Below are 57,671 nucleotides of genomic sequence, written 5' to 3' on the forward strand. Positions count from 1 at the left end.
CAGCCGCTACCCGAACTGATCAAGACGCTCGAAGCGCGTCATGGCGGCCCGCAGGGCGGCCAGAGCGAAAAGATCCACGCTCCCGGTAGTCGCTCCGAGACCGAATCCGCACACAAGCTCGGGCAGCCGATCATCGCCTTCGACAGCGCCGCGAGCCTCATCGCGACCACGCCAGCCAGCCTCACCTGGATGAGCGGCGAGAGCGCCAGTCTCACTGCCCACGGCGACAGCCACCTCGCCGCAGGCCATAGTGCAAGCCTCACCGCCGCGCGCGAAGTCAGCCTCTTCACCGCCACAGAGGACCTGGCCGCCGTCGCCGCAGCCGGCCCCCTATCGCTGCGTGCCCACACCGACACCCTCGAACTCGCCGCCGACAAATCCGTAAGCGTCACCAGCAGCGGCGAAGGCATAGCCATCCTCGCCAAAGACAAGATCGTGCTCGGTGCCGGCCAAAGCCAGATCGAACTCAACGGCGCCAACATCACCTTCAAATGCCCCGGAAAGTTCGAGGTGAAGGGCGCGAGTCATGCGTTTGAGGGGGGCGGGAGTGCGGCGGCGGTCGTGCCGAATCTGCCAAGCGGAAAGCTCAAGCTCACGCCCGAAGATGCAGAGTTCCGCGCGGTCTACCACGACGGCGAGCCCGTGCACGGTGCCGAGTACGAAGCCGTATTCGACGACGGCAGTGTACGCCGGGGGCGCCTCGATGCCGCGGGGCATGTCAGCTTTGAAGGCGTCAAGCCCGGGGGTTTCACGATTACGGTCGGGCCGGATGCTCGGAGCTACCAGCAATTCAAGATGCCACTCAAGCCGGACGACGACTTGACTGAATGGATGAAAGGATGCGCGTGATGAGCGACAGCTACGTCGATCGCGTCTATGACGGTGCGACTGAATCGCTGCAATGGCTGCGCGGCGTCATCTTCGGTGAATGGGAAGACAATCGCAGTCTTAGTCAGATCGTAACCGACGCCCTTGCGGGCTTTGTGCCGGGCCTCGGCTCCATCATCACGCTGCGCGATCTGCTCGCTGTGATTTTCCGGCTCGCCAAGTATCCAGAGAAACGTGAGCATGTTGAAGAGTGGATTTTGCTCATTGCGATGCTGCTGCCCTTGGTGGTGACAGTGTTGGGGGCGGTTGTGGCCGGCGTTGGTGCCTTGGTTGGCGCCGAGGTTGGTGGCTTCCTGCGGGCGCTGACGCTGTTCCTGGTCAAGAAGGGCGGCGTCGCGTTCAAGGCCATGATCGAGTTCTTCCAGGCGCACGGTTACGGAAACGTGATCGCCGCGCTCAAGCAGGTCAAGTTCGCGCGGTACCGTGAAGCCCTTGCAAAGGAATTTGATCGCCAGATCGACAAGCTGGTCGATTTGCTGAAGAAACTGGAGAAGAAGCTCGAACAGGTTCATGCCGACCATCTGCCCTCATGGATGCCCGGCGTGCATACCTTGCGGGCAGCGCCGGGCAGGATCAGGGGCTGGATTCATGCGCTGACCGAACTCAAGGACAAAGCAGTGTCGATGATCCCCAAAGCGCTCATCGAACTGGACAACCGCCTTGCCGCGCTGCTCGCCGGTAACCTCAAGGCGGCAACCCAGGTCACGCATGCGGTCGCCACAGGCCAGGCCGCGCCGGAAGTCGCGCGACTGGAGAAGGCCGCCAAAGAAGGCGAACTCGCCCGCAACGCCCACCCGCCGGAGCCCGGCAACACGCGGCGGATTGCCGAGCGGCGCAGTATCGCGCTCGCAGGCAAGCGCGAATACGAAATGGTGGGAAAGGATGCCCGCCCTGTCGGCGCCAAACCCTATGAGCACGGCGTGACGAAGATGGAGAATCCGGCGGTGGCGGAGCGCCAGTGGGGGCGCCTCAAGAATAAAGTCAAAGAGGGATATCCCGATCTCAACTTCGAGTACGCGCCGACACAGTTCTCAAAGGACTACGCCAACTTCTCGCGCAGCCTGCGCACTATTGACGTGCCCGCCGGCAGCAAGATCAAGTTCAAGCGGGTGGTGTCGCATGACAAACCCAGCATGGATACCGGCCCCTACTACAACCGCGAGTTGCCGGTCGACGGTGAGGATCTCCGCGCGGGTTCCGCGGTGAAGGAGGGTTGGAACAAGAATGGCGAATACATTGAACTGAGCACTCCCCCCAAGGGCGACCCGGTGTGGAAAGAACTCCATGCGCTGCGCGAGCAGGCGGCCGGTGGCCCGGTACCCTATAGCGAATCGCTCAAAGGGTGGGAAGGGCCGGCCGCATCGCAGCGTTATGTGGTCGACGAGGGGTTGCCGACGCAGCATTACGACTCAAGCTATTTGGTTGGCGGCAAAGAACAGCAGTTTTTCGATCGTAAGGAAATCGCTTTGCTCAAGGAACGCGGATTCGTAAGCGAGCGTAAGCCGACCAACTTTCCCGACTTCGACAAGGAGTTGGGCAATATCGTGCCGAAGGATGGCCCTGCATTGCATGTCATCCCGACTCACGAAGCCGTGCCCAAACCGCATTGAGGAACGCTATGCTTGATTCTGACGGGTTTGAACTTCTGCCCCTTCCCGCCCACGTGCAGACTATGTCGCGCGAGGAGCGCGATCGGCGTAAAACTTGGCTCAAGCAGCACTTCGCGTCGTTCGAGTATCACGAGCACTTGCTTGAACTGCACGACGCATGGCTAACGCTAATCAAACGTGAATACGCTCGGGTCACCGCGGATCCGTCTCTTCCGCAACCGCAGCGGTGGTTTGGCGACAGCGCAATTCCGAATTTCGAGAAGCTTGCCAAGCCAGGAACGATAGCGCGGGATCAGTTCCGGCCCGGTTACACGTTTGGTGCTGCGATCTACATTCTCGACTACAGCCGTGACACCGGTCTGGATGTTGAACAGACTTGGGAGTGGATGCCTGAGCCCGCCCTCACGCAGATGCACATGCTGTGGGGGCGGATGAACCGAATTGCGCAGAACATCCAGTACACCGTTGATGAGACGTGGGACAGCGATCCCAATGATTGCGACTGGATTCTCGACGAGCAATACACCGGTCCGATCTTCTGGCCATCCGAGTTCGACCCAGTCCCTGCTGCCAATCCGGTGCTGCGCTGCCCCGGCGGCGAACCCTGCCCGCAAGCGGGGTGGTGGAGCACCCCTGCCAAAGCAGACTCGCGCCGACACTTTGTGCTGGGCGAGGTGATGCCCAGTTTAAAGAGCGACTACGGCTACACCATCTGGCAGTTCGAGGGTGCCTGAACGTGAGTGCCACCCATGCCCTGGCGAGCCGCCGAGCATCGTTGCTGTACTTTTGCCTGCATGCGCCAGAAGTTACTGAAATGAAGAAACTTCTCATGTTGCTTGTTGGTTTTCCGTGGGCCGTGGGTGCCACGACTGCGTCGGATAACTACATCTTTAACGCGTCTCAGCCGTTGGTGATCGTCACGCAGAAGGGCGAATTTGCGCCGTTCGGTGGATCGGAGCTTGGCAATGTCGGGGACCAGACCGGGCGCGAGATCATCGACAAACGCATGGCGAAGCGGGTGCGGCAGCTTTGGCGCTACTCCGAGTCAGGATCGCCCGAGCGGGTGTCGGCCATCATCAAGGCCGACTATGTCGGTTGCGATCGAAGTCTGGTCGTTCAGACAGAGGGCGGGGACTCGGGAGTTCTCTATTCCACGAGGCCGATTCGTTCCATTCCGTTTAGCCTTGCGGACGCAGACCTCAAGCGGGCGCGGGATGAGGGGAGGCGGCTACTGTCCGATGCACTGCGGCACCGTAAGGTCACCTCCGACTGGATTGCCGAGTTGCTTGAGGGCGCCACGGTAACACCCGTTCGCGTGCGGGCCTGGCGAAGCCCAATGCTGGTTGTGACGACCAACGGGGAGCGTAAAGAACGCACGTTGTCAGCTTTCCTGATTGCTTCCCTTGCGAAGAATGGGCGCTACGCCTTACTGGAAAAGACAGTTGAAATCGGAAGTGCGTCTGATTCAGAAGGGTACGCGGGCACTTGGGATCTTGGCCTGCACGTCGACTTGAACGGTGATGGCGACGAGGAACTGCTGATGTTTCACGGCGCCTATGAGTCGTTTTCAGCGGTGCTTATGCAATGGGATGGCAAGAAATGGCGTGAAGTGGCGAGCAATGGTGGAGGGTGCTAACCGATAGCGTGTAGCGTGCGAACAACTCGGCGACGTTTGGCTTCCGCGCAATCACCACATCAAGATTCTGTTTCCCTGGCGGCGCAGTGCTGCGCCGACGCCAAGTGGCCTCACGCACGACACCGAACGCGCCACCGGTAACGAATCCGCGGGTATTTGGGTGCAAATTATCGAATGGGCTGCCGACCCCAACTGGGGCAGTCAATTCACCCCGCCGATCGGCAGCGAACTACTGGTTGGCTTCATCGACGAAGATCCGGATTGCCCGCAGGTCATCGGTAGCACCTTCAACGGCAGCCATACCCCGCCATTCGACGGCGGTGTCGAGATTGGCAGGATTACGGCCGCGCCGGTATCGCCGCCACCACCGCCGTCAGCAGCTTCCAGCACTTCGCCACCGACTCGATGTTGACCCGTTCGCCCGGTGCGTGGGCGCCGCGGATATCGGGGCCGAAGGAGATGATGTCGAGGTCGGGGTATTTGGACTTGAGGATGCCGCACTCCAGACCGGCGTGAATCACTTTGACGGCCGCGGGGCCGGTGGTGAATTCGTGCTGGTAGACCTTCTGGAATAGTTTGAGCAGGTCGGAATCGGGGTTGGGTGCCCAGCCCGGATAGCCGCCTTCGGTCTGCACCGCGGCGCCGGCGAGTACGAAGAGGCTCTCGATTTCGGCGGCGAGGGCCTGCACGCCGGAATCCAGCAGCGAACGCACCATCAGGTTTGCAAAGCCCCGGCCGTCCGCGATCTTCACGACACCGAGATTGTTCGAGGTTTCGACGACGCCGGCGACGTGCTGGCTCATGCGGCGTACGCCATGCGGCGCGGCGTGCAGTGCGGCGAGGATGCGTTGCTGGTCGGTGGCGTCGATGGCTTGTTGGGCGAGGCCGTTTTCGGGGCCGAAGCGGACACTGACGCCGTCATCGACGCCGGCGAGTTCGCCGCGTACCAGCAGATCGAAGTCTTCCACGCGGCTGGCAACGCGCTCGGCCTGGGCGATCGGCAAGGCGATCCGCGCACGGGCCTCGCGCGCGAGGGCATTGCGGGCGCTGCCGCCGTCGAGTTCGACCAGCCGGACGTCCTTGCCGAAGCGGCCTTCCAGCCCGCGCAGCAAGCGCACCAACAACTTGATCGCGTTGCCGCGCTCGAGATGGATATCGACGCCGGAATGCCCGCCACGCAGGCCGCCGACTTCGATTTCATAGCAGGCGAAGCCTTCGGGTAGCGCTTCGAAGGCGTAGGTGAAGCTCACGTTGACGTCGATGCCGCCGGCACAGCCGAGGTAGAACTCGCCCCATTCCTCGGTGTCAATGTTGATCATCAGACTGCCTTGCAGCAGACCGGGCTCCAGGCCCAGTGCACCGCCCATGCCGGCCTCTTCGTCCACGGTGAGCAGGACTTCGAGCGGCGGGTGAGGCACGTCGCTGGATTCGAGCAGGGCAAGTGCGAGCGCTACGCCGATGCCGTTGTCGGCGCCCAGCGTGGTGTTCGGCGCGACCAGCCAGCCGTCCTGCAGTTCGGCGCGGATCGGGTCGCGGTGGAAGTCGTGTTCGGTGGCGTGGTTCTTCTGGCACACCATGTCGAGGTGCCCTTGCAGCACGACACCGGGCCGGTCTTCCATGCCGTGTGTTGCCGGCTTGCGGATGATCAGGTTGCCGGCAGCGTCCACGTGTGTCGCCAACGCGCGTGTCTCCGCCCAGCTGCGGATCGCATCGCGCAAGGGCCCTTCGTGTTTGGAGGGGCGCGGCGTGTTGAGCAGGGTCGAGAAGTGGCGCCAGACGGCGGCGGGTTCGAGTTGGTCGAGTGCGGGCATCGCGGGTCCTGGATTCGGTCTGTGTGCCAGCGCGAACCACTCGGCGGGTAGCCGGGGAACGCGCAGCGGTGGTGCCGGCGCGCGCTGTGCGCGGCGCTTCGGCGGCCGGCCCGGTCGGGCAGGCGCTGCATGGTAGCCCGGCGGCGCACGGTCGGCGACAGTCGGTGCGACGGCTGACCGGTAGAATTGCGACATTCGGCTTTGGCGAGGGAGTAGGGGATGTCTTTCGTGACTGCGCAGGGGCAGGGGGTGTTCGCGATCGATTCGGGCTATGTGCGGCCGATGCTCGATGCGATTCACCTGGTCGTGTCCGATGACGGGCGTGCCGCGCTCGTCGACACCGGCACCGTCCATGCCGTGCCGCGCGTGCTCGATGCGCTGGCGGTGCAAGGCCTGGCGCCGGAGTCGGTCGACTGGATCTGCCTCACGCATGTGCATCTGGACCATGCGGGCGGCGCTGGTGCGCTGGCGCGTGTGCTGCCCAAGGCCAAGGTGGCGGTGCATGCGCGCGGCTCGCGCCACATGGCGGATCCGTCCAAGCTCTGGGCAGGTACCGTTGCGGTCTATGGCCAGGCCAACGCCGAGGCCTTGTATGGCGAACTGGTCGCGGTGCCCGAGGCGCGCATCGTCGAGGTGGGCGAGGGCGACTCGGTGCGTTTCGGTTCGCGGGTGTTCGATGTGCTCGACACGCCGGGCCATGCGAAACACCACGTCTGCTACCACGACCCGGCGAGCAACGGCATCTTCACCGGTGACACCTTCGGCCTGACCTATCGCGAGATGGATGGTGCCGACGGTCGCGCCAATATCTTCGCCACCACCACGCCTGTGCATTTCGACCCGGCCGCGCTGCACGACTCGATCGATCGCCTGCTCGCCTTGCAGCCCGCCTGCATCTACCCCACGCATTACAGCCGCAGCGCCGATGTGCCGCGGCTCGGTGCGACGCTGCACCGGTTGATTGATGCCCATGTACAGGCCTGCGACGGCATCGACCCAACCGCTGCCGATGCCCATGCAGTGCTGGTGAAGCGGCTTGAAGCGATCGCGCTGGCCGAGGCTGCCTCGGCCGCATGGGGCGTGCAGGGTGAAGCGGCGCTGCAGTTGCTCGAAGGCGATCTCGATCTCAACGCGCAGGGGCTGCTGGTATGGCTGCAGACGCGAGCGCAATGAAGACCGACGCCCCGTTGCCGCAGACCGAAGCGCCGGATCTGGATCGCCGCTTCGGCGGTGTTGCGCGTTTGTACGGCGACGAGGGGCGTGCGCGCCTCGCCGCGGCCCATGTGTGCGTGATCGGCGTTGGCGGTGTGGGCACCTGGGCGGTGGAAGCGCTGGCGCGCAGCGCGGTCGGCGCGATCACGCTGATCGACCTGGATGTGATTGCCGAATCCAACACCAACCGCCAACTGCACGCGCTCGATCCGGACTGGGGCATGGCCAAGGTCGAGGCGATGGCGCGGCGTATCCGTGCGATCAACCCGCAATGCCGGGTAACGCCGATCGACGACTTCGTAACCGCAAACAACCTGCCGGCACTGATCCATGGTTTTGACGCCGTGCTGGACGCGATCGACAGCGTGCGGGTGAAGACCGCGCTGGCCGCCCATTGCGTGGCGCAGCGGCTACCGCTGGTGATCTGCGGCGCCGCCGGCGGCCAGATCGATCCGACCCGCGTGGCGGTGGAAGACCTTTCCCGCACCGTGCAGGACCCGTTGCTCGCCAAGGTGCGCGGCAACCTGCGCAAGCAGTACGGTTTTACGCGCGACCCGAAGAAGAAGTTCGGCATCCGCGCGGTGTATTCGACCGAGCCCTTGCGTTACCCCGACACCGCCTGCGCGCCCGACGCCGGCGCGTCGCAGGGCCTCAACTGTGCCGGTTTCGGCTCAAGCGTCTGCGTGACCGCCAGTTTCGGTTTCTTCGCGGCAGCAGAAGTCATCAACGCCATTGCCTTGCCGCGGACCTGAATCCGCCGCACCGGAGACCCACATGAATACCGCGATCCTGCTGTTTGCCCACGGCGCCCGCGATCCGGACTGGGCGCGTCCGCTCGAAAAGCTTGCCGCCGCCGTGCGTGCCCTGCGCCCTGGGGTGGCGGTGCATCCCTGCTTTCTTGAATTCATGAACCCGGATCTGCCTGGCGCCATCGCCGCGGCGGTGGCCGAAGGCGCGCACCGTATCGAGGTGGTGCCGGTCTTCCTCGCCGCCGGCGGCCATGTGAAGCGGGACTTGCCCGCCATGCTCGACGCCGCGCGGATCGCGCATCCGGGTGTCACGATCGTGCTTGCCAGCGTGCTGGGCGAGGCGGAATCGGTGATTGCTGCAATGGCAGCGCACGTCGTCGGCCTCGCCGGCTGACACTGTTCGACCGCTGCCGCCCTCAAGAGCGGCGGCGGGGTGCCGTTGACCCCTTCGGACAGGTGGCGAGGCCTCGTGCGGCCCGCCTTTTGACGAGGCGGGCGCGGGTGACCGATCGCATGCAGAAAAACGGGGGACTGATTCCGAGCGCGGCGACGCGGCGCTCGCTGATGCCCGCTTTCCTGCTCGCCCTCGTCGCCGCATCGCTCGGCATCGCCCTCAGCGTGTGGATCTGGCGCGCCAGCGTCGAGAGCGAACGCACGGCGTTCGAGCAGGCCTTTCATGCCACCGCACAGGAAGTGATCACGCGCATGGATACCGACGTCCAGGGCGCGATCGGGCTCGGGCGTGCCATGGCGGCCGCGATACGGCTGCATCCGGAGCTCTCGCAAGAGAACTGGAACACACTCCTGCAGGACGTGCGGGTGGCGCGTTTCGAGCCGCCGCTCGCGGCGCTCATGCTGGTCGAACTGGCGACCCCCGAAGCGCCGGACATGCAGGTGCGGGTCAGCACGCTGGTGGCGCCGGACGCCGCGCGAATGACGCTGGGCGACCCGTGGGTGCTGCGCCTGGCGCAAGAGGGGGCGGCGCGTGCGCTGCGGGCCGACGACGTCGCGGTGGGCAGTGGTGGCGATGGTCGCCCTGACGGTGCCTCCTTGCTGGTACTGGCGGTGCCGGTTTCGCGCACGGCGGTGCTGTTGTTGTTCGTTGACGCGCGCCAATGGTTGATTTCGCGCGCGGCGCTGTTGTCCGAAGATGCCGCGGTGCGCGCGGTGGAACTCTCCGACGCCGGGGCGGGCCGCACCATCGCGAGCTCGGCGGGCTACCCTGCCGACGCAGAGGTGACCGAGGTCGGCGTGTTCACGCAGGGTACCCAGCGCTGGGCCTTCGAGGTGGCGTCGCTGAGCGCGCCGCCCACTTACCTTGCACGCGTCAACCTGCTTTTCCCGGGGGTCGTCGTCAGCCTCCTGCTCGCAGCAGTGCTGTTCACGCTGCTGGCGCGCAAACGCCTGGCCGACCGCGTGGTGGCGCGGGTGCGGCGCGACCTGGCCGACAGCCTGCGGCGTTTCGAGCTCGCGATTGCCGCCAGTCAGGACGGCATCTGGGAATACCTGCCGGATCGACGCGCCTGCCGCCTGTCGCCGCAGGCTGCACAGTTTCTCGGCCTTGCCGATGGTGCCGAGTTCATTCCGCCCTCGGCCCTGTTGCGCCGCGTCGCACGGGAAGATCGCCATGCCCTGTTGTCGGCGTTGCGACGCAGCATCGTCAAGGGAGATGCGCTGGATCTGGAATGCCGCATCCGCAACGGCGCGGAGCCTCGCTGGTTGCGCGTCCGCGCCAATCCCGCCGCGGGCGGCGCCGGTGCAACGGTGATCGGGGCCCTGTCCGACATCAGCCTGCACAAGCGCATGGCCGAGCGGCTCAAACGTCAGCAGGACTTCCTCGCGCAGGTCCTCGATGTGCTGCCGGTGCCAATCATCGTGAAGGATCGCGGCGGTGCGATCCATTTCGTGAACGCGGCCTTCGAACGCACCCTCCAGGTAACGCGCAGCGCGATCATCGGCCGGCTCACGGGCGACATCGCCAGCAGCGTGCTCGCGGCGCGCCTTGGCGAACTCGAGTCCAGCCTGCAAGGCCTGGGCGACACCCGCGAGACACGCTTGTGGATCGACCTGCCCGGTGCGCGGCGCCACATGCGTGTATCGCGCAGCCTGTTCGCCGGCCCCGAGGGGGGCGAGATGCTGGTCGGCAGCTACATCGACATCACCGACGAAGCCGAAGCGACAAGACGCCAGGTCGCGTTCCGCGACTACCTGCAGCGGCTCATCGACACGATGCCGCACGCCTTCTTCGTCAAGGACGCCCACTCGCGCTTCGTGATGGTCAACCCGGCGTTCTGCGAGCTCTACGAGCTACCTGCCACCGCAGTCCTAGGCAAGTCGCCGCGCGAGATCTATGACGATGCCGCGGTGGCCGACGCGCAACTCGCCGGCGATCGGCTCGTCTTGCAGGGCGGGGCCATCCGCGACGAGGAACTGCGTTTTCGCACGCGTGGCGGTACCCAGCGCGTGACGCGGGTGCACAAGGTGAGTTGCGTCGACCCGGACGGCCACGCACTGATCACCGGTGTCGTCACCGATGTGAGCGATCTGGTGGCCGCGCAGGAAGGTCAGCGTGAGGTGATCGAGCGGCTCGATTCGCTGTATCGCAACGCGCCCTTCGGCCTTGCCCTGGTCGACGAGGTGGGGCGGGTGCTGCAGGCCAACCCGACCTTCTGCAAGTTGTTCGGATTCGACGAGGCGCAGCTGAAGTTTCGCAACGTCGACACCCTCAGCCCGCCCGACCTGCGACGCGACCACCGCGGGCGCTTTGCGGCCCTGCTCGCAACCGGGCGACTCGCGCCCTTCGAGACGCGCTACCTCGACTCGGGGGGGAGGGAGATCGATGTGCGCGTTGCCGGTGCGGCGGTCGCTGGCAACAGCGCGGGCTATCGCTTCGCCTGGGGCATCGTCGAGGATATCAGCGCACGCGTTGCGACCGAGCGGGCACTCGCAGCCTCCGAGCACCGCTGGCAATTCGCACTGGACGGAGCGGGCGACGGCGTGTGGGATTGGGATGTCGCGGGCGGACGTATCTTCTTCTCCACGCGCTGGAAGGCGATGCTCGGCTACGCCGAAGAGGAAATCGGCGACACCTTGGACGAGTTCACTCGCCGCCTTCATCCGGACGACCTGCACGCCACGATGGAAGAGGCGCAGGCGCACATCGAAGGGCGCACGCCGATGTTCTCGCGTGAAGTGCGGATGCGCTGCAAGGACGGTCGCTGGAAGTGGATTCTTGACCGCGGCAAGGTGGTCGAACGCGACGAACACGGTACTGCCTTGCGTCTGATCGGCACCCACAGCGATATCTCGCGCAGCAAGGAAGCCGAGGCGGCCCTGCAGCGCAGCGCCGCCCTGCTGGCGGCAATCAGCAACCTGCAGGAAGCCTATATCCGCGCACCGGAGAGCTGCGATGCGTTTGCCGGGTTGTTGCGCGATGTACTGGCGATCACGGCAAGCGATTCCGGCTTCATCGGCGAGGTGCAGGCCAGCGCCGAGGGCCCGATGCTGCATGCGCTCGCCGTTGCGCAACGCGGGGCAGACGCCGCTCTGGGCGACCCCGCGCAAGATGCGACGCTGGGCGAGCTTGGCAGCATCGTGGGTGAGGCCCTGCGTACAGGCGAGCTTGTCATCGAGAACGATCCGGCGCGCGCGGCCGCGCATGCGGGGTGGCCCGCCGGGTTGCCGCGTCCGCAGCATGTACTGTGTCTGCCGGTACGGTATGGCGGCCAGTTGCTGGGCATGATCGGTGTCGCCGATCGCGAGGCGGGCTACGACCACGCCATGTGCAGCGAGTTCGATCCGCTCTTGCGCACCTTCGGCGAGATCATCAGCGCGCGCCGCAGCGAGCTCGCGCGGCGCAGCGCCGAGACCGAGCTGGCCCAGCACCGCGACCGCCTTGCCGAACTGGTGCGCGACCAGACCGCCGACCTCATCGCCGCCAAGGAAGTCGCCGAGGCCGCCAGCGAAGCCAAGGGCATGTTCCTCGCCAACATGAGTCATGAGTTGCGGACGCCGCTGCATGCGGTGATCTCGTTCGCCCGCCTGGGCGAGACCAAGGTCGGGCGCGCGGCGGAGGACCGGCTGCGCGAGTACTTCCAGCGGATTTCGTCGAGCGGCGAGCGCCTGCTGGCCCTGCTCAATGACCTGCTCGATCTGGCCAAGCTCGAAGCGGGGCGCATGCAGATCGACACCCGCGCGTGCGACCTGGCGGAACTGGTCGGCGATGCCCTGCAGGAATTCGAAGCCTGGTTTGCCGCCAAGCGTCTGCAGGTCGGGCTGGACGTCGAAGTGCGACCTGCCCGCGCGTGGGCCGACCCGGTGCGGTTCGGCCAGGTGCTGCGCAACCTGCTGTCCAACGCCACGAAATTCACCGCGGAAGGGCACGCGATCACGCTCACCGTTGCCGCCGCGCATCTGCATGGCAGCGGCGGCGCCGAGGTCGCGGCGATCGAGGTGCGCGTCAGCGACCAGGGGGTCGGCATTCCGGAAGACGAACTCGAGACGGTGTTCGACAAGTTCGTCCAGAGCAGCAAGACACACACCGGCGCGGGCGGAACGGGGCTCGGGCTGGCGATCTGCCGCGAGATCATCGCCGCCCACGGCGGTGTGATCTTCGCGCGCAACAACCCGGCGGGCGGCGCATGTTTCGTCGTGCGACTGCCAGCCGTCGAAGAACTGGAACAGGAGTAGTCATGGCACGGGCCCGAATACTGGTCGTCGACGATGAACCCTTCAATCTCGAGATCATCTGCGACTATCTCGAAGACTGCGACTACGAAATCGAAACCACCCAGAGCGGGGTCGAGGCGCTCGCGCGGCTCGAAGACGCGGCTCGGCATTACGACGTGCTGGTGCTGGACCGGATGATGCCGGTCATCAGCGGCATGGAGGTGCTGCAACGGGTCAAGCAGCACGAACGCCTCAAGGCGATCCCGGTGATCATGCAGACGGCGGCGGCCACGCCTGATCAGGTGCGCGAGGGGCTGGCGGCCGGCGCCCATTACTACCTGACCAAACCTTTCGAGTGCGATTCCTTGCGTGCGGTGATCCGCACCGCGCTGGATGACCAGCGCCGTCGTGCCGAACTGGCCGACCGCATTCACGAGCATCGGGTGGCGATGCAGATGGTGGAGCGCGCCGAGTTCTCGGTCCGCACACTGGAGGAGGCGGCGGCGGTGGCGACTACCGCGGCGCTGGTGTGCGGGCGGGCCGAGGCGGTGGCGATGGGCCTCGCGGAACTGCTGGTCAATGGTGTGGAGCACGGCAACCTGGGGATCGACTTCAGCGCCAAGGGCGCCCTGAAAGAGTCCGGCACCTGGGCGGAAGAAGTGCAGCGCCGGCTCGAACTCGATGAGAACCGCGACAAGCGGGTTCGCTTGGTGGTGGTGCGCGAGGGCGAACGCTGGCACTTCCATGTGCGTGACGACGGCCCCGGCTTCGATTGGCAGCGCTTCATCGAACTCGACCCTTCCCGCGCCTTTGCGCCGAACGGGCGCGGCATCGTGCTGGCCAAGCAGATCGCCTTCGAGGAGGTGCGCTACGCCGGTAGCGGCAACGAAGTCCATGCCTGGACCCGTGACGAGGAAGGGGGGCGCGCATGAGCGAAACAACGTCCGGCGCGGATCGCGCCTATCGCGTCATGGTCGCCGACGACACCGCGGCCAATCGCACGCTGGTGCGTGCCTACCTCAGCCGCCTCGGCTTCGAGGTGCTGGTGGCTGAGAATGGCGAACAGGCGGTCGAGATCTTCGAACGCGAGTTGCCGGACATCGTGCTGATGGACGTGATGATGCCGGTGATGGATGGCCTTGAGGCAACGCGGCGGCTGCGTGCCGGCAGCGGGCGCGCGGTGCCGATCGTGATGCTGTCGGCACTGGGTTCGGAAGGCGATGTCGTTGGCGGGCTCGACGCGGGGGCGGATGACTACCTGGTCAAACCACTCTCGTACCAGATCTTCGCCGCCAAGATGCGCACCGTCGCCCGAACGCTGAGCCTGCAGCGGCAGACCGAGGCAGCCAACGCCGAGGTGCGCGCCATTTCGCAAGCCATGAGCGACGGGCTCGTTGTTTTCGACACGGAAGGTCGGGTGTCGACGGTCAACCCGGCGCTGTGCGACATGCTCGGGCGCCGGGAAGCGGAGTTGATCGGCACACCGGTTTTCGACCTCTTCCTGCCGCCTGGCGATCGTCTGCTGCGCACGGCTGTCACTGCGAGCGAAAGCGGCTTCGAGCAGCGGCGCCCGCGCGAGGTGGCCGCGCGAGGCGCCGACGGCAACGCAATACCGCTTGAGTTCGTGATGTCGACGATGAGCTCGACCAACGGCGTGACCTACCTCGCGGTGCTTCGAAACATCGCGGAGCGCAAACAGGCAGAACGGGAACTGGCGGCCTATACGCTGGAGCTCAAGCACTACCACGACGAAGCCGAGCGCGAGAACGAGCTCGCACTCGAAATTCTGGAACGCCAGATCCGTCGCGGGGGCCTCGACGCCACGCAGGTTGCGCACCGCGTGGTGCCGGCGCAGCGGTTTTCCGGCGATATCGTGATTGCACAGCGCGCGCCGGACGGTCGCATCTTCGCCCTGCTGGCTGACGCCACCGGCCACGGGCTGGGCGCAGCAGTCAGTGTGCTGCCCGCGGTGTCCGAGTTCTACCGCGTGGTGGCGAGTTCGCCGACACCGGGCGAACTCGTGGTGCAACTCAACAGCGTGCTGCAGGAATCCCTGCCGATCGGCCGATTCGTGGCGGCATCGCTGGTCTGCATCGACACCATCCAGCGGCTCGCGCATGTGTGGGTGGGCGGCACGCCGGATGTGCTCAAGGTCGGCGCAGACGGGCGCGTCGTGGAGCGCTTTTCATCGACGGCCTTGCCGCTTGGAATCGACACGCTGTCGCCCGAGGATGCGCAGTGCGCGGTGTGCACGATGGAGCCCGGCTCGCAGATGCTGATCTTTTCCGACGGGCTGCTCGAGGCGGTTGGCGAGTCCGGCGCGCATTTCGGCTATGAAGGCATCGAGGCTGCACTGCGCGAATCGGCGCCGGATGCGCGCCTGGCGGCGCTTGAGCGCGACATCGCACGCCACTGTGGCGGGCAATCGCCGCACGACGATGTGTCGATGATGCTGATCGGCGTGGAGGATTGACGCGTCCCGCCCGGTTGACGTTTGGCCGGGCTATCAGAGGATGCCGGTGTGCGACATCGTGCTGCATGGTGTCGCACGCTTTGCCTGATCAAGCGGTCTGGAATTGAATATCATCGACGCATGAAGCCCGCATCCCCCCTATGGCTGGCCTGATCGAACGCCTTTCGCGGCGGCTCGACCCATGGGCGTCGACGCGTGTCGAGGTGCTGGTGGGGCTCGGCGGCCTCGCGGTGGTGACGCTGGCCCTGCTGGCCGCGATGGTGCCGTTCCGCGAAGCCCATGACGCGCGTGAGCGCGATGCGCTGGCGCTGGTCGGGCGCGCGGCCTTGCTCACCCAGCGTGATCTGCTGCGCGTACTCGACGTGACCGACTTCGTGCTGGACCGCGCCGCGCGCCGGGTGGCCTCGGGCGTGCGGGGGGCCACGTCGGTTGGCGACGATCTGACCAGCGACCTGAAGGATCTGATCGGCGGCGTGGTGGTGTTCGATCAGCGCTTCCGTGTCATGGACGGCACCCGCGGTGGTCCGCGCGAACCGGCGGCTCTGGCCGAGATTGCGCGAATGGCGGCACCGGACGTGCTCGACCTGCATGTGGGCACGGCGGACCGGTTGCACGCGGTGCACCTGTTCGGCGGGACTGCGGTGGTTGGTGAATTCAGCCCGGCCGGCATCGTCGCGGAAGTCTCGGCGCGGACGCTGCGCGAGATGTTGCGTGCGCAGATGCTGAGCCACGGCGGCGATGCCATGCTGGTGCGACGCGACGGCGCCGTGCTGGTTGAGGGGGGGGCGCGAGGGCCCGAGCGGCAGTCAGTGTTGCCTGAGGCGGTGCTGCGAGCGATTGCGGCCGGGCGCGACGGCGAGTTCGATGTGCCGGGCGAGCGGCGCCTGTACGCGGTGCGCCGACTGGCGGAGTACCCGTTGGCCGTGGTCGTGGCGCTTGATGCCACCGGGGCTCGCGAGGCGGTCGCCAGCGGAAGCGTGTTGCCCGCCTGGGGCTTCATCCTGCTGGCCGCCTTTGCGCTCGGCACGACCTTGATGCTGATGGGGGCAACCCGTTCGATGCGGCGGGCCCGGCTGCGTGGCGCGCAGGAGGCCGCGCTCTTCGAGGCAACGCCTGATCCGCTGCTGCTGATGCGGCAGACTGCGGATGGCGATTTCGTCTGCGAGCACCGCAACCCGGCGGCGCGGCGCATCTTCCGCTCGAACGACCTGCTCGGGGCGGTGCCGATCGGCCAACTGGCTGCCGGCGAGACGCTGCGGCGCGCGCTCGAACAGGTTGCCGGCCAGACACGGCACAGCATCCGTGCCTTCGACCTCAGTGTGCCGTTGGGCAGCGAGAGCGCGCAGGTCGAGATCCATGTGATCGCGCTGCCGGCGTCGGACGAGGGGATGCTGCGCTTTGCCGTGATCGGCCGCGAGCTGACCGGCCAGCGCCAGGCCGAACGTGCATTGCGGGAACGCTCGCTGCAGCTCGAAGCGATCATCGAGTCGGCGATGGACGCGGTGCTGATCACCGATGACCAGCGCCGCATCGTCATGTACAACAAGGCCGCCGAGCACATGTTCGGCTATTCGGCGCAGGAAACCATCGGACAGGACGTATTGATGCTCCTGCCGGAGCGCTATCGCGCGGTGCCGGCCGAGAAGATCCTGCTGCAGGCGCGTCGGCGCGCGAGCTGGCGCCTGCGCGGCGGCACACGCCCCTTGCTCGGATGCCGCCGCAATGGTGATGAGTTTCCGGTCGAACTCGCGCTGTCGCGGGTGGAACTGGGCGACGCGACACTGTTCACGCTGATCCTGCGCGACATCACCGAGCAGGTCGGCGCCGAACTGGAAATCAGCGTGCTCAACGATTCGCTCGAACAGCGCGTTGCCGAGCGAACCGCCGAACTGCAGCGCGCCTACCGCGAGATGGAGGCCTTCTCTTACTCGGTGTCGCACGACTTGCGTGCGCCGCTGCGGGCCATTCACGGCTACACCTTCCTGCTCTCGGATGGCGAAGGCGAGCGACTCAGCGCCGAGGGGCGCGACCTGCTCGAAAGGGTGATGAAAGCCTCGGTCCGGATGGGCGAGCTGATCGACGACTTCCTTGATTTCTCCCGCGTCGGTCGTGCCGAGCTGACGCGGCAGAAGGTCGACATGGGGCGCCTTGTCAGCGAGGTGGTGGCCGAGCTGCGTGGGCCGTATCTCCATACCCGGGTTTCGGTCGGCCTGTTGCCACCGGCGTACGGCGACCCCCGCCTGTTGCGCCAGGTCTGGGTGAACCTGATTGGCAACGCGCTCAAGTTCTCGTCACGCGGCGCCGAGCCGCGGGTGGACATTGGCGTCTCGCACACCCGAGGGCGAACCTGGTACTACGTCTCCGACAACGGTATCGGCTTCGACATGACCTACGCCGACAAGCTCTTTGGTGTCTTCCAGCGCTTGCAGACCCTGCGCGAATTCGAAGGCACCGGCATCGGGCTGGCGATCGTCAAGCGTGTCGTGGAGCGCCACCATGGCGGTGTGGCGGCGGAAGGGGCGCCGGGCGAGGGCGCAACCATCTCGTTCTGGCTGCCCTGAGGGCGCCTGCTGTCACCGCGGCCCTTGCGGATCTCTGGCATGGCGATTGCGTGTTGCCGAACCAGGAATATTCCGCTGATGGCCCCCACATGCTTAGAGTGCTGATCGTCGACGAGTCCCAGGAGCGCGCGCTGGATCTTTGCCAGGGCGTGGCTGCGGCCGGACACCTGGTCGCCGCAGTGCTGCCGGATGCTGCAGAACTCGCCAAGCGGGTGCAGGAGATCCAGCCCGATGCAGTGCTGATCAACACCGATTCGCCCAGCCGCGACACGCTGGAGCACCTGGCCACGCTCGATCGCGACTATCCGCGACCGGTGATCGTGTTTTCGGGCGATGACGACGAGTCCATCATCCGCCGCGCCATGCGCGCCGGCGTGGCCGCGTACGTTGTCGACGGGCTGGTGCCGGAGCGGGTCGAGTCGCTGATGAAGGTCGCAGTGGCGCGCTTCGAGGAGTTCCAGAGCCTGCGCAAGGAGCGCGACGACGCCGAGCGCAAGCTCTCGGACCGTATCGCGGTGGATCGTGCCAAAGGCATCCTGATGAAAGCGCGCGGCCTCACCGAAGACGAGGCCTACCACGCGCTGCGCAAGCTGGCGATGGAGCGCGGCCGCCGGATCGGCGAGGTGGCGCAGGACGTGATCGAGTCGGCGAAATTGCTGATCGGTTAGGGCTGCCGGCGTGCGTTCCCGCGCGCTCATGTGACTCAAAGTGAATGCCGATGGCGCCCTGCGACGGGCGCCATCGTTTTTCTTGCGCGCGCCGATCTTTGCACCGGGCTGGGGCGGGCCTGCACCGCAAGCGCGCGCAACTGCACGGTTGCGGTGCGGCATCCAGGCGGTGCGCGCCGCGACTTTCTTGCACCGCCGATGTGCGGATCTCCGGCTGATTGCAGAGTCGAATCCATTCGGGTTGGCTGGTCGAGCAATGGCCTTGCAATAAAGCTTATTAAAAACAGTGCCTTGGAAGATTTGGCACGTCGATTGCAATGGATTCTGCAAACGCAGACGCCAAAGGCGGCGCCTGCAGCAGTCCGCGACCTGCCAATGACGGCAGCCCGGACAGCAACGGACAAGGGCGTCCTCCGCGCGTGATTGATACGCACGGTGGGCGCCTTTTTGTTTTTTCCGATTTCCTCAACCTTGCTGCGGAGAGACCACCATGATCGATCGCCCCTCGGACAACGAACTGAGCCGTCGCGGCTTCCTGCGTCAGACGCTCGCGCTCGGCGGTGCCGCTGCCGCCAGCGTGGTGCCCTTCGGCAATGCCTGGGCCGCAGGCTCGGATGCGCCTGAGAAGAAGGAAGTGCGCATCGGCTTCATCCCGCTGACTGACTGCGCGTCGGTGGTGATGGCGGCGGTGCAGAAGTTCGACGAGAAATACGGCATCAAGATCATCGCGACCAAGGAGGCCTCTTGGGCCTCGGTGCGCGACAAGCTGGTCAACGGCGAGCTGGACGCGGCCCATGTGCTGTACGGGCTGGTGTACGGCGTGCATCTGGGCATCGGCGGTCCGAAGAAGGACATGGCGGTGCTCGCCACGCTCAACAACAACGGCCAGGCGATCACGCTGGGCAACAAGTTCCGCGACATGGGCGTGACCGATGGCCCCGGGCTCGCGAAAGCGGTGGCCGCCAAACCAGGCGAATACACCTTCGCGCAGACCTTCCCGACCGGCACGCACGCGATGTGGTTGTACTACTGGCTCGCGGCCAACGGTATCAACCCGATGAAGGACGTGAAGGTGATCACCGTGCCGCCGCCGCAGATGGTCGCGAACATGCGTGTCGGCAACATGGACGGTTTCTGCGTCGGCGAGCCATGGAACAACCGCGCGATCATGGACAAGATCGGCTTCACCGCGGTGACCACGCAGGACATCTGGCCCGACCATCCGGAAAAGGTGCTCGGCACCACCGCCGAATTCGTGCAGAAGAACCCGAACACCGCGCGCGCAATGACGGCGGCGATTCTCGATGCCGGCCGCTGGATCGACGCCTCGCTGGCAAATCGTCGCCTCACCGCCGAAACGATCGCGCAGAAGTCCTACGTCAACACCGACATGGACGTGATCCTCGAGCGCATGCTCGGCCGCTACCAGAACGGGCTGGGCAAGAGCTGGGACGACAAGAACCACATGAAGTTCTTCAACGACGGCGCGGTGAACTTCCCCTACATCTCCGACGGCATGTGGTTCCTCACCCAGCACAAGCGTTGGGGCCTGCTCAAGCAGGACGTCGATTACGCCGGAATCGCCAAGGCGATCAACCGCGTCGACATCTACAAGCAGGCTGCCACCGCTGCCGGCGTGTCCTTGCCCAAGAGCGACATGCGCAGCAGCAAGCTGATCGACGGCGTGGTGTGGGACGGCAAGGACGCCAAGAAGTACGCCGGCTCCTTCAAGGTCCAGGCCTGACTCACGACAAGAAGCGGCGCGCGCGATGCGCGCCGCATCGCCCCGCATTGAGGAGAGACACATGAGCGCATTGCTACTGAGTGCCGGCGCTGCCCATGCCGGCGCGCCGCCGACCACCGACAAACCGACGCTCGCTGCGGCGGGCGAACCCCGCGCGGCCGACGCTGCCCCGACGCCCGCCAGCGTGCCGGCCACGTCCACGCCCTGGCGCCCGCGCCTGCGTGCGTTCGCCAAGCGCGTGCTGCCGCCGCTGATCGGCATCGCGCTGCTGATCGGTATCTGGGCGATGGTCTCGATGAAGGCCAACGGCATCCCCAGCCCGCTGAAGACCTGGAATGAAGCGGTCGTGATCTTTTCCGACCCGTTCTACCGCAACGGCCCGAACGATCAGGGCATCGGCTGGAACATCCTGTCGTCGCTCAAGCGCGTCGGCATCGGGTTCGGCATCGCGGCGCTGGTGGGCATCCCGATGGGCTTCCTGATCGGGCGCTTCACCTTCCTCAACAACATGTGCGATCCGATCATCTCGCTGCTGCGTCCGGTCAGCCCGCTCGCATGGCTCCCGATCGGCCTGCTGGTGTTCCAGAAGGCGGACCCCGCCGCGACCTGGACGATCTTCATCTGCTCGATCTGGCCGATGATCCTCAACACCGCGCAGGGCGTGCAGCGCGTGCCGCAGGACTACATGAACGTGGCCCGCGTCCTCAACCTGTCGGAATGGAAGATCATCACCAAGATCCTCTTCCCGGCGGTGCTGCCCTACATGCTCACCGGCATCCGGCTCTCGATCGGCACCGCCTGGCTGGTGATCGTGGCGGCAGAAATGCTCACCGGCGGCGTCGGCATCGGCTTCTGGGTGTGGGATGAGTGGAACAACCTGAAGGTTGAACACATCGTCATCGCGATCTTCGTCATCGGCATCGTCGGCCTGCTGCTCGAACAGGCGCTGCTGCTGATCGCCAAGCGTTTTTCCTACGGCAACACCTGACGCACAGCGGAGCCCTGTCATGAGCAAACCCATGGTGAAAGTCGAAAACGTCGGCATGGCCTTCGACACCAAGAGCGGGCGTTTCACCGCGCTGCGCGACATCGACCTCGACATTGCAGAAGGCGAGTTCGTCTCGCTGATCGGCCACTCCGGCTGTGGCAAGAGCACCTTGCTGAACCTGATTGCCGGGCTCACCTTGCCGACCTCCGGCTATGTGATCTGCGGCGGGCGCGAAGTGGCCGGCCCCGGCCCCGAGCGTGCGGTGGTGTTCCAGAACCATTCGCTGCTGCCCTGGCTGACCTGCTTCGAGAACGTCTACCTCGCCGTCGAGCGGGTGTTCGGCACCAAGGAGCGCAAGGTCAAGCTCAAGCTGCGTACCGAAGCGGCGCTGGAGATGGTGCACATGGCCCATGCCATGCACAAATATCCGCACGAGATTTCCGGCGGCATGAAGCAGCGTGTCGGCATTGCGCGCGCTTTCGCGATGGAGCCCAAGGTGCTGCTGATGGACGAGCCCTTCGGCGCACTCGACGCGCTGACCCGCGCCAGCCTGCAGGACGAGCTGATCGGCGTGATGGGCAAGACCGGCGCGACGGTGGTGATGGTGACGCACGATGTGGACGAGGCGGTGCTCTTGTCCGACCGCGTGGTGATGATGACCAACGGCCCGGCCGCGACGATCGGCGAGATCCTCGAAGTGGGCTTGCCGAAGCCGCGCAATCGCCTTGAACTGGCACACGATCCGCAGTTCGCGGACTGCCGCGCCGCGATCCTCGAGTTCCTCTACCAGAAGCAGATGAAGAAGGCGGCGTAGCCCGATTGTCGAGCGCCCACTTACGGCCCGCGCACACCGCGGGCCGTTTTCATTGCAAGGCGTCAGCGCCCGCGATGAAGCGCGGCTTCGGGTACCCTAGCGGCACAAGAACAGGTGCCGCAGGTCGCGATCCGGCCGCGCGCATTCAGGGAGCAGAGCAGACAATGAACAATGGTTTCGGAGATCGCGAGCGCCGCACGTCGGTACGCATTCCGCTCGGCAGCGAGGCCTTCATCCAACCCGCTGCCTCGCAACACCCGCCGCGCAAGGCGCGCTGCGTCGATCTCAGCGTCGACGGCATGACCCTGCACACCGTGTATGTGCCGCGCCCCGACGAAATTTTCGATGTCATCGTGCGCCCGCACGAAGGCCCGCTGGCCGGCCCGCCGATGCATGTGCGCGCGCAGGTGCGGCGTTGCCACCCGGTGAATGGCTCACAGATCTACGAAGTCGGCGTGAAGATCCTCGAAGTGCTCAAGTAGCACGGTGTGCGCTGCCTTGCGGCGCGGAGCGAATTCCTCGGTGAATCAGGGCAGCGTGAACAGGACGCGCGCCCCGGCTGGCACGCGCGCTGCATCGACATATCCCAGCGTTCCCGGCGCTTCGACGACGCGCCGCCCGACCTCCTCGGCTGCGACTTCCGGCGGTGGTCGGCCCTGCGCCGAAAACACGATGCGTGCCCAGTAGGCGCGCACACGCGTCCCGCTCATGCCGGCGAGATTGACGTAGAACACTTCGCGCGCAGCCTTGTCCGCGTTGTCCACCGCCTGCAGCTGAAGGCTTCCAGCCTGCAGGCGCTTGCGGCCGAGGAAGAGTTCGCGGATGTCTTCCGCCGACAGTGAAGGCACGACGACCGAGGCGCTGACGATGACCGCGACGCGACTTTCTGCCGTGGTTTCGCCCTGTGCGGCGCCAGCCGCGAGCAAGGCGCCGGCGAAGCAGAGGTGGGCGAGCCGCGCGCGCATCAGAACACGAAGTCCAGGTTGAGGGTCAGCAGGCGTTCGCTGGCCGGGTCGCTGCGCGAATAGCCGCGCGCGATGTTGCCCTGGAGGCCCGTGCCGCCCGGCGTGGGCTGCACCCACTCGAACGCGCCCTTGAGCAGGACGCGTTCGCGCAATTCGACGTTGAGCCCGAGCGTCAGCGAGCGGGTGTCGCTGTGCTGGTTGGCGTAGAGCTGGCGCAGCAGCGCCTCGGCGGCGGGGCGGTCCGAATGGATCTTTTGCCCGTGCGTCCATCGTTGGGCAAACATCAGGTAGGGCAGCGTGGGGCCGAAGCGATGCCCGGCCAGCAGGTAGGCGCCGCTGCGATCAATCAGGATGCTGTCGTTCCATGCTCGAGCCCACTCCGCTTGGGCGACCCAGGCATCGCTGTCATAGGCGAAGCCGAGCGCGAGCGCGGTGTTCGGCTTGTCGTCGACGATCGCCGCATTGCCGGCGACCGGGTCGAGCCGCGCCAGCAGTTGCAAGGCCTGGCCGACCACGCCACTCGGCGCGAAGCTCACGCGATTTCGGGTGAGCGAACCGGAAAGCAGCCAGGGGCCGGTTTCCCATTGGCCGCGCACGAACCCGCCGCGGTAGATGATCTCGTCCGCCGCACCCGCGGTCGTCGCCACCGCACCGCTTGAAACCTCGCCACCGCCCGCCCGCAACAACAGTCGGCCGCCGCCCAGGCTGGTTTGCCAACTGGCGTCGGCCCCGTCAAGCCGGGTGGTCGGTTGCACGCCATACACTTCGCGCGGCGGGCGTACCCACAGGTTGGCAAAGCGCACATAACGATAGTCGGTGGCGAGAAAGGTCGAGGACTGGAATCGCCCCGCACGCAGCGCGATCTGGCTGCTTGCCTCCCAGCGCAGGCTGCCGACGCTGATGGCCGGGTCCCAGCTGCCGTCCGGCAAGTATTCGGTGACCACCTGCAGCGTGGCGCTGATCGTCGGGGCGAGTTGCGCGTCGAGTTGCAGGCCGAGATTCGAATCGAGGCTGGCGCTCGACGCGCCGGTCCGGCCCGGGCCGTCCGGCTGTTGGGTGCCAACGTAGTCGGCGACTTCAGAGCTGTAGTGCGAAAAGCCGGCAGTTCCAAAGCCCGACAGGCGAAAGCGTTCGGCCCAGCCGGTGCTCTGGCTTGCGTCGGGCGCCGCGGCCAGTGCGCAGCCCCAGCCCAGCAGGGCAGACAACATGGCTGCACAAAGCCGGGTATGACGACGCGGCAGCATGAACAGGGCGAATCGACAGCGCATGCTTGGGTTAACGGCGCCGCGTCCGCACGGTTAAGGGGCTGAACGGTGTGATGGCGCGGCGAGGATGCGCGCCTCCCAGGGGCGCAGCGTCGCCGGATCGCCCGGCGGGTAGTTGCCGAGTCGCAGCGGCAGCGACGCAACCGCGCTTGGCACGGGCAGGCGCCCGTCGGAGAAGTTCAGTGCGATCAGGCATCGCTGCGTGGCGTCGGCGCGTTCGAAGAGCCACAGGGTCGGGTGCTCCGCATCGAGCAGTCCGTATTGCCCGCCGTGCAGCGCCGGGGTGCGTTGGCGCAGCGCGATCAGGCGGCGGGTGTAGTGCAGCACCGAATCGGGGGCTGCCTCGGCCGCCGCGACGTTGTGGGCGGTGTAGTCCGGGTTGGGTGCGATCCACGGCTTGGCGCTGCTGAAGCCGGCGTTCGGCGCGGCCGACCACTGCATCGGCGTGCGCGCGTTGTCGCGACTCTTCGTGCGGATCATCGTCAGTGCGGTGGCCGCATCCAGACCCCGTTCCCCGGTCAGCCAGCGCCAGGCGTTGAGCGTTTCGATGTCGCGGTAGTCGGTGATCGCATCGAAGGCGACGTTGGCCATGCCGATCTCATCACCCTGGTAGATGAAGGGCGTGCCTTTCAGCGTCAGCAACAGGGTCATCAGCAGCGTGGCGGATTCGCGCCGGTAGCGGCCGTCGTCGCCGTAGCGCGATACCGCGCGCGGCTGGTCGTGGTTGCCCAGGTACAGGCTGTTCCAGCCGTGTGGTTCCATGCCTTCCTGCCAGCGCGAAAGTGTGGCGCGCAGTGCGGGCATCGTCATCGGCGTGCTGTCCCACTTGCTGGCGCCGGGGGCGTGGTCGAGATCGACATGCTCGAAGTGGAACTGCATGTCGAGCATCGGGGCGCGTTCGTCGGTGATCTCGCGCGCGAGTTCGAGTCGCATGCCGGGTGTCTCGCCAATCGTCACCAGATCCGTGCCGGCAAATACCTCACGGCGCATTTCGGCAAGGTAATCGCGCATCCGTGGGCCGTTGAGGGCGCGATCCATGCCGCCCTCGTTACCGCCCGCCCCAAGGCCATCGGGCTTTGAGATCAGGTTGATCACGTCCATGCGGAAGCCGTCGATGCCCAGCGCGACCCAGCGCCGCATCATCGCGAACAGTTCGGTGCGGAAGGCGGTGCTCTCCCAGTTGAGATCCGGCTGCTTCTTCGAGAACAGGTGCAGGTAGTACTCGCCGGTGGCTCCGTCGAATTCCCAGGCCGGGCCGCCGAAGACCGATTGCCAGTCGTTGGGCGGGCCGCCGTCCGCCGCCGGCGGACGCCAGATGTACCAGTCGCGCTTGCCCGAATCCTTGGCCGTGCGAGATTCGACGAACCATGCGTGTTCGTCCGAACTGTGGTTGGCGACCAGATCCATCACCAGCCGGATGCCCCGCGCGTGCAGCCCGTCGCGCAGCGCGATCCAGTCCTCCAGCGTGCCGAACTCGGGCTGGATCGCCTCGTAGTCCGAGATGTCGTAGCCGTTGTCGTCGTTCGGCGAGGCATACACCGGGCACAGCCACACCATGCCGATGCCGAGGCGCTCGAGGTAGTCGAGTTTTGAAATGATGCCGCGCAGGTCGCCGACGCCGTCGCCATTGCTGTCGCAGAAGCTGCGCGGGTAGATCTGGTAGGCGACGCAGGTTTTCCACCAGGGGGCAGGGGACATTGCGGTTCTCCGTATGCGCCGGTGAACGCACTCTCGGTGGGGTGGTGCGTGCCGTCAAGTGCCGCTTTCACGTCAGATCCTGCGCCGCAATTGGCGAAGCCGGCAGGCTTGTCCATACTGAAGAACGATCGATGTCGATGAAGGGGGGGCGCGTGCGTCGTCGAGCCTGGATGCTGAACCTCGCGTGGCTGGTGGCCAGCACGCTGGCGAACCCGAGCGTAGCGGGCGTCGAAGGGCTCTGCGGTCGCCCGCTTCAACTCGCCTACTCGATGCTGCCGCCGCTTTACTACCTCGAAGACAGCAGCAAACAGGGGCAGGGCATCGAAGTCGATATCGCCGCTGAACTCGCACGCCGCACCGGTTGCCGGCTCGATCCGTCGTACGAATCGCGCATCCGCGTTTGGGCCGCCTTCGAAGCAGAGCAGATCGACCTGTCGCTGTCCGGCGTGGCGACCCCTGAACGCGAGCGCTTCGGTGTCTTCCTGCCCTACCTGAAGTTCCGCAACGTCCTGCTCGTGAGGGATGACACCGCGCCGAGAGACGCCACCGCGGCCGCGAACCCGATGACCGACCCTGCGACCACGGTCGTCGTTACCCGTGGCTTTCGCTATGGCCCCAAGTGGGACGCGTGGATCCGCCAGCAGGAGGAGCGCGGCTTGGTCAGCTACGTCGCGGAAGAGGGCGATGCGGTGCGCCTCGTCGCGATCGGGCGGGCTACGGCCACCATCGTGCGCGACATCGCATGGTCCTACTACGACAAGCGGCATACCGGCGCGCAGCGCCTGCGGCGCATCGACGTCGGGGCTGCCGAGAATGCCCTCTCGGTGGTGCTGTCGCGCAAGACGCTCAGCGCCGAACAGCAGAAGGCGCTTGCACGCACGCTCGCCGACATGAAGGCTGACGGCACCCTGCGTCGCATCCTCGGTCGGCATGTGGGGGCAGAGCAGGCCGAGCGATTGATGATCGACTAGCGCTGGCTCGTCGTCGCCGGTCCTGCCTGACTCGGTTCTGCGCCTTCTGCCCGGGGCGTGTGTTGATGTTGCAACTCAGCGCGGCTGTTCCCATCCCCCTCCGAGCGCCGCGAACAGGCTCACCGTGTAGGCGAGCTGCTGGTTCTGCAGCGTGACGACGTCGAGCTCTGCCTGCAGCTGGTTGCGTTCGGCGTCGAGCACATCCATGAAGCTGGTGAGGCCTTCCTGGTAGCGCAGGAAGGAGATGTGCTGCGCTTCGCCGAGGGCGGTGGCGCGCTGGCGTTTGCTGTCGGCCTGCTCGCGGGTCTTGCGCAGGTTGACGAGGCCGTCTTCGGTTTCGCGGAAGGCGGTCTGCACGGTCTTCTGGTAGGTGGCGACCATCTCGCGCTCGCTGGCTTCGGCTTGCCGCAGCTGGTTCTTCAGCTGGCCGCCCATGAAGATCGGTTGCGCGAGGCCGGCGGCGAGGCTCCATAGCGCGCTGCCGGGGTCGCCGAGCGTGTGCAGGTCGCTGCTCTCGTAGCCGGTGGCGCCGGTGAGCGAGATCTTCGGGAAGAAGGCGGCGCGGGCGGCGCCGATATTCGCGTTGGCGGCGCGCAGTTGCGCTTCGGCGGCGAGGATGTCGGGCCGGCGTTCGAGCAGTTGCGAGGGCAGGCCCGGCGGGATGTCGAGATCGGCGGTCAGCGTGTCGATGCTGCGGCCGCGCGGCACCGGGCCCGGGTTGCGGCCGAGCAGGATGCTCAGTGCGTTTTCCTGCAGCGTGATCTGGCGCTCCAGGTCGGGGATGCTGCTGCGGGTCTGCTGGGTTTGCGCGCGCGCCTGGGCGTAGTCGTAGCCCGAGGCCACGCCGCCTTCGAAGCGCCGCTGCGTCATGTGCAGCGTTTCTTCCTGCGTGGCGAGGTTGCGGCGCGCGATCTCAAGCTGGCGATCGAGCGCAAGCAGCTTGAAGTAGGCGGTGGCGACCTGCGATTCGAGCGAGATGCGCAGCGCCTGCTGGTTGTACTCGCTGGACAGCAGCTTCTCGCGTGCGGCGTCGCTGGCGTTGCGCAGACGGCCCCACAGGTCCAGCTCGTAGGACACACCGATGGTCGCCTTGATGTCTTCGCCGTGCCGGTCGCCCGGCAGCCGTGGCGCGGCTTCGGCGCTGCGCATCGTGTGCTGGTCGCTGAGGCCGCCGGTGACCTGCGGGTAGCGCTGCGCATCGGTGATGCCCAGTTGCGCGCGGGCCTGCTCGATGCGGGCGTAGGCGACCTTCATGTCCTTGTTCTCGGCGAGCGCGGTGTCGATCAGCTGGTTCAGCGCGTCGTCGCCGAAGAGCTTCCACCATTCGCTGGGCACAGCGGCCTCGCTGCGGGCGCCGGTGTGCTCGGCCTGGCCCCATTGCGGGGGCGCTTCCACATCAGGGCGCAGATACACCGGGGCCATGTTGCAGGCGGTGAGGCTCAGCAGCAGCGGCAGGATCGCAAAGCTTGTCTTACGCATGGTCATGCTCCTTCGTCGCAGCGGCGGGCTGCTTGGCCGCGCCCTTGCCGGACACCAGGGAAAAGAACATCGGAACGAACAACACGGCGAGGAAGGTGGCGGCGAGCATGCCGCCGATGACGCCGGTGCCGATCGAGTGCTGGCTGTTGGCGCCCGCGCCGAAGCTGATCGCCAGCGGCACCACGCCGAGGATGAAGGCCATCGAGGTCATCACGATCGGGCGGAAGCGCAGGCGTGCGGCCTGCAGCGCGGCCTCGCGGGCGCTGTGGCCTTGCTGGTGGAGCTGGTGCGCGAACTCGACGATCAGGATCGCGTTCTTCGCGGCCAGCCCGATCAGCGTGATCAGGCCGATCTGGAAGTAGATGTCGCAGTTGAGCCCGCGCAGCCAAACCGCGGCGAAGGCGCCGAAGATCGCGAAGGGCACGGCGGTCACCACCACCAGCGGCAGCTTCCAGCTTTCGTACTGCGCGGCGAGGATCAGGAACACCACCACCAGGCCGAACGCGAAGGCGAGCGTGGCGGCGCTGCCAGCGCGTTTTTCCTGGAAGGCGGTGCCGGTCCAGGCCAGCGCGTAGCCTTCGGGCAGCACTTCCTTGGCGACGCGCTCGATGGCGGCAATCGCTTCGCCAGAGCTGTGCCCCGTCGCCGGGTTGGCCATGAGCTTGGCGCCCATGAAGCCGTTGAAGCGGTTGATGATCTCCGGCCCGCTGATCTGCCGCACGTCGGCGACCGCACCGAGCGGAATCATCTGGCCGCCGCTCGAACGCACATACACCTTGCCCACGTCTTCCGGCCGCATGCGGGCATCCGCTTCGGACTGCAGCAGCACCCGGTAGGTCTGGCCGAACTTGTTGAAGTCGTTCACATAGAGGCTGCCGAAGGTGGCCTGCAGCGCATCGAAGATGCTGTTGATCGGCACGCCCAGCGCCTTGGCGCGGTCGCGATTCACATCCACATAAACCTGCGGCACGTTGGCGCGCATCAGCGTGGTGACGCCGGTGAGTTCCGGCTGCTGGCCGGCCTTGGAGATGAAGTCCTGCGTGACCTTGGCGAGCTGCTGGATGTCGCCCTCGCCGCGGTTCTGGATGTAGAACTCGGCGCCGCCGGTGGTGCCCAGGCCCGGAATCGGCGGTGGGTTGAAGCCGAGGATCATGGCTTCGCGGTTGCCTTGCGTGCCGTGCATGAAGTCGTAGATCGCGTTGCGGATGTTGAGCGCGACGCCGCGTTCCTCCCACGGCTTCATCACCGAGAACACCGTCGCGGCGGAAGTCTTCAGGTTGCCGGTGAGGATGTCGTAGCCGGAGAGCACCACCACATCCGCATTGCCTTCGAAGCCCTTGGCGGCATCACCCGCCTGTGCGGCGACCTGCTTCGTGCGCGCGAGCGAGGCGGCGTCCGGCAGCTGCACGGTGGCGAGGTAGTAGCCCTGGTCTTCCGGCGGAATCAGCGCGGTCGGCACCGTCTTCACCAGGCCGCCCAGCATCAGCAGCACACCACCGGCACAGAGCAGTGCCAGCACCCAGCGGCGGATGATCGCAGCGACCGCGGCGCCGAAGCGCTCGGTGGCCTTGTCGAACAGGCGGTTGAACCAGCGGAAGAACGCCGCCGGCTCGGTGTGGCCGGGCTTGAGCAGCAGCGCGCACAGCGCCGGGGTGAGCGTCAGCGCGACGAAGCCGGAGATGGTGACCGACACCGCGATGGTGATCGCGAACTGCTTGTAGAGCTGACCGGTGAGGCCGCCGAGGAAGCCGACCGGCACGAACACCGCGCACAGCACCAGCACGATCGCGACGACCGGGCCGGTGACTTCCTGCATCGCGCGCAGCGTGGCTTCGCGCGGCGGCAGATGCTCGTCGCGCATGATGCGCTCGACGTTTTCCAGCACCACGATCGCGTCGTCGACCACGATGCCGATCGCCAGCACGAGGCCGAACAGCGTCAGCGTGTTGATCGAGAAGCCGAGCAGGTACATGCCGGCGAAGGTGCCGACCAGCGACACCGGCACCGCGATGCAGGGGATCAGCGTGGCGCGGAAGTTCTGCAGGAACAGGAACACCACGAGGAAGACCAGCACGATTGCTTCGAGCAGGGTCTTCACCACTTCGTGGATCGAGGCCTTCACGAAGGGCGTGGTGTCGTAGGGCACGCTGTAGCTCACGCCTTCGGGGAAGCTGGTCGCCAGCTGCGCCATTGTGGCCTTGACCGAGTTGGCCACGTCCAGCGCATTGGCGCCGGGCTGCAGGTAGGTTGCGACCATCACACCCGGCTTGCCGTTGAGCGTGCCGGACATCGAGTAGTCGCGCGCGCCGAGTTCGACGCGGGCGACGTCGCGGATGCGCACGTTCGAGCCGTCCGGATTGGCGCGCAGGATGATGTTCTCGAAGGCCTCCGGGTCGGTCATGCGGCCCTGGGCGCTCATCGTGTAGGTGAACTGCGGGCTGCCGTCGTTGGGCGTGTCGCCGATCTTGCCGACCGCGAACTGCGCGTTCTGCTCCTTGATCGCCTGCACCACATCGGCGGTGGTCATCTTCAGTTCGGCGAGGCGGTCGGGTCTGAGCCACACGCGCATCGCGTAGTCCTGCGCGCCGAGAATGGTGGCGTCACCCACGCCGGGCAGGCGCTTGAGCGCGTTGACCACGTTCAGGTAGGCGTAGTTGGAGAGGAACACCGTGTCGTACTTCCCCTCGGGCGACGACAGGGTGACGATCTGCAGCATGTTCGTGGACTTCTTCTGCACGATCACGCCGTTCTGCTTCACGCTGTCCGGCAGCACCGGCAGGGCGGTCTGCACCCGGTTGTTGACGTTGGTCGCGGCCTGGTCCGGGTCGGTGCCGATGTCGAAGTAGACGTTCAGCGTCATCGTGCCGTTGGCGGCACTGGTGGATTCCATGTAGATCATGTTCTCCACGCCGTTGACCTTGTCCTCGATCGGCCCGGCGACGGTCTTCTGCAAGGTGTCGGCATTGGCGCCGCTGTATTGCGCGGTGACCGACACGACCGGCGGCGTGATGTCGGGGAACTGCGCGACCGGCAGCTTGAAGATCGCGGCTGCGCCGGCCAGCATGATCAGGATGGACAGCACCGATGCGAGGATCGGGCGGTCGATGAAGGTTCTGGAAATCATCGTCGTTCCTCAGCGTGCAGCGGTGGCGGGTTTGGCGGGCTGGTCGGCCGCGACGAGCTTCACCGGCTTGTCTGCACGCACCTTGGCGAGCCCTTCGACGACGACCTGGTCGCCGGCCTCCAGGCCCTTGCTGATGAAGAAGCGATCGCCCTGCGTGCCGGCGGTTTCGACCGGGCGGCTGCGCGCCACACCGTCCTTGCCGACGACGTAGACGAACTGCCCTTGCGACGAGGTGCCGACAGCCTTCTGAGGGATCACGATCGCGTCTTTCGCCTCGATGCCCTTGACCGTGACCTTCACGAACTGCCCCGGCATCAGCTGCGCCTTCGCGTTGGGCAGTTCGGCGCGCAGCTGCAGCGTGCCGGTGGAGGTGGAGATCAGCGTGTCGGAGAAATTCAGGCGCCCGCTCACCGGGTACACCGTGCCGTCGGCCAGCGTCAGCTGCACCTCGAGCGGTGCCTTGTGCGGCAGGTCGAGCATGCCGGCGGCGCGCTTGCGTTCGAAGTACAGCTTCTCGCGCTCGGGCAGGCTGAACATCACGTACATCGGGTCGATCTGCACGACTTTTGTGAGCAGCGAGCTGGGGCCGTTCACCAGCGAGCCTTCGGACATCAGCGACAGGCTCGCGATGCCGGACACCGGCGAGGCGACGCGGGTGTAATCCAGGTTGAGACGTGCCTTCGTGACGTTGGCCTGCGCGGTGAGCAGCGCGGCTTGCGCCTGCTCCATCGCCGAGCGGGCGTCATCGACATCCTTCTGCGCGACGGCCTTTTCCTTCAGCAGCGGTTCGACGCGGGCCAGATCGCGGCGGGCCTTGTCGAGCACCGCCTTCTGCTGCGCGTACTGCGATTCCGCCTGGTCCAGCGCGGTCCTGAACTCGGCCGGGTCGATCTGGTAGAGCGGCTGGCCTTCGTTGACCGGGTGGCCTTCCTGGTAGCTGCGCTTGAGCAGGATGCCGGTCAGGCGCGGGCGGACTTCGACTTCGCGCGAGCCCATGGTCTGGGCCGGGTAAGTGGCTTCGATGGCGATGTTGCGCCGGACGACCGTCTCGACGATGACTTCGGGTGTGCCGGCTTTGGGTGCTTCCGCCGACTTGCAGCCACCGAGACTGGCGGCGATGAGCGGGCCGGCAAGCAATGCCGACAGTAATGCAGATGGCGTTTTCATGGAGGCCTTGATGGTTCCGGGTGGGGCAGTGTTCGCGGCTTCGGACAGGGGCGGGCGTATCAGCCGCCTGCGACCGGCTGCAGCGTGAGTCGGCAGGTGCCTGAACCGGCGCAGGGGTCTTCACCCTTGCGCGCTTTGCTGAGCGCCGAGGCGAAGGCCTCGGCGCTGCGTTCGATGGCCGCCTTCATCGCGGCGTCCTGACTGATCACCGCATTGAGGTTCATCGGGTCGGGGCTGGTTTCCGCGCGGAAGGAAGCGACGAGGGTGCCGCTGCGGGCGTCGCGCAGTTCGCCGGCGATGGTGACCGAGCCCATCGTTCGCGAGGTACCGGCACCCGACACGCTCTTGCCGACGTTAGCGACCAGGCCGATCGGCAACACATGGTTGATCACCGATCGAGTGGTGTTGGCGGGCGTCATGTCTTCCACCGTCAGGCTCAGGCGCAGCGTTTCGCCTTCGGGCGAGGCGGCCTGGGCGCCGGTGTCCGCGGTGGCGCGGGCGAAACTCTCGCGTGCCAACGCACGCGCTTGTTGCCGTTGCGTGTCAGTGAAACCGTCCCACCGGCCATTTCCGGCCACGGTGATGTCGACGCTGGCAAGCTGCACCTGGCTGTAGCGGCTGAGGCTTTGCGCCAGCGCCGCGGTGGAAGCCGTCGCCATGCATTCATGGGCCATGACGGCCATGCAGATCACCGAGAGCATTGCGTTGAGGGTTTGCCGTTTCATGATGATTTCCTTTCTGGAATTCAGGGGCCTTGTGGGTCTGCCGCGACGCCTGTCGTGGCGGACTTGATGGACTGCATTCTGCGAAGGCCCTTGACGTCGCGGCAGTGATTTACGGTAAGTGCGGCCGCGTTACGCGTGGCCGGCGAGCGAGGTCGTGACGTTCAACTGCACGTCATCACCGGCATGGAAGGTCGGCACGTAGGGCAGGGTTTCGGTGATCGTCCGGCCGTGCCAGGTGTAGGTGACGATCGCGCCGCTCTGACGCTCGACCCAGTTATCGACGAAGTAGCACTGCGTAACGGTCGTGGGCGGTTTGGCCTGTGCCGACGCGGCGGCGGCCTGGCTCTGCATGTGTTCGCCGACCAGCGCGCCGATCACTGCGCCGCCCGCGGTGGCCGCGTCCTTGCCTGAGCCCTCGCCGACGGTGTGGCCGAGCAGGCCGCCCGCGACGCCGCCGATCACTGCGCCACCGTACGGATGCTTGGGCGTTGCCTTGCTCTGCGTCGGTGCGCCAGGAACCTGGTTGCACACCTGCTGCGGTTGATTGAAGTGTTGCGTCAGGATGCGGATCTCGGTCACATGGGCGGTGTCGCGGTAGCTCGTTCCCTTGTTCGTGGGCGGCGCTTGTGTGGTGGCCGCTTGCGCGTTCGCGGCGGTCGACGACAGCAGCAGGGCGATGAGTACGAGCTTGGTTTGGGTATGCATGACAGCTTCTTTCTTGATTGAGGGCGGGTGAGTGACGGCTTCGTTCATCCATTCACGCTGGCGTGTTCGAGATCGGCCAGCAGTGTGGGGAGCGGGGTGCGCGCGAGGACTTCGGAATCGCGCCAGTTGGTATGCGGGGGGAGCAGATCGAGCAATCGATACCATTGCGCCCAGTTCGGTCGGCCGTCGGCATTGCTGTGCGCCACCTGGTAGGCGCAGCGCCACAACAGCCGTTCGCGTTCCTGTACCAGCTGCGGGTCGCTGTGGCCGGCCAGGTAGGCACACCCGAGGCTGGCCAGGGTTTGCAGTTCGGGGGGGCGCCGTTCGGTATGCAGGAAGCGCTCGGCGAAGGCGAGCAGGTAACGCCGCGGAATCACCTCGACCCCGCCCGCGAGGCTTCGCAGGCGCCTGCTGAGGAATTCGCCGCAGGTCTCCAGGAAGGTGATGGTGCTGGCGCTCGGGTTGCGTTCGAGCCACGCGATCTCGATCAGCGGCAGCAGCGGCGCCAGATACACGGTCGGCCCCGGAAGCCCATGTTCCCTGCGAAGCAGGCCGAGGACCTCGGAGGGTGTGCCGGGCGTGGGCGGCGGCGACGCTTCGCGGGTCACGTCCCAGGCGTGCTTGAGGTGCGAGCGGATCTCCATTTCCAGCTCGCTCATCGTCTGGATGTATTCGACACGGCGCGCTTCCGCGTCCGGGTCGTCGCTTGCGATCCAGTACTTGAGTCCGAGCTGGCCCAGTACGTAGTCGTCCCACAGCGGGCGAAACGCCGGTCTTGCGCGGTACAGGCGAGAGAGCTGATCGGCACTGACGCCGAGGCGTCGGGGGGTGTCCGCGAAAACTGGCAGCTGGGCGAGGCGTGGCGTGGCGGTATTCATCGCATGTCTTTCGGTCGGTGACATGCGGCGCATTCTGGTCAGCGCGCGGAGCCCGCCAGAGTGATTTACGGTAAATGGCTCGCGGCTTCTTGATGCAGGTGCCAGCCCCGGGCGCCTTGCTCAGGCATCATCGGGCACCGATTTGCCCGATCCACTTTGGGGGCTGCATGGATTTCACGCCTGAGCAGATTCGCCAGCAGGTTGCCGCCATGGTCGCCAGCGAGGGTTTCGTTGCGTCACAGCGCAGCCGTCGGCTGCTTGAGTTCCTCACCGAAGAAACCCTCGCGGGGCGCGGTGAGCGGCTCAAGGGCTTCTACATCGCGTGCGAATTCCTCGGGCGAGGTGCCGACTTCGATCCGCTGGTCGATCCGATCGTGCGGATCGAAATGGGCAAGTTGCGGCGCGCGCTGGAGCTTTACTACCTCACCGCTGGGCGCGGCGATGCAATCCGTGTGGCGCTTGCGAAAGGCAACTACCAGCCGCAGTTCCTCAGCGCGCAGGAAGAACCGGCTCACGACGAAGTGGCGCCGGTGCAGGACGGGCAACCGCTGCTCGGCCGTGCATCGGTGGTGCTTCGATGCGCTGCCGTGCAAGCCGGTGGTGTTGCCAGCGACTTTGCGGGTGGGCTCGCGCACCAGCTGGCGGCCTTGCTGAATCGCCTCGACGATGTCTATGTGCTCGCGGCAGAGCTTGAAGACGCCGCGAGCGCCCGCTTTTTGCTCACCGCCAATGTGCGCGGCGACACGCAGCGCTTGCGCGTCGCCGTGCAATTGGAGGATCGCCTGCAAGGCCTGCAGGTCTGGGCGGACACCTACACCGAGGCGGCCGACGACCTCTTCGCGCTGGAAGACGAACTCGCGCGACGCATCGTCAACCGCATCGCCGATCCGAATGCCGGCGAGATGTTCCGGGCGCTTGGCGCAGCGGCAGGGGGCCCCGGCGCTGCGTCGCCGGAGGTTGTCGTCGCCCGCTTCAATACCGAACACATGCGGCGTTTGAATGACTCGGCGTGGCAGCGTGAAGCACGTCGTTCGCTTGAGGCGCTGGTCGCCGAGCAGCCCGGATTCGCGGCCGCACGGGCTGCGCTCTCCAAGGCCCTGCACGATGCCTTCCTGCTCGGAGAAGCCGATCGCGACGCGATGCAGCAGGCGCTGGAACATGCCGCCGAGGCGGTGCGGCTCGAACCGGAAAGCCAGCATGCGCTGGCCGCATTGACGAATGCCTGCATCGCGCTCGGGCAGCACGACCACGCGCTGCAGGCCATCGAGCGCAGCGTGCGCCTGAACCGCACCGGGCACTCCGCACGGGCCATTGCGGCCGTCAAGCTGATCATGCTGGGCGACGCCGAACGTGCCGAGGCCTTGCTGGCCGAATGCGCGCAAGCGCCGGGCGATGCCTCGCCGATCGTCGGCGTCGGCCTCGCCCTGCTGGCATGGTTTCGCGGCGACTACGCCGCCGCACTGGCGGCCGTCTCGCGCGATCTGCTCGCCAGCAATTTCTGGGGCGGGCTTGTCTTGACCGTCAGCCTGGCCGAGACCGGTGACCTCGCCGCAGCGCGGCGCAGCTTGAGCAGCGTGCTGGCCGCCAACCCCGCCTTTGCGCGCGCGCCGGGCCGTTACCTGGCGGTGAGCCTGTATCGACGTGACTGGCAAGAACGCCTGCTGACTGCGTTGGAAAAAGCGGGTTTGTCACGCGAGGCGGAAGGCTAGGAAGCGCTTGCGAATCGCGCTGCCGATTTGGGGCAAGCCATCCGCTCCAGCCGGGTCCCGCCCCGGCAGGCGGGGTACTTTCTTTGTGCGAACAAAGAAAGTACCCAAAGAAAGTCGCCCCGCTTCAACGCCCCGCCTGCTGCGGGGTGCCCTGCGCTGCTCGAAGCATCGGGTGGCTGCGGAACTCGGCCCTGTGGGCCTCAAACAGTCCTCGCCACCGCCGCTGCGCGTCGGACCCCGATGTTTCTGCGCTGCTCGGCGTTTCAGAGGGGGAAGGAAAAGCGTCGACGCTCAACCGTTGCGGCTCTCCCGAAGGACGGATGCAGGGCAGATGCCGGAATCCGGAAACGGCGGTTGAACCTTTTCCGAAGACGGCCCCGGATTCCGCACTGCTCCACCCAGGCGGCAGACACGCGGTGCGCGGCGAAGGCTCGACGGTTTTGGCTTCGGTTCCCGTCGAGAGCGCCGAGCGGCGGAGTCAGGTCGGGGGATCGGCGCTTAGCCTGGTAGTGCGGGTACGCCGACGGCGAACCCGCGCAGAATTGGCGGCTGAGCGGGCTTGATTTCATGGATGGCGAGTTACCCTTGTCGCCAACCCGCCCTGCGCATTTGCAATTGCCGCTCGGGGGGCCGCCTTTCAAACGCTGCGCCGGCGCCGAGCCTGCCGGCGATGCGGGGCGATCCGTGGCAAGATGCCGGCCCTTCACTAGACTGTAAGCATGCCTATGTCTTTGGGATGCCGGCTGACGCCGCACGCGATGGCTCTCGATGTCACGCGCGGTTTCGTCGCGCTATTGCTCGCTGCTTTGCTGCCACTGCGCGTTGCCGCGGTGGATGTGGTCACGCTGACTGCGCCCGAGAGCGCGAATGACCCGCGGACCGCCTACAACATGCAGTTGATCCGCCTCGCACTCGAAAAGACGCGCGCCAGCGCGGGGGATTTCGAGATCCGCTTGAGCCCGCCGATGAACACGGCCCGCGCGATGGAAGACGCGCGCGTGAATGCGTTGCCGAATCTGTTGGTGATGACGACCTTCGAGAACCGTTTGCTCGACGAGGGCTTCGATTACGCGCGCTTTCCGGTTGATTTTGGTGTCACCGGCTACCGGATATGCTTCGTTTCTCCCGCGTCGCGCGACGCCGTGAGTCAGGCGAAGACGCTTGATGCGCTGCGCAACTTCACCATCGGACAGGGGCGTGGCTGGGCGGATGTGGCGATCCTGCGCCACAACGCCTTCAAGGTCGAAGAGGTTGGAGCCTACGAATCGCTTTTCAGCATGGTTGCGTCGAATCGCTTCGACCTGTTCTGCCGGGGGATCAACGAGCTTGAACCGGAACTCAAGGTCCACGCGCATGTTCGCGATCTCGACTACGACCGCAGTTTCGCGCTGAGCTACCCGCTGCCCCGCTTCTTCTTTTCCAGCAAGAAGAACGCCGCCATCCTGCGGCGCATCACCGAGGGCTTGCAGATTGCCTGGGCCGATGGGTCGATGCGCAAGCTATGGCTGGCGCAATACAAGGACGCGTTGCTGTTTGCGCAGTTGGGTTCGCGCAGGGTGTTCCACCTGCAGACACCTGATATCGACCGCATCGACTTCGATTACCAACGCTACTACTTCAACCCCAGCCGCGCACTGCAGTGAGCACGCGGCCAGCAGCGTGGATCTGCAACGGCGGGGGAACTGACCAAGCCGTTGTTCATGACTGCGGTGTCGCAGCGGCCGTGGGCCCGCCGCGGCGGCAAGGTTGCCCCGACTTGCTTGTCCGATAGACGGGTGCCCGGCCTCACCTGGACCGTGCGGCGGGTTGCGCCGGCGCCAGATGCACCGCGCGACATGCGCGTGATGCGATCGCAGCCATTACGCGCGGCGCTTGTCCGACTGCGACCGCGCAATGCGATTACGGCAGGCGCCAGCGCATTTCCCGCTGCGCATTGGCGACGGCAAGCCCCGCAGCGTAGAGCGCATCGGCCAGCGGCCCTTCGGGCTCGTTGACCACGCGCAGGCGGCGGCCGTCCGCCGTCGCCGCGAGGGCGGCAAGCAGATCACCTGTCGCATCAGGTGCGCAGGCAATGTCGACGATGCGCAGCCAATCGCCGTCAATGCGGGTGAGGGCGACGCCGGTAGGCGCTGTGCCCGGACCGACGCTCACCGGGATCAGGTCGGGTTGGGCGCGCAGCGCGGGGATGTCGCGCTGCCAGCAGGCGGGGGCGCGCGGCAGGGTTACGAGTGCCTGCAGGGCGGCGTCGAACGAGGGGGTGTGGCCGGCGAGCGGTGCGCAGGTCAGCGTGCCTTCGAGCACCAGCAGGCGCCGGGTATCGACAAAGCCGGCCTGGGCATAGGTGCGCAGCGCCCAGTTCTGCTCCAGCGCTTCGAGGTCGATTTCGCGTGCGCCGGCGTCCACCTGGACCTGCATGAAATCGCGCACCAGCGGCAGTGAATGTCGCTTGCCGCGCCAGTCCGGTGCGATGCCCCAGCCGCCGAGCCAGGCGCGTGTGCCGCGCACGCCCGAGAGCGCCACCGCCATCGGTGTGTCGCCATCGAACCAGACGCAGGATCGGTCGAGGTCGATACTGCCCAGCGCCATGTGTCGCTGCAGCATTGCCGCATCGAACTGGAAGGGGATGAAGTAGCCGCGGTAGGCCTCGTTCCAGATCGCGAGCAGGCCGGGGAAGTCGAGCGTGCTGGCGGCACGGCGGGTGAAGGGGTGAGCGAGTGCGTTCATCGCGGCAAGCTTAGCGCCGGGCGCACGCGCTGTCCCGGTACAAACCCGGCTGCGCGGCCGGTACAGGTGCGCTTGCATGACCGGCGTGTCGCGGCGCGTGGGGCGTCACGCTTGCGGGGCGTGGGTCATCAGCTTCTCGAGCACGTCGATGCGGTGCCGGTGCGGGGTGGTGATGGCGTAGAAGCGTTCCTGGAGGGCGGTCGAGCGGCCCACAGTGACCAGGACGCCGGCGCGCAGTTCGTCTTGCACCACGACTTCCGGTACCACCGCCAGCCAGCCGCTGTCGCGTGCGATCAGGCGCAGCATGGCCATGTCGTCCACCTCTGCTCTCAGCCGCGGGCTGACGCCAGCGGTGGCACAGAGCGCGTCGAACTGGGCGCGCAGCGCGTGCCTTGGGCCGGGCAGCGCGATCTCGATGCCATCGAGGTCTTCCGGGATGCGCAGGGTTTGCGATTGCCATCGGCGCGCCGGGCCGACCAGCGAGATCGATTGGCTGCCGAGAAAGCGGCAGTGCAGGGGCCGATCCGGGTCGGCCGGCACCGTCTCGTTGGCGAGCACCACATCGAGCTGGTGCTGCACCAGCCGGGCGATCAGGCCTTCGAGCAGGCCGGATTCAAGTGTCAGCACGATCGCGGGGTCGGCCAGCAGGGGCTGGATCCAGTTTTCCTGGTAGTTGCGCGACAGCGTGGCAACGCTGCCCACCCGCAGGCGGGTGATGCCCGCGCTGCGGCCTTGCAGCCGCCCGAGCATTTCCTGGCTCAGGCCGAAGATGTTCTCGGCGTAGGCAAAGACGAGTTGCCCGGTGTCGGTGAGTTGCAGCCGCCGGCCCTCGCGGGCGAACAGGGCGTCGCCGATCCGCGTTTCAAGTTGCCGGATCTGGGCCGACACGGCGGATTGGGAGGTATGCAACTCCTCGGCCGCGCGGGTCAGATGGCCCAGCTTGGCCACTCGCCAGAAGTAGAACAGGTGGTGGAAGTTGAGTTGGTCGAGGTTCATGTTCTGTTTTGAGGAACGAATTGTTCCAATCAATGTATTTTACAGAACAGAAGTCGCTGCGCATGATTCCCCCATCGATTTCTGGAGGATCGTGCGATGGAAATGCCTCAGGGTTTGCTTGCGGCCTGCGCGCTGGCGCCGGCTGTGCTGATGCTGGCGGCGGGCCTGCTGGCCCGTTTTGCCGCGGTCGCGACCGCACGGCTGTGGTCGCTGTTCCAGCTGTTTTCGCTCGGCGCACTGGCCTTCACCGGCGTGGCAGCCTGGATCGGCCCGCAGGGCCTGCATCTGCCCGCGGCGCTGCAGGCCACGTCGTTCGGCCTTGCCATGGCCATGCTGGTGCAACTGCTCGGCACCGTAATCGGCGGCTTCTCGTCCCGCTACCTGCAGGGCGAGCCCGGGCAGTCGCGCTATGTGGCCGCCTTGGCGGCGGTGCTGGCGGCGGTGCATCTGCTGCTGCTGGCAGATCACTGGGTGCTTCTGATTGCCGCCTGGGCCCTGGTTGGCATGGCCCTGCAGCATCTGCTCTGCTTCTACCCTGATCGCGCCTTCGCACGGCTGGCCGCCCACAAGAAGCGGATCGCCGATCGCGTTGCCGACGCCTTGCTCGTCGGCGCAGCGGCGCTGGCCTGGCTGCAGGTCGGTGAGGGCTCGCTGTCGGCCCTGTGGGCGCATGTTGAACGCGAAGGGATGTCCCCGTCGCTGCACCTTGCCGCCGTCGCGGTGGTGCTGGCGGTGATCCTGCGCACCGCGCTGCTGCCGGTGCATGGCTGGCTGATCCAGGTGATGGAGGCGCCGACGCCGGTCTCCGCCCTGCTGCACGCCGGGGTGGTCAACCTTGGCGGCTTCGTGCTGATCCGCTTTGCACCGCTGCTGGAACACGCCATGCCGGCGCGGGTCCTGCTGCTGGTGTTCGGCCTTGCGACCGCGGTACTGGCGGGCATGGTGATGCTCACCCGGATCAGCATCAAGGTTCGCCTCGCCTGGTCCACGGTGGCGCAGATGGGCTTCATGCTCCTCGAATGCGCAATGGGGCTCTACACCCTCGCGGCCCTGCACCTGATCGGTCATTCGCTGTACAAGGCGCACGCCTTCCTGTCGTCCTCGACGGTGGTACGCCAGACGCGCCTGCAAGCCCTGCACGAGGCCCGGCGGCCCAGCACGCTCAGCCTGGTCGCCGCACCGGTGCTGGCTGTCGCGGTCGTGCTTGCGCTGCAAGGGGCGATCGGCCAGGGCGCCTGGCCCGCATGGTGGAGTGCGCTGCTGGCACTGGCCTGGGCACCCCTGCTCTGGCTGCCTGCCGCGCAGGGCGAACTGGCGTCGCGCGCGGGGCAGGTGTTGGCCGGCGTGCTGATGATCGCGGGCCTCACCGTGGCCGCCCAACTCGCCCACGCGCTGCCGCTGGGCATCGTCGATACGCCGCACGATGTGCTCGGCCTGCTCGCCCTGTCCGGCATGGCCGCGCTCTACCTCGGGCTCGCGCTGCTGCAAATGCGGCCGCAGGCGCTCGCGGGCTGGCGCCGCTGGAGCTACGCCGGCTTCTATGTGGATGAGGCCTACACCCGCCTGGCGCTGCAACTCTGGCCTACCCGCTGGGTGCCGGAATCGCGCGCGCGTGACGGGGCCGAAGCCGCCCCGGCCCTGGCGGTCGAAGCACGCTGAAGAACCTGACTTCACGGAGAACCCCATGATGGATACCTTGATCGATCACGTCGCGCCCCCAGTGGCGGCCGGAGCGCCCGACAGCGCCGCATGCGCGGCGGAAGACGCATTCAACGCCCGCATCGAACAGGCTTGCGCCCAGGCCTGTCAGGCCATTGCCCCGGCCTGGCCCCTGGACCGTGCCATCGCGGTGAATCCGCACTGGTCGCGGATCGGCATGCCGGTCCGGCGGGTGGCCGCCCGCATGGCGGTGCTGGGCAGCATCCAGGTCTTTCCGCCGCGCGACCTGCAGCAACTCGCCTGGCGCGAGGGCCGGATCAGCCCGGCCGATCTTGCACAGGCGCTGCAGCAGGTGCCGCAGGCGCGCGACGCCGGCTTGAGCGCGAACCAGTGCATCGAGGCCTTGCAGGCGGGCGTGGCGGTGCAGCAACTGCCCCTGCTGATCGATGTGCTCGATAACGATCCGCAGCGCGACACCCGCCTGTCGTGGCGGCAGGCCATTACGCATCAGGTGAGCCAGACCTGCGCGGCCTACTTCGACGAGCACCAGGCGGATTGGCAGCCCGCGCGCGATCAAGGCTTGTATGCGTTCTGGCGCGACACGCTGCAGCACGACCACGGCATCGGCCTGCTGATGGGCCTGCCGCACCTTGGGCGCGCGATCGATGCGCTGCCGGCCACCGCGCGCGACGCCGAGCGCTGGGTGATGCACCGGCTGGGTCTGCCGCCCGCGGTGTGGGCGGACTATCTCGAAGCGGTGCTGCTCACGGTCAACGGTTGGGCCTCGTGGTGCGCCTATCTGGGCTGGCAGGCCGGGCTCGAAGGCCGCCAGGATCCGCATCTGCGCGACCTGCTTGCGATCCGTCTGGCGTGGGGGGCCTTGCTGCTCGAATGCAAGGACGACGTGGCCGCCCGGCAGGCCTTCAGCGCCCTGCAGCGGGCGTGGAACCGCGCGCCTGCCGTGCTGCAAGAAGCCGAAGACAGCCTCCTGGTCGACGAGGTCTGGCAAGTGGCGCTGGAGGTGGGGTATCAGCGCACGCTGGCAAAGCGCCTGTTGCACGCTACGGGGGCGAGCCCCGCACCGGGCGACATCGAAGTGCAGGTTGCCTTCTGCATCGATGTGCGCAGCGAACCGCTGCGGCGCGCGCTCGAAGCGGTGTGGCCGGCGGTGCAGACGCTGGGCTTTGCGGGTTTCTTCGGTCTGCCGGTCGCCTACACCCCGCTCGCGACGGCGGCGCGCCGGCCCCAGCTGCCGGGCCTGCTGGCGCCGGCGATCGAGGTGACCGACTGCGTCACCGGCCCGGATGCGGCCCAGCGCGAGGCCGACGCGGCGCTGCAGCGCGCCGCCGCCCGCGCGCGTCGCAATCGCCTCGCGCTCAAGGATCAGTGGCAGGAGGCCAGCCGCTGGCCGGGCGCGGCATTCTCGTTTGTCGAGGCCGCCGGGCTGGGCTACCTCGGCAAGCTCGGCAACTGGCTGGCGCCCAAGCAAGCTGCGCGTGCCCGCGACGATCTGGCAGGGCTGCCGGGCCGCTATCGCCCGATCTGTCGCCCGCAACTGGTCGGGCTGGATCGCGACGCCAAGGTCGATCTGGCAGCACGGGTCTTGCACGCAATGGGCCTTGAGCACGCGCTCGCGCCGCTGGTGCTGCTGGTGGGGCACGGCAGCCAATCGGCCAACAATGCCCACGCCGCCGCGCTCGACTGCGGCGCCTGCTGCGGACAGACCGGCGAAGTCAATGCCCGCAGCCTGGCGCAACTGCTCAACGAGCCGGCGGTGCGCCGGGGCCTGCTGGCGCGCGGCGTCGCGATCCCGGAGGCGACAGTGTTCGTCGCGGCCCTGCACAACACGACGACCGACGAAATCGAGGGATTCGATCTCGACCTCTTGCCGCCGGCAGCACGTACGCGCTGGGAGCGGCTGCAGCAGGTGTTCGATCAGGCGTGTGACCAGGTGCGCCGCGAGCGCGCCCCCAGCCTCGCAATCGACCCCCGCACGCCACACGATGCACTGCTCGGCCAGCTGCGCCGCCGCGCGAACGACGGCGCACAAACCCGGCCCGAATGGGGTCTCGCGGGCAACGCCGCGTTCCTGATCGCGCCGCGCGAGCGAAGCCGGGGGGCGGTGCTGGCCGGGCGCAGCTTCCTGCACGACTACAACGCCGCCCAGGATAGCGACGGCAGCGTGCTGGAACTGCTGATGACCGCACCGATGCTGGTCACCCACTGGATCAACTGGCAGTACCACGCGTCCACCTGCGACCCGCTGCGCTTGGGCAGCGGCAACAAGGTGCTGCACAACGTGGTGGGCGGCACGATCGGCGTGTTCGAGGGGAACGGCGGCGACCTGCGTATCGGGCTTTCACGCCAATCGCTGCACGACGGGGCGCGCTGGGTGCATGAGCCGCTGCGCCTGACGGTGGTGATCGATGCGCCCCAGGCGGCGATCGACGCGGTCATCGGCAAGCATGCGGTGGTGCGCCAATTGCTCGACAACGGATGGCTCCACCTGTGGCGCTTCGAGGGAAGCGGCTTCGTCCGCTACGACGGGGGCGACTGGCATCCGGTGGCGCTCGAAGGCGCTTGATCTGCCGCGACCTTGCTGCCCGACGGTGGCAAGGTCGCGAGCGCCGCGATCCAGGCGGGGGCGCCGTGCAGCGCCGGCGGGCGGTGGGGCCGGATCCCGCCGGTACAATGTCGGCTTTCCTGCCCGGCCGTGCCCCATGACTTCGCTTCTCGACAACCTCAACCCCGAACAGCTCGCCGCCGTGACGCTGCCGCCGCAGCCGGCGCTGATTCTTGCCGGGGCCGGCTCGGGCAAGACGCGGGTGCTGACCACACGCATCGCCTGGTTGATCTCGACCGGCCAGACCACGCCGCACGGCCTCCTGGCGGTGACCTTCACCAACAAGGCCGCGAAGGAGATGCTTGCGCGCCTCTCGGCAATGTTGCCGATCAATACCCGCGGCATGTGGATCGGCACCTTCCACGGCCTGTGCAACCGGCTGTTGCGCGCGCACTACCGCGACGCCGGCCTGCCGGAGACCTTCCAGATTCTCGATTCGGCGGACCAGCTCGCAGCGATCAAGCGGCTGTTGAAGGCGCTCAACGTGGATGACGAAAAGTATCCGCCGCGCGATCTGCAGCACTTCATCAACGGCAACAAGGAGGCCGGCGTGCGCGCAGACGCCGCCGATGCCTGGGACGACTGGACGCGCAAGAAGGTCGCGCTGTACGCCGAGTACGAACGGCAGTGCCAGAAAGAGGGCGTGGTCGACTTCGCCGAATTGCTGCTGCGCGCCTACGAGCTGTTGACCCGTAATGAACCGCTGCGTGCGCATTACCAGAGCCGCTTCCGCCACATCCTGGTCGACGAGTTCCAGGATACGAACCGCCTGCAGTACCTGTGGCTCAAATTGCTGGCCGGCCACGGTGGCCCGGCGCCGGCGGCGGTATTCGCGGTGGGCGACGATGACCAGTCGATCTACGCCTTCCGTGGTGCCGATGTCGGCAACATGCGCGACTTCGAGCGCGAGTTCGCGGTGAAGAGCGTGATCCGGCTAGAGCAGAACTACCGTTCGCACGGCAACATCCTCGACGCGGCCAACGCGATCATCGCGAACAACAGCCGCCGCCTGGGCAAGAACCTGTGGACCGAGGCTGGCGCGGGCGAGCCGATCCGGCTGTACGAGGCGCTGACCGACATGGACGAGGCGCGCTGGATCGTGGAAGAGATCCAGTCGCTGATCCGCGATGGCGCGGCGCGATCCGACATCGCGCTGCTCTACCGCAGCAACGCGCAGTCGCGGGTGCTGGAGCACCAGCTCTTCTCGACCGGGATCCCGTACCGGGTATACGGCGGCCTGCGCTTCTTCGAGCGCCAGGAGATCAAGCATGCGCTGGCCTACCTGCGGCTGATCGCGAATGCGGACGATGACACCGCGTTTGCACGCGTGGTGAACTTCCCCACGCGGGGGATTGGCGCCCGCTCGCTGGAATTGCTCGCCGACTCGGCGCGCACCTACAACACCAGCCTCTACGCGACGGTGCCGCATCTGGCCGGGCGGCCGGCGGCCTCGCTCGCGGTGTTCGTGCGCCTGATCGAAGACATGCGACAGGCCACGCGCGATCTGCCGCTGCCTGAAGTGATCGACCATGTGCTGGAACACTCCGGACTGCGCGCGCACTACCGCGCCGAGCGTGAAGGCGAAGAGCGCCTCGCCAACCTCGATGAACTGCTGAACGCCGGCGCGAACTTCATTTCGGAAGCCGAAGACCCGACGCTCACCGGCTTCCTCGCACATGCCTCGCTTGAGGCCGGCGAGCACCAGGCCGATGCCGGGCAGGAGGCAATCCAGCTGATGACGGTGCACGCGGCCAAGGGCCTGGAGTTCGACGCGGTCTTCCTCACCGGGGTTGAAGAAGGGCTGTTCCCGCACGAGAACAGCATCCAGGAAACCGATGGCCTCGAAGAAGAACGACGCCTGATGTACGTCGCGGTCACCCGCGCGAGAAAGCGGCTGTACCTCACGCTGGCGCAAAGCCGCATGCTGCACGGCCAGACCCGCTATTCGCTGAAGTCGCGCTTCATCGACGAGATCCCGCCGCAGCTGATCAAGTGGCTCACGCCACGGCAGGCGGCGCAGCGCTACTACGAGCCCTCGCTGGAGGCGGCCCACCGCACGCCGCCGCGGGCCAGTGCGTCGGTGGCGCGTGATACCGGTGGTTTTCGCATCGGGCAGCTGGTGCGCCATGCCAAGTTCGGCGAAGGCGTGATCGTCTCGGCCGAAGGCAGCGGCGGCGATGCGAAGCTGCAGATCAACTTCGGCGGCAGCCACGGCATGAAGTGGCTGATGCTGGGGATGGCGAAGCTCGAAGCGGTCTGAGCGCGGCACTCCAAAAACAAAGGCCACCTCAGGGTGGCCTTGTTCATTTCAGCGCACGAGGGGCGCTTACTTGTCCTGCGACGACTGGAATTCCTTGACGAAGGCGTTGAACTCTTCGGAGGCCGCATTGAACGCTTCCTGGTTCTCTTTCGCGGCCACTTCGATCGCCTTCAGCGCGGCCTTGCGGTCTTCCTGATAGGCCTTGATGCACTGCCGATAAGTTTCAAAGCCCTTCTTGAAGGCTCTGATCTTGGCGTCCGAGGGCTCCACGCCAGGAATGTCCGGCTTGACGCAAGTGTGTTTCGGAACCGAAGTGGTACCTTCGGCGAAGGCGCCGGTTGCGGCGAGGGCCAAGATCGCGGCTGCGAGGTGACGCATTTTCACGGGGTTCCCCTTGTGAGAGACATATCGAGGCGCAAATCTTACGCCCGGGCGTGACCGAAAAACTTGCGCCATGTCGGCAAAGCCTGTTGTTGGCGCGACCCGTCCTGCCCGCGCGCAGCACCTGCCCCAATGGATTGGTACATGACGAGAGAACCGTCGTTGGCGCAAGTCATTGTCGCTTGTGAATCGGTTGATCCAATCCGCTAGACTGGCTTCGGGAGTGGGCATTACGCTTCTAGGATGAGTCGGGTCCGCTTGGGCTGGACGTCAACGCGGTGGCGAAGGGACGGGGGAATGATGTTTCGGTCTGGTTTGACTTTCTTGATCGCTGTCGCGCTTGTGGCCTTGTCTGGATGCGGTTCGTCATCCACTTCGAGTGGCAAAGCATACAAGGTGGGTGGCACGGTCATGGGGCTTCGCCCGTTTGGCGAACTTGCGCTCCGCCTCAATGGCTCGGACCTGGTGACGGTAAGGGCGGACGGAGTGTTTTTGTTCAGCTCGCCCGTCAGCGCGGGTGGAAGCTATGCGGTTGATGTGGCGACCCAGCCTGCCGGCCAGACATGTACGGTTAGCAAAGGGACTGCCGTTTCGAGCGTCGATGTAAGTGACGTGTCGGTTGTCTGTCGCTCGGCCGGCCTCCAGATTGTGGCGGGAACGCTCGGCGCGCTGTATGAGCATGCATACTTTGATGGGGCTGCGGAGTCCTTGCGGCTTGAGCCCATCTCCGCCGCAATCGATTCAAAAGGCAATGTTTTCTTCACCGACAGGGTGGGCCTGCTGCGCAAGTTGTCGGTTGACGGCGTTGTGTCCACCTTCGCGGGAGCCCCCTCGCCAGCAGGCGCCGTGGATGGCGTCGGGCGTGAGGCCAGTTTTCAATACCCGGGCGACGTCGCGGTGGACAAGGATGACAACATCTATGTCGCGGATGGCTGCGCGGTTCGAAAGGTCTCGCCACAGGCTGAGGTCAGCACGCTTGCCGGATCCGTCGGCGAATGCGGCGCCGCTACTGATGGACTTGGAGCAGACGCTCGGTTCTTTGGGCGGATTGGCGGTCTCGCGGTTGATGCCGCAGGCAACGTCTTCGCTGGGGACGGTGGCCAAACATCTGAACGGTATTTCGTCGGCAGCATTCGTCGCATTTCGCCTGACGGTCGGGTGACCACAGTTGCAGGAGGGAGCCCCGGCTTCAATGACGGATCAGGCAAGTCCGCCGGGCTTGTCGCTGTGGGCAACATGGCGTTCGATCCGAGTGGAAACCTGTACTTCATCGACAGCTATTCGGTTCGAGTCCTATCTGCCGGTGGGGCGGTGCGCACCCTTGCCTACCACCAGTGGATAACCGATGGTCCGGGCGGAGGCGTGCCAACCAACGAATTTCGGGTACTGCATGGGATCGCCGTCGCGCGCGACGGCGCGCTCCTTCTGTCTGCGACTGGCCTGTACAACGGCTTCCCTGAGCCGCCAAGACGGATACTGAGGATGACCCTCGAGGGCAGCATCTCGCCACTGCCCTATTCGGAGGGGAGCGTAAATTACGCATCGAAGCTCATTGCCGACGCCAGCGGCAATGTCCATGTGGTTGACCTTGAAAGCGATTTGGGGGGAAGGACGCCGGCGTACGGATACATCAAGAAGATTGGCGTTGGCGGGGTGATGAGAACCGAGGCCGGCGCGCAGCCGCCCCACACCGGCAGCGCAGATGGTGATTTGCGCTCTGCATCGTTCAACATGCCTGGGGCGGTCGTTGTCGACGACGCCGGAAACCTGTTTGTAGCAGATATTCGCAATCACACGATCCGTCGCATTGCCCGCGACGGTAGCGTGAGCACTGTCGCCGGAAGCGCATGGGTTGATGGAACCGCGGATGGAACCGGCGCGGCCGCGCGGTTCGGAGGAGTCGCGTCGATGGCCATCGACAAGGCCGGCAATGTGTATGTTGGGGACAAAGGTCCGGACGAGGTCTGGAGGCTGCGCAAGGTCAGCCCCGCTGGCGTAGTCAGCACGATTGCCGGAGGGGGCACGTCTGCAGAAGAGGACGGGGATGGCGGGCCTCAGGTCGCCAGGTTCTATTCGATCGCCGCGTTGTGCGTCGATGGGGCAGGCAACGTATATGTCGGTGAGGGGCGCCCTATCAATGCTCCTGGCCATGGGGGGGCAGTCGTCCGCAAGGTGACACCCACCGGGACGGTCTCGACCTTGGCGGGCCGCTCCGGGGAGGCTGGTTACGCCGATGGCGGGGGGGACGCCGCGCGGTTCGCGAGCCCAGAGAGTCTAGCCGCGGACATGGCGGGAAACGTCTATGTTGCCGACACGCTGAACCAGACGATCCGGAAGATCGCTCCCGATGGCACGGTGAGCACGTTTGCTGGCGTGGCTGGTCAGCCCGGCAGGGTCGACGGCGTTGGAGCGCAAGCGTTGTTTGTCGCCCCGATGCGGATCGCCGTTGATAAGACGAACAACCTCTACGTATTTGAAGGGCGCGAAGCGTTCGCGCTGGACCGGAATGTCGAGCAGACCGTCTACGAAGAGAGGTCGCTCGGCAATGCTAATCATGCACCAGCGATTCGCCGCATAACGCCCTCTGGTGCCGTATCGACCTATGCCTTTGGCCAGTTTCCCTATTTCGGGGTGGCCACGGGCAATGCTCCGAGTTTTTCGGAACGAGCCGCTGGGCTTGCGGTAGGGGCAAACGGCGACCTGTACTTGACGATGGAGAACGCCATTCTCAGTTATGCGCCGGCGCCAAAATAGGCTCCGAATTGGACCGGCCTTGGGGGCGGCGTTTGGCAGGGCTTCCCGCTACTATCGCTGACGTGCCTTCTCGCGCCATGCGGCGGGTGTCGTGCCGTACCAGTCGCGGAAGGCGTGGTTGAACGAACTCTGCTCGCGGTAACCGAGCAGGAAGGCGACCTCGGTCATCGTCATGCCGGGCTCGCGCAAATATTGCTCGGCCAGTTCGCGGCGCGTGGCGTCCAGCACCGCCTGATAGCTGGCGCCCGCTTCGGCGAGCTTGCGCTGCAATGTGCGCGGCGTGCTGCCGAGTGCGTCGGCGACCTCGCTCAGGCGCGCGCTGTCGTGCGCCAGCAGGGCGACGATCTTCTCGCGTACCGCGTTGATGATCTCTGGCTGCCGAGCTTCGCGTTCGCGCGCGGCGAGCAGTTGCTCGGCATGGCGGGCGAGCACCGGGAACAGGCTGGTGTCGGCGTTGGGTACCGGCCAGTCGAGGATTTCGGCCGGGAAGCGCGCGCAGTTCTGTGGCGCATCGAAACGCACCGGCGCACCGAAGAACTGTTCGTAGGCGGGTATTAGCGCGGGGTCGGGCGCCGCATGCGCGAAGGCCACGTCGATCACCGGTACCCGGGTGTGGGCCAGCCAGTTCGCAAAGCACAGGATGCCCGCCATCACGCTCTCGGGCAGATGGCGGCTGGGCAAGGTGGTGAGCCAGGGCGACTCCCACACGTAATGTGCAATTGCGCCGTGTTCTTCGATGCGCGAGCGCCCCAGATCGTGCGCTAGCCCCTCGAAGCGGCGCGTCTGCTCGGTCGCGGCACGGAAGCTGCGGCAGGAGCACAGCACCAGGCCATAGACCGCAAAGGTCGATAGCCGCGTGCGTTCGCCCACATGCAAGCCGAACAGCGGATCGCCGCAGGCCTCGGCAGCCACTTCCAGCAGGCGGATGTAGCGCTCGACCGGCAGGTTTTCGGTGGCCGGCGCCAGCGATTCCGGGGGCAGCCCGAGCGTCACCGCCAGCCGGGCGGGCGATAGGCCCCGCTCGGCCGCGGTGTCGATTGCCGTTTGTGCGTAAGGGCCGACGACGCGTGCCTGAGCCAGCGGCGGGATTGGTGCGGAGGGCTGCGGATCGGGTGTCGGATTTTCTGTCATGGATTCACAAGCTCGCTGTCAGCAGGCGACAAGCGCGGGCGCCGGTCACTGCGGACAATCCTACCTGTCGCCGCGGATTGTGGTCAGCCGCGTGCCGGACTTTCTGTACCGGCTCGCGTGCGCGGCGGAAGGCCGGGGACGGCCACCCACCAAGGGCGACATCGACAGGGAGTGAACACATGCGACGCTGGAACGGCTGGGGCGATACCGCCATCGAACAGCCCCTCAAACCGGAGGCTCTGGGTTTCCTGGCCGACATCGTCGGCCCGGGCACGGCGCCGAACGATGCCGTCTACGAGGCAGCGCTGGCGCAGGTGGCGGCACAACCGAGCCGCTTGCCGCCGCATCCGCTGATCGATACGTCACCTGCGGCGCGCTTGGCGGCGAGCTTTGGCCAATCGTGCGCGGACTGGCTGCGCCTGCGTTTCGGAGTGCTGGGCCGCGTCAGCGACGGGGTCGCCTTCCCTGAAACGCGCGAGACGGTGCGCGAACTGCTCGGCTGGGCGCAGGCGCACGGCGTGTCGGTGCGCCCCTGCGGCGGTGCCACCTCGGTGGTCGGCCACCTTTCGCCTGTTGGCGACAAGCCGGTGCTGACCATGAACCTCACCCGCATGATGCGGCTCACCGCGCTGGACCGCGACGCCCAGCTCGCCACCTTCGAGGCCGGCGTGCTCGGCCCCGACCTCGAAGCCCAATTGCGCGCCCATGGCTACACGCTGGGCCACTTTCCGCAGAGCTTCGAATACTCGACGCTGGGCGGCTGGGTGGTCACCCGCTCGTCCGGCCAGCAGTCCTCGCGCTTCGGGCGCATTGAACAGTTGTTCGCCGGCGGGCATCTGGAAACACCCTCCGGGCCGCTTGATCTGCCGACCTTCCCGGCCTCGGCGGCGGGGCCGGATCTGCGCGAATGGGTACTCGGCTCCGAAGGCCGTTTCGGTGTGCTGACCGATGCCACGGTTCGGGTCACCCGCTTGCCCGAAGCCGAACAGTTCGTCGGCGTGTTCTTCCCCGACTGGGCGCGCGCCCAGGCCGCGGTACAGGCGCTGGCGCAGGCCCGCATCGGGCTGTCGATGATGCGGCTCGCGAACCCGATCGAGACCCTGACCACGCTGAAGCTCGCCGGCCACGCTGCCGCGATCGGCTGGCTGGAACGCTATCTCGCGCTGCGCGGCGCTGGCGCCGACAAATGCCTGCTGTTCGCCGGCTTCACCGGCAGCAAGGCGCAGCTGCGCGCGATGCGGCGGCAGGCGGGCGTCATCATCCGAGCGCACGGCGGCGTCTCGACCGGCCAGTTGCTGGGCGAGAAGTGGCGTGCCAACCGCTTCCGTGGCGTGTATCTGCGCAACAGCCTGTGGGTCGCCGGCTATGCGGTCGATACCATGGAAACCGCCTGTGACTGGCCGCGTGTGGCGCCGATGATGGCGGCTATCGAGACGGCCGGGCGCGACGCACTGGCGAGCTTTGGCGAGCGCACGCATTGCTACACCCACCTCTCGCATGTGTATCCGCAGGGCTCCAGCGTCTACTCGACATTCGTGTTCCGCGTCGGGCCGGATTTCGAAACCAGCTTCGCGCGCTGGCAGGCACTCAAGCGCGCGGTGTCGCAGGCCATCGTCGCGCAAGGCGGCACCATTACCCACCAGCATGGTGTCGGCCAGGACCATGCGCCCTGGCTCGCCGCGGAGAAGGGCGCTGCGGGGCTCGCAATGCTCGACGCGGTGCGGCGGCAACTCGACCCTCTCGGCGTGATGACGCCCGGCAACCTCTTCGGCGACCGCGATTGATGAACACCGATAGCGACCTGCTGGTGGTCGGCGGCGGCATCACCGGCGCAGGCATCGCGCTGGAGGCGGCGCGTCGCGGCCTGACCGTGACGCTGGTCGAAGCGCGCGACTTTGCCTGGGGCACCTCGTCGCGCTCGTCGAAGCTGGTGCACGGCGGCCTGCGCTATTTGCGCGAGGGTAAGCCCGGGCTGACCCGCGAATCGGTGCACGAACGCGCCGTACTGATGCGTGACGCCCCCGGGCTGGTCGAGCCGCAAGGCTTCCTGATGGCCCACTACCGCGGTCGTTCGCCGGGGCGCTGGCTGTTGGGCGCGGGGCTGGCGATCTACGACGCCTTCGCGGGCGTGCGTAGCCGCCGTTACCACGCCGCCGACCGTGCCGCCTGGCTTGCGCCCCACGTCGGCCGGGCTGGTCTTCAAGGCGCAAGCACTTATCTCGACGCGAAGACCGATGATGCCCGGCTGGTGCTGCGTGTGCTGCAGGAAGCGCGTGCGCATGGCGCGCGGCTGATGAACTACACCCGCGTCGAATCGCTGCTGCGCGACGCGACTGGCGTGTGCGGCGCGCGGCTGCAGCCGGAGGCGGGCGCCGCCTACGCGCTGCGCGCCCGCTGCGTGGTGAACGCCACCGGCGTGTGGGCCGACGGCCTGCGCGCCACCTTGGGGGCCGCACCCAAGCTGCGTCCGCTGCGCGGTAGCCATCTGCTGTTTCCGCTCTGGCGGCTGCCCTTGGCGCAGGCGGTGGCCTTCATGCACCCGCGCGACGGCCGGCCGGTGTTTGCCTATCCGTGGGAAGGCATAGCGCTGGTAGGCACCACCGATGAGGACCACTCCGCCGACCTGGCCCTTGAGCCTGGCATCACGCGCGGCGAGGCGGACTATCTGTTCGAGGCGCTGGCCTGGCAGTTTCCGTCGCTCGCGCTGGGCGATGCGGATGTGTTGTCGGCCTATGCCGGTGTGCGGCCGGTGGTGGCCAGCGGGCGGGCGGACCCGTCGAAGGAGACCCGCGATCACATTGTGCTGGACGAAGCCGGGCTGCTGACTGTGACCGGCGGCAAGCTGACCACCTTCCGCGCGATTGCGGTGGATGCGCTGGCGCGTCTGGCGCCACGCCTGCCCGCCGCCGGCCGAAGCGCTACGGTCAGCATCTTTGCGCCGGTCGCGAAGTCCGCCGCGCTGGCTGCCGTGCCGCCGGATCTATGTGCGCGTCTGATCGGGCGCTACGGCGTGGCGGCCGAGGCGCTGGTTGCGGGCGCCGCCCCGGGCGAGCTGGCGCGGATCTGCGGCACGCCTACGCTGTGGGCCGAGCTGCGTTACGCTGCGCAGGCGGAGCAGGTGCAACACCTCGACGACCTGCTGCTGCGGCGCACCCGGCTTGGCTTGCTGCTGCGCAATGGCGGCGCGGAGATCCTGCCGCGCGTCGAGCAGATCGCGCGCCCGCTGCTCGGCTGGGACGCAACGCGTTGGCGGGCCGAGGTGGCGCGTTATCTGGACATCGTGCAGCGCTGCTATGCGCTGCCGCGCGAAGCCACGCCAGGATTGGAGCACGCATGACGACGCCTACCCCGGATGATCTTCTGCTCTCGCTCGATTGCGGCACGCAGAGCGTGCGCGCGCTGCTGTTCGATCTGCAGGGCGAACTCGTTGGCAAGGCGCAAGTGCATTTCGACGACTACCGCGCGCCGCAACCGGGCTGGCTGGAGCACGATGCCGAGGGTTTCTGGGCGGCGACGGCGCAGGCTTGCCAGCAGCTCTGGGCCTCGCACGGCCATCTGAAGCCGGCGCTCCGCGGCGTGGCTGTCACAACCCAACGCGGCACCGTGATCCCGATCGATGCTCAGGGCAAAGCGCTGCATCCCGCTTTGATCTGGCTCGACCAGCGCAAGGCGCAGCGGGTGCCGACCATCGCGCCGTGGTGGCGGGCCGCGTTCAAGGCGGCCGGCGTGGCCGACACGATCCGCTACTTCCAGCGCGAGGCTGAGGCCAACTGGTTCGCCGAGTGCGAGCCGGCGCTGTGGGCGAAGACGCACAAGTTCCTGCTGCTGTCGGGCTGGCTCAATTTCCGCCTGACCGGTCGGCATGTGGATTCGGTCGGCGCGCAGGTTGGCTATCTGCCCTTCGATTTCAAACGGCTCGCCTGGGCGCGCTCGTTGGACTGGAAATGGCAGGCGCTCGCGCTGGCGCCAGATGTGTTGCCCGAGCTCCTGCCGGTGGGTGCGACGCTGGGGCAGGTGACGCGGGCGGCTGCCGCAGACACCGGTATCCCGGAAGGCCTGCCGGTGATTGCCGCTGCGGCGGACAAGGCTTGCGAAATCCTCGGCGCCGGCGCGCTGACGCCGGAGGTCGGCGCACTGTCCTACGGCACCACGGCGACGGTGAACGTCACCACGCGTCGCTACTTCGAGGCGCTTCCTTGGGTGCCGCCGTATCCGGCCGCGGTGCCGGGGCAGTACAGCAGCGAAGTGCAGATCTTTCGCGGCTACTGGATGGTGCGCTGGTTCAAGGAGCAGTTCGGGCAGGCGGAGCAACTGGCGGCAGAGCAGGCCGGCATCGTGCCCGAGTCGCTCTTCGACGAGATGGTCGCTACCGTGCCGCCCGGCTCGATGGGCCTGATGCTGCAGCCTTTCTGGTCGCCGGGAATCCGTCATCCCGGGCCGGATGCCAAGGGCGCGGTGATCGGCTTCGGCGATGTGCATACCAAGGCCCACCTGTACCGCGCGATCCTCGAGGGCTTGGCCTACGCGCTGCGCGATGGCCGCGAGCGCATCGAGAAGAAGAGCGGGGTGGCGATGCGCGAGCTGCGGGTCTCGGGCGGTGGCTCTCAGTCGGATGCAGCGATGCAGTTGACGGCCGACATCTTCAATCTGCCGACTTCACGCCCGCATACCTACGAGACATCCGGCCTCGGCGCAGCGATCGACTGCGCGGTGGGGCTGGGTCTTCACCGTGACTTTGATACGGCGGTCGTCGCGATGACGCGCGTTGCGCGGACCTTCGAACCGATCCACGTCAACGCGACGCTCTACGAGGCGCTCTATACGCGCGTCTACCGCCACATGTACGAACGCCTCGCGCCGCTCTACGCCGAGATCCAGCGCATTACCGGCTATCCGAAGCTCGATTGAGCCTCAAAAGAAAATGCCCCGCACACGGCGGGGCACAGGTCGGCAATGCGATGCGGATCAGGAATCCGCCGGCTTCATCTGCGACTGCAGGTAGTTCGGCAGGCCGACCTTCTCGACCAGTTCGAGCTGGGTTTCGAGGTAGTCGATGTGTTCCTCGGTGTCGTCGAGGATCTCTTGCAGGATGTCGCGCGACACGTAGTCGCGCACCGATTCGCAGTGGGCAATCGCGTCCTTCAGGTCGCCATGGGCATTGGTTTCCAGCGAAAGGTCGCCCTGCATGCACTCGACGACGTTCTCGCCGATCATCAGCTTGCCCAGATCCTGCAGATTGGGCAGGCCCTCGATCATCAGGATGCGTTCGATCAGCTTGTCGGCGTGCTTCATCTCCTCGATCGACTCGTGATACTCGTGCGAGCCAAGCCGGTCGAAGCCCCAGTTCTTGTAGATCCGGGCGTGGAGGAAGTACTGATTGATTGCGGTGAGTTCGTGCTTAAGCTGCTTGTTGAGCAGCTGGATGACCTTCTTGTCGCCTTTCATGTCGGACTCTCCGTTCGTGCGCGTGTGGTTGCGCGTTGGGGCAGGCATGGCAAGCGCGAAGGCAGGTCAGGGCATGCTCCGCGCAACGACCGCACTGGGTGGCAACACCGAGCGACTCGCTCAAATCGCGCAAGCGGCGCGCGCCTTCATGCGCAGCCTGTTTGACGTCGCGTTCGGTGATCGCATTACAGATGCAGACGTACATAGCCTAAGTCCGAAGCAATATGGGCCGCAAGCCCGTGGGCACCCAGAGACGGGAATGGGAATGGTTATCATTGTGATTGCGTGGCCCGCGCGCGTCAAGGCCTCGTGGGCCGGTCCGAGCGTGAACGAAAATGGGCCGCGTTTGCGGCCCATGGCGTCTTCTGAACTGTTGCGCGGCTTATTTGACGCCGGCAGCCGAGTCCAGTTGCTTGGCCTGTTCTGGCGTCAGCGTTTCGAAAACGCGAACCACGCGTATCACGCCGGAAGTGGTTGAGGCGACGTAGGTGGCGACCTCGATTTCGCGCGGGGTCAGCATGCCCATCAAGTAGCAGATTCCCGACTCGACGACCACCTTGACGTGGATGCTGGAAATCTCTTTGGTCTCGACAAGGCGGGCCTTCACCGACGACGTGATCAGCAGGTCATTGCTCTGCGTGGAAAAACTCGCTCGCGGCCCGATCACCAGTTCGTTGTGCACGCTGCGTGCTGGGTTCGGAATGCTCGCCAGCTGACGCTCGGCTTCGGCCTTGGCGGCCGCGTCCGGCACTTCACCGCTGAGCAGCACCACCCGGTTGTAACTGGTGACGGACACTCGCGCAGCAGGGCCGAGTTTGTTCGAGATCGCCGACGAGCCCTTGGTCTCGATCGTCGAATCCTCGACCTGGGTGCCATAGGAGCGCCGATCCAGTGTGGCCGTGACGCCTACGCCCACGCCGGTGGCGACGATCGGGACACAGCCCTGTATGGCGAGCAAGAGTGCAGCGGCAGAAAGAATGCGGCGAATCATCATGCGTCGGCTCCCAGCAGCAGGCAGTCGATGCCATCGCAGATGCAATGGATCGTGAGGATGTGGACTTCCTGGATGCGCGCGGTGCGATCGTGCGGCACGCAGAGGTGCACGTCTCCGTCGCGCAGCATTGCACCGATCTTGCCGCCACCCTTGCCTGTCAGCGCAACGACCCGCATGTCGCGTTCATGTGCTGCCT

The 57,671-nt window shown here is 66.4% G+C and carries 45 protein-coding genes (1 of these 45 running past the window's edge); 27 read left to right on the forward strand and 18 right to left on the reverse strand.

All coding sequences use genetic code 11. The features are described 5' to 3' along the window. The 5 genes from GGR36_RS20315 to GGR36_RS22335 form a co-directional block, all read left to right on the forward strand. Positions 1-849 (forward strand): DUF2345 domain-containing protein (locus GGR36_RS20315; RefSeq protein WP_183637885.1); only part of this gene is annotated, 849 nt, incomplete at its 5' end. Continuing rightward, positions 849-2,498: a hypothetical protein gene (locus GGR36_RS20320; RefSeq protein ID WP_183637888.1), complete on the forward strand. Its 1,650-nt coding sequence runs from the start codon at positions 849-851 to the stop codon at positions 2,496-2,498. The genes GGR36_RS20315 and GGR36_RS20320, both read left to right, overlap by 1 nt. 8 nt (positions 2,499-2,506) lie before the next feature. After that, positions 2,507-3,232 (forward strand): hypothetical protein, encoded by a 726-nt coding sequence (locus GGR36_RS20325; RefSeq protein WP_183637891.1) that lies wholly within the window; start codon positions 2,507-2,509, stop codon positions 3,230-3,232. 80 nt (positions 3,233-3,312) lie between these two features. After that, the gene (locus GGR36_RS20330; RefSeq protein ID WP_207064564.1) at positions 3,313-4,134 is read left to right on the forward strand and encodes a hypothetical protein; all 822 of its coding nucleotides are present in this window, start codon (positions 3,313-3,315) and stop codon (positions 4,132-4,134) included. A 67-nt stretch (positions 4,135-4,201) separates the two neighbouring features. Then, positions 4,202-4,546, forward strand: coding sequence for a phage baseplate assembly protein V (locus GGR36_RS22335; protein ID WP_420847497.1), 345 nt, complete (start codon positions 4,202-4,204; stop codon positions 4,544-4,546). On the opposite strand, the gene GGR36_RS20335 is transcribed toward GGR36_RS22335, so the two are convergent. Next, complete coding sequence (locus GGR36_RS20335; RefSeq protein ID WP_183637895.1) at positions 4,473-5,945, reverse strand: aminoacyl-histidine dipeptidase; 1,473 nt, start codon at positions 5,943-5,945, stop codon at positions 4,473-4,475. The two genes, GGR36_RS22335 and GGR36_RS20335, sit on opposite strands and share 74 nt — an antisense overlap. A 219-nt stretch (positions 5,946-6,164) precedes the next feature. On the opposite strand from GGR36_RS20335, the gene GGR36_RS20340 reads away from it, so the two are divergent. The 12 genes from GGR36_RS20340 (at position 6,165) to GGR36_RS20395 (ending at position 22,304) form a co-directional block, all read left to right on the forward strand. Then, positions 6,165-7,118 carry an MBL fold metallo-hydrolase gene (locus tag GGR36_RS20340; RefSeq protein WP_183637898.1) on the forward strand — a complete coding sequence of 318 codons (954 nt, stop codon included), beginning with the start codon at positions 6,165-6,167 and terminating at the stop codon, positions 7,116-7,118. Then, positions 7,094-7,909, forward strand: a complete 816-nt coding sequence (locus GGR36_RS20345) for a tRNA threonylcarbamoyladenosine dehydratase (protein ID WP_183637901.1) — start codon at positions 7,094-7,096, stop codon at positions 7,907-7,909. The genes GGR36_RS20340 and GGR36_RS20345 overlap by 25 nt, the downstream gene beginning before the upstream one ends. A gap of 22 nt (positions 7,910-7,931) precedes the next feature. Beyond that, entirely contained in the window at positions 7,932-8,300 is a 369-nt protein-coding gene (locus GGR36_RS20350) for a sirohydrochlorin chelatase (protein WP_183637904.1), read from the forward strand. A gap of 119 nt (positions 8,301-8,419) precedes the next feature. Continuing rightward, positions 8,420-12,595 (forward strand): PAS domain S-box protein, encoded by a 4,176-nt coding sequence (locus tag GGR36_RS20355; protein WP_207064566.1) that lies wholly within the window; start codon positions 8,420-8,422, stop codon positions 12,593-12,595. 2 nt (positions 12,596-12,597) lie between these two features. After that, complete coding sequence (locus GGR36_RS20360) at positions 12,598-13,506, forward strand: response regulator (RefSeq protein WP_183637910.1); 909 nt, start codon at positions 12,598-12,600, stop codon at positions 13,504-13,506. After that, positions 13,503-15,047 carry a SpoIIE family protein phosphatase gene (locus tag GGR36_RS20365; RefSeq protein ID WP_183637913.1) on the forward strand — a complete coding sequence of 515 codons (1,545 nt, stop codon included), beginning with the start codon at positions 13,503-13,505 and terminating at the stop codon, positions 15,045-15,047. The genes GGR36_RS20360 and GGR36_RS20365 overlap by 4 nt, the downstream gene beginning before the upstream one ends. Positions 15,048-15,187: 140 nt before the next feature. Further along, on the forward strand, positions 15,188-17,608 hold the full coding sequence (locus tag GGR36_RS20370) for an ATP-binding protein (protein WP_183637915.1): 2,421 nt from the start codon (positions 15,188-15,190) through the stop codon (positions 17,606-17,608). 89 nt (positions 17,609-17,697) lie between these two features. Beyond that, positions 17,698-18,276 (forward strand): ANTAR domain-containing response regulator, encoded by a 579-nt coding sequence (locus GGR36_RS20375; protein WP_183637918.1) that lies wholly within the window; start codon positions 17,698-17,700, stop codon positions 18,274-18,276. 490 nt (positions 18,277-18,766) lie between these two features. After that, a complete protein-coding gene (locus GGR36_RS20380; protein ID WP_183637921.1) occupies positions 18,767-20,020 on the forward strand; it encodes a CmpA/NrtA family ABC transporter substrate-binding protein in 1,254 nt (417 codons plus the stop codon). 61 nt (positions 20,021-20,081) lie between these two features. Then, positions 20,082-21,008, forward strand: a complete 927-nt coding sequence (gene ntrB / locus GGR36_RS20385) for a nitrate ABC transporter permease (protein ID WP_183637925.1) — start codon at positions 20,082-20,084, stop codon at positions 21,006-21,008. Between the two features lie 19 nt (positions 21,009-21,027). Further along, positions 21,028-21,822: an ABC transporter ATP-binding protein gene (locus tag GGR36_RS20390; RefSeq protein WP_183637928.1), complete on the forward strand. Its 795-nt coding sequence runs from the start codon at positions 21,028-21,030 to the stop codon at positions 21,820-21,822. A 164-nt stretch (positions 21,823-21,986) separates the two neighbouring features. Next, positions 21,987-22,304 (forward strand): PilZ domain-containing protein, encoded by a 318-nt coding sequence (locus GGR36_RS20395; RefSeq protein ID WP_183637931.1) that lies wholly within the window; start codon positions 21,987-21,989, stop codon positions 22,302-22,304. Positions 22,305-22,349: 45 nt separating this feature from the next. Here the strand turns inward: GGR36_RS20395 and GGR36_RS20400 are convergent, their stop codons facing one another. The 3 genes from GGR36_RS20400 to GGR36_RS20410 form a co-directional block, all read right to left on the reverse strand. After that, a complete protein-coding gene (locus GGR36_RS20400; protein WP_183637934.1) occupies positions 22,350-22,787 on the reverse strand; it encodes a hypothetical protein in 438 nt (145 codons plus the stop codon). Continuing rightward, positions 22,787-23,995, reverse strand: coding sequence for a hypothetical protein (locus tag GGR36_RS20405; protein ID WP_183637936.1), 1,209 nt, complete (start codon positions 23,993-23,995; stop codon positions 22,787-22,789). Before GGR36_RS20405 ends, GGR36_RS20400 begins: the two co-directional genes overlap by 1 nt. Positions 23,996-24,085: 90 nt before the next feature. Then, positions 24,086-25,750, reverse strand: coding sequence for an alpha-glucosidase (locus GGR36_RS20410; RefSeq protein WP_183637940.1), 1,665 nt, complete (start codon positions 25,748-25,750; stop codon positions 24,086-24,088). 152 nt (positions 25,751-25,902) lie between these two features. Between GGR36_RS20410 and GGR36_RS20415 the strand changes: the two genes are divergently transcribed. Continuing rightward, positions 25,903-26,721 (forward strand): transporter substrate-binding domain-containing protein, encoded by an 819-nt coding sequence (locus tag GGR36_RS20415; RefSeq protein WP_183637943.1) that lies wholly within the window; start codon positions 25,903-25,905, stop codon positions 26,719-26,721. A gap of 75 nt (positions 26,722-26,796) precedes the next feature. On the opposite strand, the gene GGR36_RS20420 is transcribed toward GGR36_RS20415, so the two are convergent. The 6 genes from GGR36_RS20420 to GGR36_RS22020 form a co-directional block, all read right to left on the reverse strand. Then, positions 26,797-28,200: an efflux transporter outer membrane subunit gene (locus GGR36_RS20420; protein WP_183637946.1), complete on the reverse strand. Its 1,404-nt coding sequence runs from the start codon at positions 28,198-28,200 to the stop codon at positions 26,797-26,799. Continuing rightward, on the reverse strand, positions 28,193-31,324 hold the full coding sequence (locus GGR36_RS20425; protein WP_183637949.1) for an efflux RND transporter permease subunit: 3,132 nt from the start codon (positions 31,322-31,324) through the stop codon (positions 28,193-28,195). Before GGR36_RS20425 ends, GGR36_RS20420 begins: the two co-directional genes overlap by 8 nt. Positions 31,325-31,333: 9 nt before the next feature. Continuing rightward, complete coding sequence (locus GGR36_RS20430) at positions 31,334-32,491, reverse strand: efflux RND transporter periplasmic adaptor subunit (RefSeq protein WP_183637952.1); 1,158 nt, start codon at positions 32,489-32,491, stop codon at positions 31,334-31,336. A gap of 59 nt (positions 32,492-32,550) precedes the next feature. Then, positions 32,551-33,216, reverse strand: coding sequence for a DUF3313 family protein (locus GGR36_RS20435; protein WP_183637955.1), 666 nt, complete (start codon positions 33,214-33,216; stop codon positions 32,551-32,553). A gap of 129 nt (positions 33,217-33,345) precedes the next feature. Beyond that, on the reverse strand, positions 33,346-33,921 hold the full coding sequence (locus GGR36_RS20440) for a glycine zipper 2TM domain-containing protein (protein WP_183637958.1): 576 nt from the start codon (positions 33,919-33,921) through the stop codon (positions 33,346-33,348). A 44-nt stretch (positions 33,922-33,965) separates the two neighbouring features. Further along, positions 33,966-34,823: a hypothetical protein gene (locus GGR36_RS22020; protein ID WP_183637961.1), complete on the reverse strand. Its 858-nt coding sequence runs from the start codon at positions 34,821-34,823 to the stop codon at positions 33,966-33,968. Between the two features lie 143 nt (positions 34,824-34,966). Here GGR36_RS22020 and GGR36_RS20450 point away from each other — a divergent pair, with 143 nt between their 5' ends. After that, positions 34,967-36,508: a hypothetical protein gene (locus GGR36_RS20450; protein WP_183637964.1), complete on the forward strand. Its 1,542-nt coding sequence runs from the start codon at positions 34,967-34,969 to the stop codon at positions 36,506-36,508. Between the two features lie 758 nt (positions 36,509-37,266). After that, entirely contained in the window at positions 37,267-38,151 is an 885-nt protein-coding gene (locus tag GGR36_RS20455; RefSeq protein ID WP_183638310.1) for a hypothetical protein, read from the forward strand. A gap of 256 nt (positions 38,152-38,407) precedes the next feature. Here the strand turns inward: GGR36_RS20455 and GGR36_RS20460 are convergent, their stop codons facing one another. Beyond that, a complete protein-coding gene (locus tag GGR36_RS20460) occupies positions 38,408-39,232 on the reverse strand; it encodes a GNAT family N-acetyltransferase (protein ID WP_183637967.1) in 825 nt (274 codons plus the stop codon). A gap of 105 nt (positions 39,233-39,337) precedes the next feature. Further along, positions 39,338-40,228 (reverse strand): LysR family transcriptional regulator, encoded by an 891-nt coding sequence (locus GGR36_RS20465; protein WP_183637970.1) that lies wholly within the window; start codon positions 40,226-40,228, stop codon positions 39,338-39,340. A 96-nt stretch (positions 40,229-40,324) separates the two neighbouring features. On the opposite strand from GGR36_RS20465, the gene GGR36_RS20470 reads away from it, so the two are divergent. From GGR36_RS20470 to GGR36_RS20480, 3 genes are all read left to right on the forward strand, one after another. After that, positions 40,325-41,887, forward strand: a complete 1,563-nt coding sequence (locus GGR36_RS20470) for an NADH-quinone oxidoreductase subunit L (RefSeq protein WP_183637972.1) — start codon at positions 40,325-40,327, stop codon at positions 41,885-41,887. 25 nt (positions 41,888-41,912) lie between these two features. Beyond that, positions 41,913-44,471, forward strand: a complete 2,559-nt coding sequence (locus GGR36_RS20475; protein WP_183637975.1) for a YbcC family protein — start codon at positions 41,913-41,915, stop codon at positions 44,469-44,471. Between the two features lie 136 nt (positions 44,472-44,607). Further along, positions 44,608-46,770, forward strand: coding sequence for a UvrD-helicase domain-containing protein (locus tag GGR36_RS20480; protein ID WP_183637978.1), 2,163 nt, complete (start codon positions 44,608-44,610; stop codon positions 46,768-46,770). Between the two features lie 66 nt (positions 46,771-46,836). On the opposite strand, the gene GGR36_RS20485 is transcribed toward GGR36_RS20480, so the two are convergent. Then, a complete protein-coding gene (locus tag GGR36_RS20485; protein WP_183637981.1) occupies positions 46,837-47,154 on the reverse strand; it encodes a hypothetical protein in 318 nt (105 codons plus the stop codon). Between the two features lie 408 nt (positions 47,155-47,562). On the opposite strand from GGR36_RS20485, the gene GGR36_RS20490 reads away from it, so the two are divergent. Further along, positions 47,563-49,905 (forward strand): NHL repeat-containing protein, encoded by a 2,343-nt coding sequence (locus GGR36_RS20490; RefSeq protein WP_183637984.1) that lies wholly within the window; start codon positions 47,563-47,565, stop codon positions 49,903-49,905. Between the two features lie 51 nt (positions 49,906-49,956). Here the strand turns inward: GGR36_RS20490 and GGR36_RS20495 are convergent, their stop codons facing one another. Beyond that, entirely contained in the window at positions 49,957-51,036 is a 1,080-nt protein-coding gene (locus GGR36_RS20495) for an AraC family transcriptional regulator (protein WP_183637987.1), read from the reverse strand. A gap of 179 nt (positions 51,037-51,215) precedes the next feature. Between GGR36_RS20495 and GGR36_RS20500 the strand changes: the two genes are divergently transcribed. From GGR36_RS20500 to GGR36_RS20510, 3 genes are read left to right on the forward strand one after another with little or no spacing between them, the layout of a single operon-like run. Further along, complete coding sequence (locus GGR36_RS20500; protein WP_183637990.1) at positions 51,216-52,820, forward strand: FAD-binding oxidoreductase; 1,605 nt, start codon at positions 51,216-51,218, stop codon at positions 52,818-52,820. Then, positions 52,820-54,373: a glycerol-3-phosphate dehydrogenase/oxidase gene (locus GGR36_RS20505; RefSeq protein WP_183637993.1), complete on the forward strand. Its 1,554-nt coding sequence runs from the start codon at positions 52,820-52,822 to the stop codon at positions 54,371-54,373. The genes GGR36_RS20500 and GGR36_RS20505 overlap by 1 nt, the downstream gene beginning before the upstream one ends. Beyond that, positions 54,370-55,944 (forward strand): FGGY-family carbohydrate kinase, encoded by a 1,575-nt coding sequence (locus tag GGR36_RS20510; protein ID WP_183637995.1) that lies wholly within the window; start codon positions 54,370-54,372, stop codon positions 55,942-55,944. The genes GGR36_RS20505 and GGR36_RS20510 overlap by 4 nt, the downstream gene beginning before the upstream one ends. Positions 55,945-56,001: 57 nt before the next feature. On the opposite strand, the gene bfr is transcribed toward GGR36_RS20510, so the two are convergent. The 4 genes from bfr to GGR36_RS20530 all read right to left on the reverse strand — a co-directional run. Continuing rightward, positions 56,002-56,481 carry a bacterioferritin gene (bfr, locus tag GGR36_RS20515; RefSeq protein WP_183637999.1) on the reverse strand — a complete coding sequence of 160 codons (480 nt, stop codon included), beginning with the start codon at positions 56,479-56,481 and terminating at the stop codon, positions 56,002-56,004. Continuing rightward, on the reverse strand, positions 56,435-56,686 hold the full coding sequence (locus GGR36_RS20520; protein ID WP_183638002.1) for a (2Fe-2S)-binding protein: 252 nt from the start codon (positions 56,684-56,686) through the stop codon (positions 56,435-56,437). The genes bfr and GGR36_RS20520 overlap by 47 nt, the downstream gene beginning before the upstream one ends. 177 nt (positions 56,687-56,863) lie before the next feature. After that, positions 56,864-57,475 (reverse strand): BON domain-containing protein, encoded by a 612-nt coding sequence (locus GGR36_RS20525; protein WP_183638005.1) that lies wholly within the window; start codon positions 57,473-57,475, stop codon positions 56,864-56,866. Then, positions 57,472-57,671, reverse strand: partial view of a phosphoheptose isomerase gene (locus GGR36_RS20530; RefSeq protein WP_183638007.1) — the final stretch only. Its footprint extends 394 nt past the window's final position; 200 of the gene's 594 nt are visible here — the last part of the coding sequence; the start codon falls outside the window, past its right edge; it ends in the stop codon at positions 57,472-57,474. Before GGR36_RS20530 ends, GGR36_RS20525 begins: the two co-directional genes overlap by 4 nt.

It is taken from the genome of Niveibacterium umoris (assembly GCF_014197015.1).
Lineage (GTDB): Bacteria > Pseudomonadota > Gammaproteobacteria > Burkholderiales > Rhodocyclaceae > Niveibacterium > Niveibacterium umoris.

Bases quoted from the DNA above. Each gene is read 5' to 3' on its own strand.
- GGR36_RS20320 (WP_183637888.1), top strand. From the start codon at position 849: ATGAGCGACAGCTACGTCGATCGCGTCTATGACGGTGCGACTGAATCG.
- GGR36_RS20325 (WP_183637891.1), top strand. From the start codon at position 2,507: ATGCTTGATTCTGACGGGTTTGAACTTCTGCCCCTTCCCGCCCACGTG.
- GGR36_RS20330 (WP_207064564.1), top strand. From the start codon at position 3,313: ATGAAGAAACTTCTCATGTTGCTTGTTGGTTTTCCGTGGGCCGTGGGT.
- GGR36_RS20335 (WP_183637895.1), bottom strand. From the start codon at position 5,945: ATGCCCGCACTCGACCAACTCGAACCCGCCGCCGTCTGGCGCCACTTC.
- GGR36_RS20340 (WP_183637898.1), top strand. From the start codon at position 6,165: ATGTCTTTCGTGACTGCGCAGGGGCAGGGGGTGTTCGCGATCGATTCG.
- GGR36_RS20345 (WP_183637901.1), top strand. From the start codon at position 7,094: ATGGCTGCAGACGCGAGCGCAATGAAGACCGACGCCCCGTTGCCGCAG.
- GGR36_RS20350 (WP_183637904.1), top strand. From the start codon at position 7,932: ATGAATACCGCGATCCTGCTGTTTGCCCACGGCGCCCGCGATCCGGAC.
- GGR36_RS20355 (WP_207064566.1), top strand. From the start codon at position 8,420: ATGCAGAAAAACGGGGGACTGATTCCGAGCGCGGCGACGCGGCGCTCG.
- GGR36_RS20360 (WP_183637910.1), top strand. From the start codon at position 12,598: ATGGCACGGGCCCGAATACTGGTCGTCGACGATGAACCCTTCAATCTC.
- GGR36_RS20365 (WP_183637913.1), top strand. From the start codon at position 13,503: ATGAGCGAAACAACGTCCGGCGCGGATCGCGCCTATCGCGTCATGGTC.
- GGR36_RS20370 (WP_183637915.1), top strand. From the start codon at position 15,188: ATGGCTGGCCTGATCGAACGCCTTTCGCGGCGGCTCGACCCATGGGCG.
- GGR36_RS20375 (WP_183637918.1), top strand. From the start codon at position 17,698: ATGCTTAGAGTGCTGATCGTCGACGAGTCCCAGGAGCGCGCGCTGGAT.
- GGR36_RS20380 (WP_183637921.1), top strand. From the start codon at position 18,767: ATGATCGATCGCCCCTCGGACAACGAACTGAGCCGTCGCGGCTTCCTG.
- ntrB (WP_183637925.1), top strand. From the start codon at position 20,082: ATGAGCGCATTGCTACTGAGTGCCGGCGCTGCCCATGCCGGCGCGCCG.
- GGR36_RS20390 (WP_183637928.1), top strand. From the start codon at position 21,028: ATGAGCAAACCCATGGTGAAAGTCGAAAACGTCGGCATGGCCTTCGAC.
- GGR36_RS20395 (WP_183637931.1), top strand. From the start codon at position 21,987: ATGAACAATGGTTTCGGAGATCGCGAGCGCCGCACGTCGGTACGCATT.
- GGR36_RS20400 (WP_183637934.1), bottom strand. From the start codon at position 22,787: ATGCGCGCGCGGCTCGCCCACCTCTGCTTCGCCGGCGCCTTGCTCGCG.
- GGR36_RS20405 (WP_183637936.1), bottom strand. From the start codon at position 23,995: ATGTTGTCTGCCCTGCTGGGCTGGGGCTGCGCACTGGCCGCGGCGCCC.
- GGR36_RS20410 (WP_183637940.1), bottom strand. From the start codon at position 25,750: ATGTCCCCTGCCCCCTGGTGGAAAACCTGCGTCGCCTACCAGATCTAC.
- GGR36_RS20420 (WP_183637946.1), bottom strand. From the start codon at position 28,200: ATGCGTAAGACAAGCTTTGCGATCCTGCCGCTGCTGCTGAGCCTCACC.
- GGR36_RS20425 (WP_183637949.1), bottom strand. From the start codon at position 31,324: ATGATTTCCAGAACCTTCATCGACCGCCCGATCCTCGCATCGGTGCTG.
- GGR36_RS20430 (WP_183637952.1), bottom strand. From the start codon at position 32,491: ATGAAAACGCCATCTGCATTACTGTCGGCATTGCTTGCCGGCCCGCTC.
- GGR36_RS20435 (WP_183637955.1), bottom strand. From the start codon at position 33,216: ATGAAACGGCAAACCCTCAACGCAATGCTCTCGGTGATCTGCATGGCC.
- GGR36_RS20440 (WP_183637958.1), bottom strand. From the start codon at position 33,921: ATGCATACCCAAACCAAGCTCGTACTCATCGCCCTGCTGCTGTCGTCG.
- GGR36_RS22020 (WP_183637961.1), bottom strand. From the start codon at position 34,823: ATGTCACCGACCGAAAGACATGCGATGAATACCGCCACGCCACGCCTC.
- GGR36_RS20450 (WP_183637964.1), top strand. From the start codon at position 34,967: ATGGATTTCACGCCTGAGCAGATTCGCCAGCAGGTTGCCGCCATGGTC.
- GGR36_RS20455 (WP_183638310.1), top strand. From the start codon at position 37,267: ATGGCTCTCGATGTCACGCGCGGTTTCGTCGCGCTATTGCTCGCTGCT.
- GGR36_RS20460 (WP_183637967.1), bottom strand. From the start codon at position 39,232: ATGAACGCACTCGCTCACCCCTTCACCCGCCGTGCCGCCAGCACGCTC.
- GGR36_RS20465 (WP_183637970.1), bottom strand. From the start codon at position 40,228: ATGAACCTCGACCAACTCAACTTCCACCACCTGTTCTACTTCTGGCGA.
- GGR36_RS20470 (WP_183637972.1), top strand. From the start codon at position 40,325: ATGGAAATGCCTCAGGGTTTGCTTGCGGCCTGCGCGCTGGCGCCGGCT.
- GGR36_RS20475 (WP_183637975.1), top strand. From the start codon at position 41,913: ATGATGGATACCTTGATCGATCACGTCGCGCCCCCAGTGGCGGCCGGA.
- GGR36_RS20480 (WP_183637978.1), top strand. From the start codon at position 44,608: ATGACTTCGCTTCTCGACAACCTCAACCCCGAACAGCTCGCCGCCGTG.
- GGR36_RS20490 (WP_183637984.1), top strand. From the start codon at position 47,563: ATGGGGCTTCGCCCGTTTGGCGAACTTGCGCTCCGCCTCAATGGCTCG.
- GGR36_RS20495 (WP_183637987.1), bottom strand. From the start codon at position 51,036: ATGACAGAAAATCCGACACCCGATCCGCAGCCCTCCGCACCAATCCCG.
- GGR36_RS20500 (WP_183637990.1), top strand. From the start codon at position 51,216: ATGCGACGCTGGAACGGCTGGGGCGATACCGCCATCGAACAGCCCCTC.
- GGR36_RS20505 (WP_183637993.1), top strand. From the start codon at position 52,820: ATGAACACCGATAGCGACCTGCTGGTGGTCGGCGGCGGCATCACCGGC.
- GGR36_RS20510 (WP_183637995.1), top strand. From the start codon at position 54,370: ATGACGACGCCTACCCCGGATGATCTTCTGCTCTCGCTCGATTGCGGC.
- bfr (WP_183637999.1), bottom strand. From the start codon at position 56,481: ATGAAAGGCGACAAGAAGGTCATCCAGCTGCTCAACAAGCAGCTTAAG.
- GGR36_RS20520 (WP_183638002.1), bottom strand. From the start codon at position 56,686: ATGTACGTCTGCATCTGTAATGCGATCACCGAACGCGACGTCAAACAG.
- GGR36_RS20525 (WP_183638005.1), bottom strand. From the start codon at position 57,475: ATGATGATTCGCCGCATTCTTTCTGCCGCTGCACTCTTGCTCGCCATA.